Genomic DNA, 54,047 nt, shown 5'->3' on the forward strand with positions numbered 1-54,047 from the left:
CGCCGACGCCGACGAGCTGCGCGACCTCGTCCACGAGCACGTGGAGCAGACCGGCTCCCCGCTCGGCGCCCGCATCCTCGCGGACTTCGACACCGTCCGCGCCGAATTCACCAAGGTGCTCCCCCGCGACTACGCGACCGTGACGGAGATCCGGCGCGACGCGGTCGAGTCGGGCGTCGACCCCGACGGCACCGAGACCTGGAACCGCATTCTGGAGGCGACCCATGGCTGACCCGAGAGGATTCCTCGACGAGCGAGAGCGAGAGCTGCCCCCGCGCCGCCCCGTCCCGCTGCGGCTCATGGACTTCAAGGAGATCTACGAGCCGCAGGACCCGAAGCAGCTGCACCGGCAGGCGAGCCGATGCATGGACTGCGGCATCCCGTTCTGCCACCAGGGCTGCCCGCTCGGGAACATCATCCCCGAGTGGAACGACCTCACCTATCGGGGCGACATGCGCGGCGCCTCGGAGCGGCTGCACGCGACGAACAACTTCCCGGAGTTCACCGGCCGGCTCTGCCCGGCGCCGTGCGAGTCCTCCTGCGTGCTCGGCATCTCGCAGCCCGCGGTGACGATCAAGCGGATCGAGCAGTCCATCGCGGACGAGGCCGCCGCGAACGGCTGGCTCGAGGCGCATCCGCCGCAGCGGCTCACCGGGCGGACGGTCGCCGTGGTCGGCTCCGGGCCCGCGGGCCTGGCCGCCGCGCAGCAGCTCACCCGCGCGGGGCACACCGTGGCGGTGTTCGAGCGCGACGACCGCATCGGCGGCCTCATGCGCTACGGCATACCCGACTTCAAGATGGAGCGGGAGGTGCTCGACCGCCGGCTCGCGCAGATGCGCGAGGAGGGGACGCGCTTCCGCCCGGGCGTCGAGATCGGGCGCGACATCCCCTGGCACGACCTGCGCCGCCGCTACGACGCCGTCGTGATCGCGACGGGCGCCCCCGTCGGCCGGGAGCTCGAGGTGCCCGGCCGCGAGCTGGAGGGCGTGCACCAGGCCATGCCCTATCTCGTGCAGTCGAACCGCGCCGTGGCCGGCGACGAGGTGCCGGAGCAGATCCGCGCCGACGGCAAGCACGTCATCGTCATCGGCGGCGGCGACACGGGCTCGGACTGCATCGGCACCGCGCACCGCCAGGGCGCGGCGTCGGTCACCAACATCGCGATCGGGCGCAGGCCGCCGGAGTTCCGCACCCCGCACGAGCCATGGCCGATGACGCCGCGCGTGTTCGAGGTGCAGACCTCGCACGAGGAGGGCGGCGAGCGGCTGTTCGAGGCATCGACCATCGAGTTCGTCGGCGACGACTCCGGTCGCGTCGTGGAGCTGCGCCTGGCCGACACCGATTTCCTGCCCGACGGCCGCCGCGTGCCGAAGGCCGGGACCGAGCGCTCGCTGCCCGCCGACCTCGTCCTGCTCTCGATGGGCTTCACCGGGCCCGAGCGCGAGACGCTGGACGCGCAGCTCGGGATCGAGTTCACGGCGCGCGGCGCCATCGCGCGCGGCGAGGACTACGCGACCGGGACGGACGGCGTGTTCGCGGCCGGCGATGCCGGCCGCGGGGCGTCGCTCATCGTGTGGGCGATCGCGGAGGGGCGCGCGGCCGCCGCCGCCGTGGACGAGTACCTGCTCGGGCGCACCTCGCTGCCCTCGCCCATCCCGGCGACCGCGGCGGCGATCTCGCTCTAGCGCATCCACTCGCCGAAGCCGGCGCGCACCTTGTTGACCTTGGGCACGGCGACCGCAAGGCAGTACCCCTGGCCCGGGTTCTTCGCGAAGAAGTCCTGGTGGTACTCCTCGGCGGTCCAGAACTCGCCGAGCGGCTCGATCGTGGTCACCACGCCGCCGCCCCACAGGTCGTCGGCCCGGGCGATCGCCGCCTCGAAGCGCTCCCGCTGCCCCTCGTCCGCGGGGAACATCGCGGAGCGGTACTGCGTGCCGACGTCGGCGCCCTGCCGGTTCAGCTGGCGGGGGTCGTGCATCGTGAAGAACATGTCGAGGATCACGTCGGCCGGGACGACCTCCTCGTCGAAGACCACGCGCACGGCCTCGGCGTGGCCGGTGCGGCCCGTGCACACGAGCTCGTAGCTCGGGCTCGGCGTCTCGCCCCCGACATAGCCGGAGACGACGTCCTCGACGCCGCGCACGTTGCGATAGACGGCGTCGAGGCACCAGAAGCAGCCGCCGGCGAGTACGTATGAAGTCGTCATGGGCACCATGGTAGCCATCGATGTCGGGGGCTCGGCTTATGGTTCGGGAAGACCGGCGCACCGCGGCCGCGGTGCCTCCGCCCAGCTTCGAGAGGAGCCCTCCGATGACCACAGTCCTGCTTCCCCGCACCGAAGACCTCGCGTTCGAGCGCTTCGGGTTCATGTTCCGCCGCCTCACCGAGACCCGCTGGCGCATCGTGCAGCGCACCGGCGCCGTCGTCGGCTACCTCGAGCACGAGACGGACGACCGCTGGTCGATCTCGCGGATGACGGCGGACCGCCGCCACTTCGTCGTGCTCGGCACCTTCTCGACGTTCGAGGAGGCGCTCACCGCGCTGCGGCGGATGTGAGCCCGGCGGCCGTCCTCGTGCGCGCCGGTGCCGGGCTCAGCCCGCAGGCTCCCAGGATTCCGTCCACTCGCCGTCGACGAACTCGTTCCGGACCGTGATCGCGGGCATGTCCTGATCGTCGGGATAGGCCGGCGATTGCGAGGAGAGGATCGCGGCGCCGCTCAGCTCCACATCGCCGTCGATGAGGTACGGCGCGGAGTCGATCGTCGCGCTGGTGATCGTGCCGCCCACCTGCTCCGGGCTGTCCTGGTCGCGCGAGACGTCGAGCACCGCGATGAAGGTCATGATCGACCCGATTCCGGCGCAGCACATCTCTGCGGGCGAACCGCTGCAGGTGATCGTCACGACGATGTCCTCGAGGCCGTCCCCGGTGAAGTCGAAGTAGCCGACCGGTTCGATGCCGAACACCGAGGCGCCGTTGAGGTCCTCGTCGAAGGCCTCGCCCTCCCCGTCCGCCAGGGCGATGGGCTCTTGCTGGTCCCAGCCGAAGCTCCCGTCTCCGCACACCCCGGGCGGGATCACGATGCGCTCCACGTCCACCGCCCGCACGTCGATGTCCGGGACGCGCTCCTCGGAGCGCTCGGGCGCTCCCGTATCGGCCCCGTGTCCGGCGGTCTCGCCCGGGGCGGGCTGCGCGGCGCAGCCCGCGAGCAGCAGGAGCCCGCCGATCGCGGCGCCCATCGGCGCGAGCGGCCGGCGGGGCCTGCTCGCGAGGCGGAGTCCCGTCCTCCTCATGCCGTTTCGCTCCCTTGCGGGTCCTCGAGCACAGCGGCGGCCGCGCCCTAGCGCCACCAGGAGTCGTGCGGCCCCACCGGCAGCCGGCGTTTGTGCTCCGTGCGCAGGTAGTAGCGCTCGATGGTCTCCGCCGCCCGCTCCTCCACGTCGGCGCCGGTGAGATACGCGTCGATGTCCGCGTACGAGACGCCCAGCTCGACCTCGTCGGGCTGCCCCGGGACCCCGTCGAGGAGGTCCGCGGTGGGCTGCTTGAGGTACAGGCGCTCGGGCGCCTCGAGGTGCTGCAGCAGGGCGCGCCCCTGCCCCTTGGTCAGCCCCGCGAGGGGCGTGAGGTCGCATGCGCCGTCGCCGAACTTCGTGAAGAAGCCGGTGACCGCCTCGGCGGCGTGATCGGTGCCGATGACGAGCTTCGCGCCCTCGCCCGCGATGGCGTACTGCGCGGCCATGCGGATGCGGGCCTTGATGTTGCCGCGGTTGTAGTCGCTGAACGGCGCCTCGCTCGCCTCCTCGAGCCCCTCGACGGCCGGCTTGACGTCGAAGTTGACGACGCGGTCGGGGCGGATGAAGTCGAGCGCGAGCTGCGCATCGGCCTCGTCGAGCTGTAGCCCGTACGGCAGGCGGACCGCCGCGAACTCGGCCTCGCCGCCCTCGGCCCGGACCGCTTCGACGGCGAGCTGCGCCAGGCGCCCCGCGAGCGTCGAGTCCTGGCCGCCCGAGATGCCGAGCACGAAGCCGCGCGCACGGGTCGTGCGGAGGTAGTCCTTCATGAAGTCGACGCGCTCGCGGATCTCCCCCGCCGGGTCGATCTCCGCTCGAACGTCGAGGGCCTGGATGATCTCTGCTTGCAGCTCACGCATGCGTTCGATTGTTTCACGCCGGCTGCGCGAACGCAGCGGTCCGGCCGCTATTCGGTGGTCATTTCCGGGTTCTCGGACTCCGAGTCCGAAAGCCCGACGATGAATCCGTTCAGCAGCCGCGCCGCCTCGGACAGGCTCTCGAGGAACCGGGCGGGCTGCTCCGAGCCCGGTTCGAAGTAGCTCACCGAGAACTCGAACGCGTCGGGATGACGGGTATAGGCGATCCCGAACCCGTGGTCGGTCGTCGGCGCGAATGTATAGCGCATGATCTGCTCGGCCGCGCCGAGCGACGTGGTGGAGAGCAGGTCCGTGCGCACGGCGGCGAGGGCCTCGCACGCGAAGAACGGCTCCGAGATCCCCAGCCGCGCCGCGATCATCGAGAGGCCGGTGAAATGGCGGTCGAAGCCGTGCCCCGTCTTGCAGGCCTTCACCCATTCCCGATGGGCGTCCAGCGCGGCGCGGAGCCCCTCCGGGCGCGCGCCGCCGTCGAGGAGCGCGCGGCCGAACGCCACGGCCTCGGGGGTGACCGGGCGCAGGCACTCCGTGCGGCCGCTCTGGAATGCGCGCATGTCCACCGCCTCGTACGCGCTTCGCGCGCGGCCGAAGGCGCGCAGCTGCGCGATCGTCATGACGAGCTGCTGCAGCGCATCGGGGCTCATCCGGAACGGCAGCCGTTCTTCGGGGATCCGAGGCGCCCTGACGAGTTCGACGCGGATGCGGGAGGCGCGCCCGCGATAGGCCTCGAGCGCCTCGCGCAGCGCGGAGCGGGCGCCCGAGCTCCATCGCCAGCGCAGCTCGACGGGCGCTGCGGGGGCCTCATCGTCCTCGGCGCGCGGGTGCACCCGCTGCATGCGCCGCACCGCTTCGACGAGCGTGCCGCCATCGATGCCCGAATGCTCCGAATGCACGTGCACCCGCCGCGCTCGCAGATCGAGCTGATAGCTCAGCGGCTTCCGGACGAGGGCCCGCCCCGGCTCGACCAGCAGCGCGCGCAGCCGCTCGGCGGCATCCGCCGACTCCTCGGTCAGCGCGACGACGAACAGCAGCCCGGCCGCTCGCCGGTAGGCGCGGGCGTTCTCCGGCTCGGAGAGCATCCCCTCGAGCGGGCCCGCCAGCGCATCGCTGCCGAGGTACGCCGCGTCGGCGAAGCCCGGCGCGCGCAGCCCTCGCCCGCCCTCGTCGGCCAAGGCGAGCGTGCGGCGCAGCTGCTCGGCGATCGTTCGGATGGCGAGGGCTCGACCGCTCTCGTCGCCGACGGGCATGGCGAAGAGCCTCCCGTGACGGAGCACGCCGATCTCGGGCCGAGACGAGGCCCCGCCCGCCTGCAGGAAGACGTCTTCCACGGGCCGGGGATGCCGGATGCCGCCCGCGAGGCGGGGCCACTGCTCCATCGACAGGGCGGTGCCGCGCGCGTCGACCTCCGGGGAGGTGGCTCCCCGGGCCTCGGCCAGGTGCACCGTCGCGATGCGGTGGATCGCCTCGGCGGCCCATTCCTCGTCGCCCGGGTCACCGGCGGCGATCGCGAGCTCGAGCTCGTACGCCACGTTGCTCGCGAGCGGCAGCGGCTCCCGCACCCGCAGGTATTCCCGCGACCATTCCTCGGACAGCCAGCTGCGGCCCGCCTCGTGCTCGCTCTCCGCGAAGCGCTCGAGCTCGCGCTGCAGGCGCTGGGCGCCGCCTCGCCGGAACCGTCCGACTTCCGCCCGCGCCGCCGCCTCGGCACCGGGGCCGGCGATGGCCGCGACCGTCCGGAGGAACCGCTCGAGGGAGGCGTCGAGCGGCGGGACCGGCAGGGGTGCCATGGACATCGCTGCGACTCCTCTCGCGCCGGCGTCACTTGCCGGCAGCCCCGTCCATTCTCGCCTCCTCCGCCGGTCTCCGCCAGGATCTCCGCCAGGCCGCGGTCGAGGCGATGCCGGCCGGCTATCCGGACGGCGTGCCGCGGAGGCGCTCCGGGTCTTCCGGCTCTTCCAAGTCCTCCGGGTCTTCCGGGCCCGGCGTCGACGCGCGGTCCTCGAGCGGCAGGGGGCCGAAGATGTAGCGGTCGAGCGTGGGCCCGACGACCCGCGCGACCTCTCGGGTGCTCAGAGCCGCCAGCGGCGGCACCTTCAGGATGTAGCGGGCCGTCACGAGGCCGAGCAGCTGCGAGCCCGCGAACGCGACGCGGGCCTCGGGGAGGGGGCCGTCCAGGCGCGGGGCGAGCTGCTCGATGAGCTGCGTCGTGACGAAGCGGAGGAAGATCCGGCGGGACTCCTCGTGGGTGCCGAGATTGCGGACCAGGCCGATGAACGCCGCGCCGAACGCATCGTCCTCGAGCGCGGTGAGGATCGAGAAGAGGTACTCGGTTCCCGGCGACTCCGCGCCCTCGCCGAGCGCCTGCTCGAAGAACTCGAACAGCCCCCGCCGGCGGAACGCCTCGGCGATCGAGGTGCTGAACAGCTCCTCCTTCGTGCCGAAGTAGTAGTGGACGAGTTTCGGATCCACGCCCGCGGCGCTGCCGATGCGGCGCACGGTGGCGCCCTGGTAGCCGTGCTCGCCGAACTCGCGGCGCGCGGCGTCGAGGATGCGCTCCCGCCAGGCGGTGTCCGTCTGACGCGGTCCGCGGCGGGCGGCTCGCCCGGTCGTCCCTGCAGCCACGTCGCCCGCCCTCCGATCTGCCCTCGTCGAGCAGCAACACTATCAGCGCGACACACTATTCATCATCGGATGAAATTCGTGTACGGTGCTATTCATCACTCGATGAAATAGGGAGGTCGTCGTATGCGGGCGCTCATCATGAAGGAGTTCCGCGAGCTGTTCCGGGATCGGCGCACGCTCGCGATGCTGATCGCCCTGCCCGTCGTGATGCTGGTCATCTTCGGGTACGCCGCGAACTTCTCCGTCGACCGCGTCTCGGTCGCCGTCGTCGGCCCCGGGGCCGAATCGCTCGCCGAGGATCTCGCGGACTCCGACGCGGCCTCGGAGCGGATCGACATCGTCGCGGTCGACTCCTCCCTCGCCGCGCAGGATGCCGAACGGCTGCTGCGCGACCGGGAATCGGACGCGGTGATCGCAGCGCTCCCCGACCCGGCGGAGGACGCCTCGCTCGTCGACCGGATGCACGTCTACACGGACGGCAGCAGTCTCTTCGTCGCGCAGGCCGTGGAGGCGACGTTCCTTCGCATCGCGGCAGAGGACGGCATGGACCGGATCGCGCAGATCGAGGAGGCCGTCGAGGAGGCGCTCGCCGGCGGCGGCCGGCCGCCCGAGCTCTCCGCGCCCGACCTCGACGCCGACGACCTCGTCACGGTGCTCTTCAACCCCGATCTCGAGACCTCCTGGGTCATGGTCCCGGGACTGATCGGTCTCATCCTCACGTTCATCGGCACGCTGATCACCAGCATCGGCCTGGTCCGCGAGCGCGAGACCGGCACGCTCGAGCAGCTCGCGGTGATGCCGCTGCGCCCGAGCGCGATCATCCTGGGGAAGATCGTGCCGTACTTCCTCCTCGCCGTGGTCGACATGGCGGCGGTCACGGCGCTCGGCGTCTGGCTGTTCGGCGTGCCCTTCGTCGGCAGCGTCTGGCTGTTCGGGCTCACCGCCGTGGTGTTCTGCTTCGTCGTGCTCGGCCTCGGCGTGCTCGTCTCCTCGGTCTCGCAGAACACGGGGCAGGCCATCCAGCTGGCGATCATGTTCGTGGTGCCGCAGGTGCTGCTCTCGGGACTGATCTTCCCGCTCGAGTCGATGCCGCCGGGCATCGGCTGGATCGGCTACGCGCTGCCGCTGACGTGGTTCAACGAGATCGCCCAGGGCGTGCTGCTGCGCGGCGCGGGCCTCGACTCGCTCTGGCCGCCGCTCGCGATCCTCGCGGGCATGGCGGTACTCGTCTTCGGCGCGGCCACCGCCGCGATGCGCCGTTCGCTCACCCGCGGAGGCGGTCGCCGATGATCGCCCTCGAGAACGCGAGCGTCCGGATTGGCGGCACGGCCGCGCTCGACCGCTTCACCGGCGAGTTCCCTCCCGGCGCGGTCACCGCGCTCGTCGGCGGCGACGGCGCCGGGAAGTCCACCCTGCTGCGGGTGCTCGCCGGCCGGCAGCACGCGTCGCCGCCGCCGCGCGGACTCGTGCGGGATCCGCGCCGGATCGGCTACCAGCCCGCCGAGGCCGGGGTCTGGTCGAACCTCTCGGTCGACGAGAACGTGAGATTCGTCTCGGGCGTCTACGGCCTGAGCGGCGGACCGGCCCGCGAGCGCGCCGACTCGCTGCTGCACCGCGCCGGGCTCGACCGCGCCCGGGGACGCCTCGCCGGGCGACTCTCCGGCGGGATGCGGCAGAAGCTCGCCTTCGTGCTCGCGACGCTCCACCGCCCGGAGCTCGTGCTCCTCGACGAGCCGACCACCGGGGTGGACCCGCTCAGCCGCGGCGAGCTCTGGAGTCTCGTCGCCGAGGCGGCGGCGGACGGCGCCGCCGTCGTGCTCGCCACCACCTACCTCGACGAGGCCGAGCGGGCGGAACGGCTCTTCCTGCTCGACGAGGGGCGGCTGCTCGCCTCGGGCGCGCCGGAGGAGGTCGTCTCCGGCATGCCGGGGCGGCTCCTGCGCGGCGCCGCGAGCGCGGCGGAGCTCGATGCCCCGGACTCGCGGCGCGCCTGGCGGCGCGGCGCGGACGTCTTCCTGTGGACGCCGACCGAGGCGGAGGAGGCGCCGACGGGGTTCGCACCGGCCTCGCCCGACCTCGAGAACGCGGTGATCGCGCGCATCCTCGCCGACGAGCAGGCCGAGACCGCCCCGGAGGTTCCAAGCTTCTCCCCCGCCGCGAGCGCCGGCGGCGCAAGCGCCGAGGCGCGTCCGGCTGCAGGCGGGCGGGCCGCCGATCCCCTCGTCCGGGCCGAGGGACTCGAACGCATCTACGGCGACTTCGCGGCGTTGAACGGCGTGAGCCTCGCCGTGTCCCGCGGGGAGGTCGTCGGACTGCTCGGCGGCAACGGGGCGGGCAAGACCACGCTGATGCGGATGATTCTCGGGCTCGAGACGCCCACCTCGGGCGCCTGCCTGTTGTTCGGCGAGCGGCCCTCGCTCGCGAGCAGGCGGCGCACGGGCTACGTCGCGCAGGGGCACGGGCTGTACCCCTCGCTCTCCGCGCTCGAGAACCTCCGCTTCGCCGCCGCCGTGCGCGGGGCGGCGGTGGGCGAGCAGGCGGCCGACTTCGCCCGCGCCCTGGGCCCGGGGCCGGCGGCGGCGCTGCCCCTCGGCGCGCGCAGGATGCTCGCGTATCTCGCGGCCTCCCAGCACCGGCCGGAGCTGCTCATCCTCGACGAGCCGACCTCGGGCATGGACGCCCTCACCCGGGCGCGGCTCTGGAAGGCGCTGCGCGAGACCGCCGACGAGGGCACCGCGATCCTGGTCACCACGCACTACATGCAGGAGGCCGCGCAGTGCGACCGCCTCGTCGTCCTCTCCGCGGGCGTGGTCGCGGCCGAAGGCACGGCGGCCGAGATCACGGCGCACCACTCCTCGCTCGTGCTCCGGACGGACCATTGGGAGGACGCGTTCCGCCGCCTGCGCGAGGCGGGGGTACCGGTCATCCTCGACGGGCGGAGCCTCCGTCTCCCCGGGGTCGCGCGCTCGCGGGCCGAGTCCGTCCTCGCCGGTCTGCCCGGCCCGATGCGCCTCGAGGAGCGGCGCTCGACGCTCGAGGAGTCGATGCTGCCCGGCGCGGACTGAGCCGCATGCCGCGTGCGTTCGAGCGCGACCGTCCAACATCGCCGTCCGCCCCGCGTACGGGAGCAGGCCCCGTTCCTCCCGATGCCGCGTGGCATCCTTACGGTATGCATCGACGCGAGCGGGCGGCCGCCCGACGAGCCAGTGAGGAGCATCATGACGGAACTGCTTGTCGTGTTCGTGGCGGGATTGCTGCTGATCGCCGCCGCGACCCTCTTCGGGCCGAAGCTGGGCGTCGCGGCGCCGCTCATCATGGTGGCGCTGGGCGTAGCGGCCAGCTTCCTGCCGATCTTCGATGAGTTCGTCTTCGATCCGGAATGGATTCTGCAGGGACTGCTGCCGCCGCTCCTCTACTCCTCGGCGGTCTCGATGCCCGCCATGAACTTCCGGCGCGAGTTCGGCGCCATCAGCGGGCTCTCGGTGGCCCTGGTCGTCGCGAGCTCGCTCGTGCTCGGCGTGTTCTTCATGCTGGTCCTCCCCGACCTCGGCTTCGCGTGGGGCGTCGCGCTGGGCGCGATCATCAGCCCGACGGATGCGGTGGCCACCTCCATCGTGAAGCAGACCTCGGTCTCCAAGCGGGTCGTCGCGATCCTCGACGGCGAGAGCCTGCTCAACGACGCCACGGCGCTCGTGCTGCTGCGCACCGCCATCGTGGCGACGGCGGCCTCCTTCTCGTTCTGGGGTGCGGTCGGCACCTTCGCGTACTCCGTGGTCGTCGCCGTGGCCATCGGCGCGGTCGTCGGCGTGCTGAACCTCGCCGTCCGCAAGCGCGTCACGGACTCGACCGTCAACACCGTGATCTCGTTCACCGTCCCCTTCCTCGCCTCGATCCCGGCGGAGCTGCTCGGCGCCTCCGGGCTCGTCGCGGCCGTGGTGGCGGGACTCATCACCGGCATCCGCGCCCCGAAGGTGCTCTCGCCCCGGAACCGGCTCTCGGACTCGCAGAACTGGCGCACCGTCGAACTCGTGCTCGAGGGCATCGTCTTCCTCACGATGGGCCTGCAGATCCACGAGATCGTGCTCAGCGTGGAGCGGGATCACGCCGGCGTCGCCCCGGCGCTGCTGATCGCGCTCGGGGCGCTGCTCATCACCGTGCTCGTCCGTGCGGGCTACGTCGCGCCCCTGCTCGGGGTGCTGGCGGCACGACGGCGCCGCTACGAGCGGATGCACGGCCGGATCAGCGGATTGCGCGAGAAGATCAGCACGGACACGGGCAGGCAGGCCGCCGTCGAGCGCTTCAACCGCGCGGGGCGCCCCGCCTCGCCGCGGGACCTCGAGCGGCTCTCAACGCGCGTCACGCGGGGGCTCGCGGACATCGAGTACTTCCTCCGAGCCCCGCTGGGCTGGCGCGAGGGCACGGCGGTCGTGTGGGCCGGGATGCGCGGCGCGGTCACGGTGGCCGCGGCGCAGACGCTCCCCGACGACACGCCGATGCGCTCCGTGCTCGTGCTCATCGCCTTCGCCGTGGCCGCGTTCTCGCTGCTCCTCCAGGGCGGCACGATCGGGGCGCTGCTGCGGGCCATCTCGCCGGACGTCGATCCCGATGCGGTGGACGAGCAGATGCAGGCGGAGCACCGCCGCATCCTCGAGCTGATACGCGATACCGCGAAGGACGTGATCGAGCCCGAGGTCTCGGAGGACGCGCCCCGGCGCGAGCGCTTCGAGGCGGCCAAGCGCCACAAGATCGCCGTGCTCGAGGCGCAGCGCTCGGCGCTCCTCGACGCCCGCGACAACGGCCTCTTCGACGCGGATGTGCTCGAGGACGCGCTGGACGACCTCGACGCCGCCCAGATCGCGATCGAGCTGCGGGGCAAGGACCGCTACTGAGGCATAGGCTCCGTCCCGTCCCCTTCCCCGCGGACGGCCGCGCTGATAACCTGACCCCGTGCAAAAACCTGAGGATGTACTCGATGGATTCGCCGCGGCCTGGAACGACCGCGATGCGCCGGCGCTCGCGGGCCTCTTCGTGGAGGAGCCCGAGTTCGTCAACGTGGTCGGCAAGTGGTGGCACACCCGGGAGCGGATCCGCGAGGCGCATCAGTACGGCTTCGACGTGATCTTCCCGGAGTCGACGATCACGTTCACCGAACGACGCGTCCGGTCCCTCGGCGCCGAGGCGGCCCTCGTGCACGGGCAGTGGCGCATGGTCGGCCAGAGCGCGCTCGGCACGGGCGAGCAGCACGCCGAGGAGCGCCACGGCATCTTCAGCTTCGCTATGCAGCGCTTCGAGGACGGGTGGCGGGCGGTGGCCGCCCAGAACACGGACATCATCGAGGGGGCGACTTCCATCCAGGTCGTGGACGGCCGGTCCCGGCCGGCGAACTACCGCGGCGAGGACTAGACCCGCCCGAACGGGCGGCCCCGCCGCTCACCCGGCCCGGCCCCGCTCACCCGGCCCGACCGTACGGACGCGGACGACGCCAGTCCGCGGAGGGCTCGAATCCCGCGGCGGACGCACGAGTTCCGCTGACGCGCAGGCGCGCACTCCCCTGGCGAGCGCATCGCTCTCGGCTCGTGCCGATCCACAGGATCGGCACGAGCCGAGAGCATCCGGCGCCCGGAGCCTAGCCCCAGAACTGCCGGGCGATGCGACGGCCCTGATCGATCTTCGCCCACTGCTGGTCCGCCGCGAGCGCGTTGCCGCCGTCGCAGGACGCGAATCCGCACTGGTGCGAGACGAACAGGCGCTCCTTGGGAAGGACGGCCGAGGCCTGCTCCAGCAGCCGCAGCGCGCGCTCCTCGTCGTCGAGCTCCGTCGTCTTGCTCGACAGCACGCCGAGCACGACCTCGACGTCGTCGCGGCCGTCGAACGCGTGGAGCGCCTCGATCGACCCGGCGCGATCGTCGTCCCATTCGAGGAAGAAGCGGTCGTAGCGCTGACGGCCGAGGAAGAGGTCGGCGATCGCGGCGTACGATCCGCCGCCCATGTTGCGCGACTCGTAGTTGCCGCGGCAGTTGTGCGTCCACACCTTGAGGCCGAGGCCGTGGGCGTAGTCGATCAGCTCGTTGTTGATCGCGACGAACTCCTCGGCGACCTCGATCGCGACGTCGGCGCCCGGGCCGTCACCGGTGAACGGCGAGTGCTCGTTGTCGTCGGCGAACAGCTCCCACAGGCAGTCGTCGAGCTGGAGGATCTTCCCGCCCGCGGCCGCGTACTCGGCCGCGAACTCCTTGTAGGCGCCGAGCAGCCCGGCGCGGAGATCGGCTCGCGTGGCGTACACGCCTTCGGCGCTGCCGGCGTGCGGCTGGCCCGACATCGCGCCCGAGAGCTCGCCGTAGATGTGCGCCGGCGAGGGGATGCACTGCTTCACGGCGCGCCCCTCGGCGAGGTCGACGACCCGCCGGTAGCACTCGATGAAGTGGTGGTTCCGGCCCGAGAGCGGCGCGGTGACGCGGATGCCGATGTCGCGGCGCGTCTCGAACCGGCTCTCGCCGTCCAGGTCGCGGAAGAAGTAGCCGTGCGGCGCGATGAAGCGCTCGGCGCCGTGCAAGCCCCAGACGAAGTCGAGGTGCCACATCGACTTCGTGTACTCGCCGTCGGTGAGCACGTCGATGCCGTGCTCGATCTGCTTGGCGACGACCTCGCGGGTGGCGGCGACCTCGACCTCCTCGTAGCCCTCGAAATCGTCGTAGAACGGATAGGCGATGTCGTCGCGGTGCTCGATCTTCGTCTTGAAGTCGAGCAGTTCCTGGGGGCGCAGGAGGCTGCCGACGAGTTGGAAGCGTTCGGTCATGGAGGAGGCCTTTCTCGAATGGTGTGATTCGAGGGTCGCAAAGATCCGGCGGTATCGGGTAAGAGCGATGATCGATAGTGGACCATAGGCCAGCCCTATAGGCGAGTCGGTGTCGAGCTTTCGCGGCGGCTATGGCCGCCTCGGCCCCGTCTTCCCGGCCTCCTCGGCTCCGCCCTCGATCAGGTCGACGCCGTAGTCGGCCACCACCGAGCGCAGCGAATCCAGGTAGCCGACGGCCTGTTGCGTGAGCTGGATCGATGCGTGCGCGATCCAGCCGATCTCGATGCGCTCCTCGACTCGCAGCGGGACGCTCACGATGTCCGGCCCGTTGAGGTCCTCACTGACGATGCCGGTCGAGATGGTGTAGCCGTCGAGCCCGATCATGAGGTTGAAGATCGTCGCGCGGTCACTGACCCGGATCGACTTCGGCGCGGATTCCGTGCTGAGGATCTCCTCGGACAGGTGGAAGGAGTTGTGCTCGCCCTGGTCGAAGGACAGCCGCGGGAACGGCCGGAGGTCGTCGAGGGTGACGGCGCTTCGCCCCGCGAGGGGGTTGCCCCGGCCGACGAACACGTGCGGCTTCGCCATGAACAGCGGATGGAAGGCCAGGCCTGCGTCGCGCAGGAGCTTGTCGACGACCCGGCGGTTGAAGTCGTTGCGGTAGAGGATGCCGAGCTCGCTCCGCATGGTGCGCACGTCCTCGATGAGGTCGTGGGTGCGGGTCTCGCGCAGCGTGAACTCGTACTCGGAGGAGCCGGCGTCGCGCACCATGTCGACGAAGGCGTTGACCGCGAAGGCGTAGTGCTGGGCCGAGACCGCGAGCTGGCGCTTCGACGGCGCGCCCGAGCCGAACCGCCGCTCCAGCAGCTCGGCCTGCTCGACCACCTGGCGCGCGTAGCCGAGGAACTCGATGCCGTCGGAGGTGAGCGAGATGCCGCGCGCCGAGCGGATGAAGAGCTCCTTGCCGAGGCGGGCCTCGAGGTCCTTCATCGACGCGGACAGGCTCGGCTGCGACCGGTACAGCACGGCGGCCGCGCCCATGATCGACCCCTGGTTCACCACCTCGACGAAGTACTTGAGCTGTTGGAGCGTGACGAGTTGTTCCACCGGCATGACTGCAAGCATGGCACGCGCACGAGGTGCGACGCCGACAGGGCCCGGACCTCGCGCCCTTCGACTCGGGAACGGGAGGCCGGGCTCGCGCGCTCGGCGCCCCCAGCAGGACTCGAACCTGCAACCTACGGATTAGAAGGCCGTTGCTCTATCCATTGAGCTATGGAGGCATCGCGGCAAGTCTAGCGGCCGCGGGGGCCGTTGCGAGCGCATCCGTCGCCCCGGCATCCGGCAGCCCAGAAGGCCGCGCCGCACCCGGCATCGTCGAGCTCGACGGTCTCCCGACCTCTCCATCGGGAGTGCCCATGGAGCGCCGGCCCGCCCTTCCCCAAGAGTTCTGCAGCAGACCCTTGACTCTTCATTGCCTGCATGGTTAATTAGTTGAGTAATGAACCACACCACATCGGAAAGGCGGGAGCGATGGATGAAGGCAAGCCCCTGTTCGTCCAGATCGCCGAGGGCATCGAGGACCGGGTCGTCGACGGCTCCCTCGCCGAGGAGAGCCGCGCGCCGTCCACGAACGAACTCGCGAGCTTCTACCGCATCAACCCCGCCACCGCCGCGAAAGGAGTCAACATGCTCGTCGACAAGGGCGTGCTCTACAAGCGACGCGGAATCGGCATGTTCGTCTCCGAAGGCGCCCGCGACCGCGTGCTCGCGGAACGGCGCCAGGCCTTCGCCGACCGATTCATCGCCCCGCTCATCGCCGAGGCCCGCACCCTGGGCCTCTCCCCCGAGGACGTGACGCGGCTCATCCGCGACTACGCGCCTCCCCACGACAGCTGACCCGGCTCAGGCCGACAACCGGAAGGGACCGACATGGACCCCGTCATCCAAGTCCGCAATCTCACCAAGCGATACAAGACCAAGCTCGCGCTCGACGATGTCGGTTTCGATATCGAGCGCAACACCATCTACGGCTTCCTCGGCCGCAACGGCGCGGGGAAGACCACGGCGATGTCGATCCTCACCGCGCAGAACTTCGCGACGAGCGGGTCCGTGCGGGTCTTCGGCGAGGATCCCTATGAGAATCCTCGCGTCCTGAGCCGCATCTGCTTCGTCCGCGAGAGCCAGAAGTACCCCGATGAGGCGACGGCGACGCACGCGTTCCGCACGGCGCGGCTCTTCTTCCGCAATTGGGATCAGGAGTTCGCCGAGCAGCTCATCGAGGATTTCCAGCTGCCGATGAAGCAGTCGATCAAGAAGCTGTCGCGCGGCCAGCTCTCGGCCGTGGGCGTGATCATCGGACTCGCCTCGCGGGCGGAGATCACGTTCTTCGACGAGCCGTACCTCGGCCTCGACGCGGTGGCCCGGCAGACGTTCTACGACCGCCTGATCGCGGACTACGCCGAGCATCCCCGTACCGTGCTGCTCTCGAGCCACCTCATCGACGAGATCGCGAACCTCATCGAGCACGTCATCGTGATCGACCGCGGACGCATCCTCATGGACGAGCCCGCCGAGAGCGCCCGGGAGCAGGCCACGAACTTGGTGGGCGATGCGCAGGCCGTCGAGCGGTTCGTCGCGGACCGCGAGGTGCTGCACCGCGAGGAGCTCGGCCGGGTGGCCTCCGTCACCTTCCTCGGCAAGCTCACCGCCGAGGAGCTCGCCGCAGTCCGCGACGCGGGGCTCGACCTCGCGCCCGTCTCACTCCAACAGCTCATCGTGCGCCGCACGCAGCACGCGTCCCCGGCGTCCGACGAGTCCGCAGACCAGCAGGAAGGAGCCCTGCGATGACCACCGCAACCCCCGCCGAGGCGACCCGCGCCCGGCCCGCATCCGGCAACCGCGTCATGAACGTGCTGCGGCTGCAGCTCATCAACACGCAATCGCTCGTCTGGGTGCCGCTGCTCATCCTCGTCGCCGCCGTGGTGATCTCCGTGCTCATCTTCGCGATGATCCCCGGCGATGGCATCAAGGTGGCCGGCGCGGCGAATGCGCCGCTCTGGTACTTCATGGCCCTGGGCGTGCAGTCGCTGACGCTCGCCTTCCCCTTCGCGCAGGCGATGAGCGTGACCCGGCGCGAGTTCCTCCTCGGCACGCTCGTCTTCGGCGTCATCGCGGCCGCGCTGATGGCCACGCTCTTCATCCTGCTCGCCGGCGTCGAGTTGCTCACCGACGGTTACGGCATGAACGGACGCGTCGCGCATCTCGACTGGCTCTTCGAGCCCGGCTGGATCTCGGCGTGGCTGTCCTACTTCATGTTCACGCTGCTGCTGTTCGTGATCGGGTTCTGGGCGGCCACGATCTGGAAGCGGTTCGGGACCCTGGCGATCGTCAGCGTCGGGATCGTGCTCGGGCTCGCCCTGGCGCTCTCCCTCCTCCTCATCACGAGGACCGAGTCGTGGCCGGCGGTGATCGGCTGGTTCGTCGACACCGGGGCGTTCGTCCTCACCCTCCTCGGCCTGGCGCTCACCGGCGTCGCCGCCGTCGGAACCTATCTGACGCTCCGCAGGGCCACCGTGTGATCGCGGTCCCGCGAGGCCGGTCCGCCCAGGCCGGTCTCGCGCAGGCCGTCGGCATGAGTCCCGCGAGGGGCCGCCGCTCCGTCGAATCGGGGCGGCGGCCCCTCGCAGCTTTCCTGGCCCGCCGGGGCCGTGCCGCCGGGTCGCCAGATTGCCAGGCGGCCAGGCCACCGGGCCACCGAGTCGCCGGTCGCCGGTCGCCGGTCCGCCGTGACGCCGTGACGCCAAGGCACCAAGGCACCAAGGCACCAAGGCACCAAGGCACCAAGGCCATCCTGCCGCCAGGACACCGGGCCGGCGTAACACCGGGACACCGGGACGTAGGGAAGCCGGGTCACTGGCAAGCCGGGTCGCCGTTCCTCGCAGATGACTCCCCACATCGGCCCAGTGCGCTTCCCGCACAGTCGCCTGCCCCACCCCACAAGCAGGCGACCCGATAGCCCTCCTCCCAGCCCTGCCTGCTTCCTGGCTTCATGGCCAAGCTCGCCGCAGACGCAGACGCAGACGCAGACGCAGACGCAGACGACGGTGGCGCAGACGACGGTGCCGCGTTCCCGGCCCTGCAAGGGTTCCCGTCCTGTCCCTTTGAAACCCCACCGCCGCAGTGACACCGCACCGATACCGTCAGCGCTGCGCGCATGGACTGCAGTCGTTGGCCGCACTGCCGTCTCTGCGGTTATGAGCTGCGCCAATAGAGGCTAGCCATGAGACGCGCTGTCGGTCGATACATCGTCTTCTTCGTCATCGCTATTGCTGCAGGCGCCGCCCTGATTACGGCTCACCCCCACTTCGATCGGTTCCGAACCAACGATCCGGACCTGAATTGTGTCGGCCGGCGTTAGGCGTCGTCTTCGCAGTCAGTACCCTCGCGGGCTGGAAGACCCGGCCGAACTGGTAACAAGGTCCGCCGCAGAACCGCACGTGAGGCCCGACAGATCGGCCTTCGACAGAACAGTCTCCGACGCGAACGGCCCCAGACTCGGCGCTCGTCCACGTTCAGGAACCGCACGCTCGCACGTCCCGAATGGCGCGGGCGAGCAGGACGCATCACCGCAATCGGCGTCACGGCTCGTCTGCGTAGCCCGGAAGCGGGATCGGCGGATGCTCCCGCCGGTAGATCGGGTCGAATCGCTTCCTGCCGCCCAGGCGCGGACGCTGCTGCCAGTCCACGTCGCCGGGAGGGATGAACCACACGGTTCCCGACCCGCCTCGACTCCCCGAAGGCCGGCCGCTCCCCGAGCGACGACCGCGCGCAGAGTCTCCACCACTCGCAGGAGCTCCACCACTTGTAAGGCCCCGGCTGCTCGCAGGGTCCGGGCCGCCCGCAAGGTCCCGATCGCCCGCAGGGCCCGGGCTGCCTTCAGGGCCCCTGCTGCCCGCAAGGTTCCGGCGGCTGCCCGCAGAGCCCCGACGGCTCGACGAATCCCGCCCGTTCGCAGGGTCGGGCGCGTGGGCGATCCGAACCTGCCAGCCCTCGTGCATGCGATGGTGGCAGTTCGTGCAGAGCAGGACCCCGTTGTCGAGGTCGGTTCTGCCGTCGTGGGCGTGCCACCAGCGCACGTGATGCGCCTCGGTCATGCCCGGCGGGAGTCCGCACATCGCGCAACCGCCGTCGCGCTCCACCAGGGCGAGTCGTTGCGCGCGGGTGAATTGCCGGCGCTCTCGTCCGAGGTCGAGCACCTCGCCATCTCCGCCGAGCACCATCGGGATGAGCCCGGCCGATGCCGCGAGTCTCCTCGCCGCTCCGGCATCGATCACAGGGCCTCCGTCGATCTCCGCGAGTCCGCCGACGCCGCGAGGGCCGTCGCGCAGGCTCGATGCTCCCTCCGCTTCGCGGCTGCGACCGCGACCGGATCCCGAGATGGCGAGCAGGCGGAAATTCCGAGTGCCGTCGGCCGGTTGCCCTCGACCGTCCGCGAGAGCGCCGATGCCCTCGGGACCGTCAATGCCCTCGGAAGCATCGTTGGGTTCAGCGTCCCCGGGACGTGCAGACTCCCGGAGACGCGGGGCATCTCGCACGTCTTCCGCGGAGCCTCGGCGCGCACCCGCCGCGGCTCCTGCCTGCCGCGCCCTGGGGCGCAACGACCGCACCTCGACCGGTCGCCTGGATTCCTCCGGGCTGCGGCGGGCCGCGACCACGCGAAGCACCGCTCCGTCAGTCGGGTCGAAGCCGTTGGCGGCCGCGGTCTCCGCCACCGGGACCGGCTCGTCGACGTCGACGAGGTCGTCGAGCCCCATGCGCACCACCACGGTGGTCGAGGGTCCGGGCAGCCGCGAATGGTCGCACCCGAGCACGTGCTTGCAGAACTCCACCATCGCATCGGCCTGCATCTGGACCACCGAGCGGGTGTCCACCGTCACCTGGTCCGCCGCTTCCAGAGATGCCGTCGGGGCGAAATGCACGCCCGAACCGTGCCCGGCGCTGCTCGCGCCGCCGCATCTCGACTCATCGGCAGCCGTTCCGGGCGCCTCCTCTGGGGCCCGCCCGACCACGGCGCCGTCCGGGCCGCTGCGTTCACCGGCGGTCGGCACGGCTGGGTCGCCGAGGACGTTTCGACCCCGAGAGGTCCGGAGCTGCCCGGTCGTATAGGCCTCCAGCCCGTGCGCGATATAGGCGCCGGACTCCGCATCGAATCTCCCACGCAGATGCACCATCCCCGTCGACACGTCGGTGCGGATCGTCAGGGATCGCTCGCGGCGCTGCGCCTCCAACGACGGCGCGACGCCGTCGGGGTCGAGATGCGCCTCGACGCGCGCGCACACCTTGCGGAAGTCCCGCAGCCGCATCCCGTCGCGTGCGGTCTCGACCAGCTCGCGTTCGCCGATATCGAGCTCCTCCGGCTCCACTCGGGGCGCGAGTCTGGCGCGCAGCGCTACGACCTCGTTCGCGTGCGCCACCCCGATTTCGCCGCCGCGCATCGCCTCGGCGACGTGCTCCGCCTTCGGCGGCACGCGATCGCCGGTCAGGCCGCGCTCTCCGACGATCGCGCGCCCGACCCGCACCAGCGCGGCGGCGTCCCGAGCCTCCACCCGGAGGAGCTCCGCTACCAGATCCGACCCGTTCCGACAGCCGTGACGCCGGGCGAGCCCTTCGGCGCCCCGAATCGGATCGGACCGGCGGTCGACCTCTCGCGCCGCGATGGCGGCCGCGACATCGACCCTGCGCCGCAGCTCTGCGAGGACCCGCATCAGGTCCAGCACATCCGCACCCGCCGCCACCTCGAGGTCGTCCTCCAGGACGTCTCCAGCAGAGCGAGGCGCGAGGGAGTACCAGGAGGACAGGAAATCGTCGAACGCGCGCATGAGCGCGGCACGGTCGCCCGCGCGCTCGTCGTCGGAGCGACGATCGAACTGCACCGCTTCCATGCGCAGACCTCCTCGACTGCAATCCAGCCAATCATATTTCGATGATTATTTCAATACTTTTTCGCTGAAAGAATCGGTATTACTAGAACAAATATACGATTATACGCGCCGTTCCACCGGCTCCTCCATCGCGTCGTGCGCCCGCACCCACCCGTTCACGGCGTCGGAAGATCCTTCCGAGTTCATCGAAGCACCACCCACCGACATCGGTGCCGTGCCGCCGAAGCCGCGCGTCATCGGTTCCGAGCATGGGGGCACCGTACTGCCCCCCTGCCCGCCACTTTCGACGCCTTGTCGCCGGCTCGGCGCATGGAGAGCTCGGCGAATGGAGGACACCGAATCGCACCCGCCAGCGCGCGTTGCCCACAGCCGCCCCTCGCCCGCGCGCATCGTCATTAGGATTGAGCGCATGAGTGCAACACAGGACCGCCTAGTTTGGATCGACTGCGAGATGACCGGGCTCGAGGTGGAGGTCGACGAGCTGTGCGAGATCGCGGTGTTCGTGACCGACTACGAGCTGAATCTCCTCGACAAGGCAGGCCTGGACGTCGTCATCAAGCCCTCGCAGGCCGCGATGGACCACATGAACGATTTCGTGACCGGCATGCACCGCACCTCCGGCCTGCTCGACGAGATCCCCTTCGGCGCGAGCGTCGAGGAGGCGGAGCGGCAGGTGCTCGACTACATCAAGCGCTTCGTGCCGGGCGAGCGCCAGGCGCCGCTCGCGGGAAACACGATCGGCACCGACCGCATGTTCATCAACCGCTACATGCCGAAGCTCGACGCGCACCTCCACTACCGGAACATCGACGTCTCCACGCTCAAGGAGCTCTCGCGCCACTGGTACCCGCGGGTCTACTTCAACTCCCCCGAGAAGCACGGCGGCCACCGCGCGACGGCGGACATCCTCGAGTCCATCCGAGAGCTCCGCTACTACCGCGAGGCGATGTGCATCCCCCAGCCCGGCCCCGACAGCCAGTCGCTCAAGGCCGTCTCGGAGCGCGTCGTCGCCGATTTCGCACCGAACCTCGAGCGCTTCGCGGAGCCCGAGGAGCAGTAGCGCGGCCCGAATCCGCAACAGTCCGAACCGGCACCCGACCGGGGCTGAATCCGCACGGCTGCGATTCGCCGAATCGCAGCCAACACTGATCGAATCGATTCGCCGATTCGCGATCGGAAGCGGTCGAATCGATTCGCCGATTCAACAGGATTGGGGTAGGATTCCATGGTTGGCGCCTGCAGGGCGCCGGCACGGTGGGTATAGCTCAGTCGGTAGAGCGCTTGGTTGTGGTCCAGGAGGTCGCGGGTTCAAGCCCCGTTACTCACCCCGAACGCAGACCCCCGACTTCGATGCCGCGGCACGGAAGTCGGGGGTCGCTCCTTTTCCCGGCGCCGGTCCCCGCTCACGCTCTGCGCGCGATCCACGTTCCGCCCCGGGCGATCCGGGTCAGCCGCCCCTACCCGAACAGCCCCGCCTTCTTCCAGCCGCACTGCTTGAGATAGCCCCGCACCGCATCCTTGATCAGCGAGGTGTCCAGCCGGGACTCCACCATGCCGACCTCGCCGTCGGCCTTGTTCTGGCCGAAGCCGAAGGAGACGGACTTCTGCGTCGTCTTCCCCTTGAAGGTCGACGCGCTGGTCCCGAACCCGATCCGACCGCCGCCGGCGCTGATGCCCGAGGCCGATTCATCGGTCCGATCCTGCTCCTTCCACCTGCCCTTGTCGTTGAGCGTCGCGGTGAAGGTGTATTCGCGCTGCTCGTCGGTGACGGCGTCGGGCGCGAAGAACCGGGCGTCCATCCACCGCCAGGTCGCGATGATCGAGTCGCCCTCGACGGTGACCTGCCACGGCTGTTCGTCCCCGTTGAGCGCCCGCGGCGCCTCCGCCAGGACCTGCTGCTTGTCCATTGCCATTGGTCGCTCCTTAACTCGCGGCCGATCGTAGCGCCCACTCCTTCGGCCCACCCAGGAGAAGCCCTCCGATCCCCGGCTCCCGTCAGGCGCCCCGTTGCAGAATGAGGTCCGCAGGACCAAGCATCTTGGAGGATCCATGCCCGCACGACGACGTACGACCGCCGCCATCGCCGCCTCGTCCATGCTGCTCGCACTGACGGCGTGCAGCCAGCAGCCGCAGCCGTCGGCGCCCGAATCCGCCCCCGAGCCCGTCGAATGCGGCAGCGCCACCGCACCCGTGTTCACCGGCGAGGCGGCGGCGTGGGTGACGACCGCGGATGCGGGCGAATTCACCGTCGTCACGGGAGCGCCCGCGATCGAGACGGCCGCCGACGGCGCGGTATTCACCGTCGACGTCTCGCTCGCGACGCCGACGATCTGGAGCGAGGTCATCAGCGCCGGACGCCATCTCGTGCTCGCGGACGCCGAAGGCCGCGTATGCGAGCCCGCCGACGTCTCGGGCGCGAACCAGCAGTTCATGACCGGGGTGAACAGCGACGAGTTCATGGACATCGACCTCGCCTTCGAAGTGCCCGAGGGCTCCGATCCGGCCGACTAGTCGCTCTTCATCGTCGACGACTACGGCAACGCCACCGGCCGCATCGCGACGGGCCAGGTCGAGCCGTTCGCACGGCCCGACGGGCAGTGCCCGGGGGTGCACGTCGGCTTCCGCGGCGCCGACGTCGAGGCCGCGTTCGGCGAGCCGGCGCAGGTCGAGCTCGGCGGGGAGGCGCTCGGCTCGATCCAGGTCGAGGAGCCCGCCCCAGGCGCGGCCGAGGAGGGCGGGCGGGCGGATGCCCCGGGGCCGCTCATGTCCTCGAGCGTGCAGGTGCTCGACGACCCCGAGCTCGAAGTGACGGTCTCCGCCGACGCGATCGAGGCCGTGGACTCCCAGGGCAACCTCTGCCCCTGTGGTCGGCCTCCGGCCAGGACCCCGACTTCATGCAGGTGGCCGACGAATCGGCGGGGGCCTTCCCCGTCGAGTTCATCACCGCCTCCGACGCGGTGCCGGAGGGCGTCCGCATCCAGTACAAGTCCGGCTACACGCAGCCGGACAGCGAGGAGCAGCTCCTCTTCGTGTGGCAGTGATGCACGTGGCAGTGATGCACGCGGCGGGAATATGCGGGGTAGGAATACGGGGCGGGAATACGGGGGGGCGTCCGATGCCGCCCCGTGCGGCGGTGACGCCGCCCCGCGCGCGATCGGCTACCGTGTTCGCATCCCGCCCGGAAGGGGATGAACGATGAACCAGCACCAGGACGCGGCGGCGCGCCCCGCATCCGCGGACGCGGCCGATGAAGCGCAGGTCGCGGCCCACGCGGTGCCGCCGCCGAGCCGACGCATCTGGGTGTGGCTGCTCTCCACCGCCGCCGAGATCGCCGCCTTCGCCTCCATCCCGGCCCTCCTCGACGGAGCGGTGCCGGAGGGCGTCGACCTTCCGGGGAACGGCCTCGTCATCGCCTGGGTGATCCTCACCGTCATCGCCACGGTGCTGTCGAGCACGGCGGTCTCGCTCCGAGGCTCGCGCGCCGGCGCCCGCTTCTTCGGCGTCGCCGCACTCGCAGCGCTGATCGCTTCCCTGGCGCTGCTGAGCTGGATCACGATCGAGCTCCGCGTGGCGCACATCTCCCTCTACGAACTCGGCGCCGAGGCGATGCGCGGCTGCGAGGGATCCTATCCGGAGGGCTGCCTGCCGGACCCGCATCGCATCCCGGAGCTCTTCGTCCCCTCCCTCGCCATGGTGATGGCGGCCATCGCGGTGGTCCTCGACCTCGTCAGGAGGCGCACCGCCTGGCCGGTCGCCACGATCGCCGGCGTGGTCGCGGCCGCGCCGACCACGGTCTTCCTCCACCTCACCGTCATCGCTGACGATGCGGTGGCCGTCGACCTCGAGCCGCTCTCGCTCCTGCTCCTGCTGGTATTCGCGATCACCGCGGCCTGCTGGTGGATGCGCGCCCTCGACGGGGTGGGCGCCATCGGCGCCTGGCTCTGGTACCTCGGAGGCATGGTGTTCTTCTTCATCGCCGCGCCGCTGATGAACGAGGCGCAGAGCCGGTACCGGGAGCAGTTCGACGCCTCGATCCACCGGTATGTCAACGACGGAGGCCTGGGCATGGTCGGGGTCATGGTCTGGCTGCTGCTCGCCTTCACCATCACGCACATCGTCTGGCTGGTCCTCGACGCCCGGAAGAACCGGGCCGCCGAGGTCGGGGCAGCCGGCCGGACGCCGAGGAGCGAATCCGCATGACGTCATCCGCAAACGGGGCCGCCCGGCCCCTCCGCGCCAGGGTCGCCGAGCTCCGCTCCCGGCCTCGGGCCGAGGTGCTCGTCATCGGCGGCGGGATCAACGGCATCGCCGCCTTCCGCGAGCTCGCACTCCAGGGCGTGGACGTGGCCCTCGTCGAGCGGGGCGATTTCGCCTCGGGCGCCTCCTCCGCGTCGAGCCACATGATCCACGGCGGCATCCGCTATCTCGAGAACGGCGAGTTCCGGCTCGTGCGGGAGGCCGTGCAGGAGCGCAACCGGCTCATCCGCAACGCCCCGCACTACGTGCGGCCGCTCAAGACCACCATCCCGATCTTCTCCACCTTCTCGGGCCTGCTCAGCGCCCCGTTCCGCCTGCTCGTGACGCACGGCCGCGGCGAGCCCCGGGAGCGCGGCGCCGCGCTCATCAAGACCGGGCTCACGCTCTACGACGCGTTCTCCCGCGGCTCCACGCGGGTGCCGCCGCACCGCTTCCACGGCCGCGCGAGGTCGCTCCGGGACCTGCCCTGGCTCAACCCCTCGCTGAAGTACACGGCCACCTACTACGACGCGTCGATGCACGATCCCGAGCGCCTCGCGCTCGACGTGCTCTCGGACGGACTCGCCGCCGGCGCCGACCGCTCGGGCGCGCCGAGCGCGCGAGCCGCGAACTACCTCTCGGCGACGGGCGCCGCCGAGGACGGCGTCCTGCTCCGCGACGAGGTCGGCGGCGAGACCTTCCCCTTCGCCGCGGATGTCGTCGTCAACGCGTCGGGGCCGTGGACGGACCGCACCAACGCCGCGCTCGGAGCGCCGACCGAGTTCATGGGCGGCACCAAGGGCTCCCACATCGTCCTCGACCACCCGCAGCTGCTCGCGGCCACCCGCGGCCGCGAGCTGTTCTTCGAGCACTCCGACGGCCGCATCGTGCTCATCTACCCCCTCAAGGGCCGCGTCCTCGTGGGCACCACCGACCTCCGCGCCGATCCCGGCGAGGCCCCGGTCTGCACCGACGAGGAGATCGACTACTTCTTCGACCTCATCGGGCACGTCTTCCCCTCGATCCCGGTCGAGCGCTCGCAGATCGTCTACACCTTCTCCGGCATCCGGCCGCTCCCCCGGCAGGACGACGCGGCGCCGGGCTTCATCTCCCGCGACTACCGCATCGAGCGCGGGCGCGTCGGCGGCGCCGCGCTGCTGAGCCTCGTGGGAGGCAAGTGGACGACGTTCCGCGCGCTCGGCGAGCACCTGGCCGACGAGACGCTGTCGGCGCTCGGCCGGCGGCGGAGCGTGGACACCCGCACCACCGTGATCGGCGGCGGCATCGGCTTCCCCATCGACCGGGCCTCGCGGACGATCTGGGTCGCCCGGCACGGCCGCGGCCATGCCGCGGCGACGGTGGAGCGGATGCTCGACCGGTACGGCACGAAGGCGGCCGAGGTGCTCGAGGCGATCCCGGCGCGTGCCGAGCCCCTCGCGGAGCTCCCCGGCTACTTCGCCGAAGAGCTCGCCCATCTCGCCGCGCACGAGGAGGTCGTGCATCTGGACGACCTGCTGCTCCGCCGCACCTCCCTCGCGTTCACCGGCGGGCTCCGCCACGACGGGCTGCGCGCCGCGGCCGATGCGGTCGCGCCCGTGCTCGGCTGGGATGCCTCGCGCCGCGACGCCGAGGTCGGCCGGACCGTCGAGCTGCTCCTGCGCGCCCACCGGGTCGTCGTCGAGATGCCCTCGGCCGCCCGAGGCCGCGCGGAGGATGCGGGGCGCGCCGGAGGTTCCTAGGAACGCGGATGGCGGATCCCCCAAGATGGCACCCGCGCGTCGCGGACCGGCAGCAGCCTTCGCGCGGCCCGGACGACCGGCCCGGCGCCGGGCCGCCAGTCGGCGTCGTCCCCCGCCGGCCACGCGTAGGCGGGCACGCCGTCGACGAGGAGCCCGGCGAGCTCGGGGATGCCGAGTTCGGCCGCGGACCAGTCGTAGAGCGCCCGGAGCCGCGGCTGGACGAGTCCGTGGTCGAGCAGCCGGCCGAGGCCGTGCTCCCGCGCGACGTACGGGGCGACATCCTCGCCGAGCGGATACCGGTTGGGCAGCACCCTCGAGAGCGATAAGAAGATGCCGCTGAACCCAACCCGCGGATCGCCGAGGACCGGCCCGAGCGGCGCCAGCGGTCCGAGCGCCAGCCGAGGGGCCGCCACGAGCGCGTGCGCGTAGAGCACCCGCATGAGGACGAGGTTGAGGAAGAACCGCTCGACCCGCCCCTCCGCCGCGGCCAGCGCCTCGTGCCGCAGGTAGGCGCTCGCAACGGAGGCGTTGTGCGCGTGGTACCAGTGCCGCGCCGACGGTCGGCGCAGGAACCGGACCGCCGAGGCCGCCGCCGGCGAGGACGGGCCGCCGGGACGCCCCGCGACGAGGTAGCCCGCCTCCGCGCTCGTGCGGAGCAGGTCCTCGTTCATCGCCCGCCACCAGGGGCTCCCGGCACCCGGGTCGAGCAGGCCCCGCCGGAGCTGCCAGCGCATGAAGGCCACCGCCGCGCGCCGATAGGGCAGCCTGCTCCGCCCGATCTCCGGATGCGCGTAGAGGCGGACGAGCAGTCGCACGCGCTTCCCCGGGTCGTCGCGCACCGCGGCGACCAGCCGTTCGGCGAGCGCCGCGGCGGAGGGGGCCATGGTCCCAGTATCCCGCAGCCGACCCGCGCCTATCCCGGCCCGCCCGGGATCGCGAGGGCCGTCACATCCATTTCTTGCGCTTGAAGGTGAAGTAGAGCAGCGCAGCGAAGGCCACCATGGCCCCGACCGCGAGAGGATAGCCGAACACCCAGTGCAGCTCGGGCATGATGTCGAAGTTCATGCCGTACACCGCCGCGATCAGCGTCGGAGCGAAGAGGATCGCGGCCCAGCCCGAGATCTTCTTCATGTCCTCGTTCTGGCGCTGGGCCACGAGCGTCGCGTTCACGTTGAGGATCTGCGCGAGCAGCTCGCGCAGCTCGTTCGTCTCGGTGTTCACGCGAGTCAGGTGGTCGCCGACGTCCTGCAGGTACGCCTGCAGCTCGGCGGGGATGCGGTACTTGCTCGCGCCCTCGTGGAGCCGCAGCAGGATCTTCGCGAGCGAGGTCGCGGCGTGCTGCACGTCGATGACCTCCTGGCTCAACCGGTAGATGCGCTCCGCCGCGGCGGGGTCCCCGCTGAACACCTGCCGCTCGATCTGCTCGAGGTCCACCTGGAGCCCGTCCAGCACGGGGCGGTAGCCGTCCACCACCGCGTCGAGCAGCCGGTAGAGCATCGCCTCCGGGCCGAGGCTCAGCAGCTCGTGGTCGTCGAGGATGGGGGCGCCGTTCCCGAGCGGCGCGTCGGCGTCGTCGGCGTGCCGCAGCACGTCGGGGCCGATGGTCGCGCCGTTGACGAGCCGTCCGTCCTGGCAGATGATGGCGAGGTTCTGCGACCGCATGACGAGGTGGAACTCGCTGAACTCCACCTCCTCCCGCGCGTCGAGGTAGCGGGCCGACCTCACGGCGACGAAGAGCACGTCGCCGTAGCGCTCCAGCTTCGGCCGCTGGCCGCCCTGGAGCAGGTCCTCGGTGAGCAGCGGATGCAGCTGCCACGCCGTCGCGAACTCCGCGATCTCCTCGACATCCGGCCGCGGGAAGACCGTGAGCGTCATGCGGTCCTCCGACTCCGCCGTGTACCGCAGCGCCTCCTCGAAGTCGCAGCCGGTGTCGAGCTCCAGCGGAACGCCGCGCTCGATCCGGCGCACGAGCACGGGCGGCCGGGCCTCGTCGCCGCGCGGCGGCTCCTGCCTGCCGAGAAAGCCTTTACGCGCCATGCCTCTCCCCTCCGCCGGCCGCGGCCGGCCCGCCCCGTCCGAGGCGCTTCGATGCTCAGGACAGCCTACGGAGTCCTCGCCGTCCGCGTCTCAGAGCGTCATGCGGCCGGTCGCCAGCGCCCAGACGACGGCGAGCGCGATCGCGAGGACGACGGCGAAGAGGGCGAGCTCGCCGCGCGTGAACGGCTTCAGCCCCTGCTGCCTGCGCGCGATGACGAACAGCAGCGTGGCCGGGGCGTAGAACAGCGAGGCGAGCAGGGTGAGCTCGAAGCCCGCCGCGATGAGCAGGAACACGGTGTAGCCGGTGGCGGCCAGCGCGACGACGGCGTCCCGTCGCCCCTCCCGCTCGCGGCCGAGGCTCAGGCGCAGCGCGAACAGCGAGGTGAGCAGGAACGGGAAGAGCGCCATGACGGCCGTCATGTCGAGCGCGAACGAGAACGCGTTGTCCGAGAAGACCGTGAGCAGCAGCACGACCTGCGCGAGGAGGGTGCTCGCGAACAGCGCGTTCGACGGCGCCGCCCGGCGGTTCTGCCTGCCGAAGATCCTCGGCATGCCGCCGTCCTGCGCAGCGGCGTAGATGACCTCGGCGGCCATCATGGTCCAGGCGAGATACGCCCCGAGCACGGCGACGATGAGGCCGACCCCGACGAAGACCGACGCCCACGGCCCGACGACGGCCTCGAGCACGCCCGCCATCGACGGCTGCTGCAGCCGCGCGATCTCGCTCACGGGCAGCACGCCGTAGGAGAGCACGGTCACGGCCGCGAAGATCGACAGCACCGTCAGGAATCCGAGCACCGTCGCGCGGCCGACGTCCCGCCTGCGCCGGGCGTGCCGCGAGAACACGCTCGCGCCCTCGATGCCGAGGAAGACGAACACGGTCACGAGCATGGTGCCCCGCAACTGCTCGAACACCGGCCCGGCGTGCTCGGCGCCGCTCCAGTTCTCGGCGAACACGGCCGGGTCGAGCGCCGCCGCCGCGATCACGAGGAAGACCACGATGGGGATCACCTTCGCGATGGTCACGATGCGGTTCAGCGCGGCCGCCTGCTGGGCGCCCGCGCGGAGCAGCAGGTAGAAGGCCCAGAGCCCGAGCGAGGAGAGGCCGATCGCGAGCGGGGTGCTGCCCTGCCCGAGCGCGGGGAACCACTGGCCCAGCGTGGACATGATGAGCACCCAGTAGGTGACGTTGCCGATGCACGAGCTCGCCCAGTAGCCCGCGGCCGCGAAGAAGCCGACGTACTGCCCGAATCCGTTCCGGGCGTAGGTGTAGACGCCCGTGTCGAGGTCGGGCCGGCGCAGCGCCAGGCGCTGGAAGACCAGGGCGATGGCGAACATGCCCGCGCCCGCGAGGCCCCAGGTGAGCAGGGCGCCGGCGACACCCGTGCTCTGCGCGAAGCGCTGCGGCAGCGAGAACACCCCGGCGCCGACCATCGATCCCACGACCATGGCCATGAGCGCGAGGAAGGACACGGTGCCGGGCGCCTCGGCAGCCACGGGGCGGCGCGCCATGCGGGGCTCCTTCCCGGCGGGTTCGAGGATGCGGTGGACGCGGCTCGAGGCGTCCCAGACCGGTCCCCGCGGAGGCGGATGCCCTCGTGACGGCGGACGATGCGCTCGGCACGACGCCGGAAGCAGCGATGCCGGCCGATCTGGACGAGCCATCGGCCAGCGGCGCCAATTACACCAGACTCGCGCGCGCCCGCGCAACCGGCGCGGGCCGGCGCCGCAGCCTTCCCCGGAGCCCGGTGCAGTAGCGTGGGGCAGCATGCCGATTCCTGCCGCCACGCGATGCCGCCCGACGGGCCCCGCATCCGGCCCGTCGCCGATCGTCCTCAGCGCCGACCCCGCCCGCCCGGCCTGATCCGGCATGGAGGATGTGCTGACGCGTCGACGCGTCCAACTCGGCCTGGGCCTCGGCCTGCTCGCGCTCGCGCTCGCCATCGGCGCGCTGGTCGCCTGGGGTCCGGATCCCACGGCGCTGGACCGGTGGTGGAACGGCCTGATCGCGGAAACCCGGGCCCCGTGGCTCGTCGCGGTCGCGCACGGGCTGGACCGGGTCGGCGGCGGGGTCATCGGGGTCTGGATCGCGCCCGTCCTCATCGCCGCGGCTGTGACCGCCCTGCGGGGCTGGCGGACGGGCGTCTTCGCCATCGCGGCCTTCGCGTTCAGCGCCGGCCTCGTGCAGATCCTCAAGCACCTCTTCGCCAGGGCGCGGCCGGAGGATCTCATGGTGACGAGCGATTTCGGCTCGTTCCCCTCCGGCCACACCGCCAACGCGGCGACCATCGCCGTGGTGCTGTGGCTGCTCTTCCCGCGCGTCGCGGTGCTCGTCGCCGGCATCGCCTGGACCGTGCTCATGGGGTTCTCGCGCACCGTCGTCGCGGCGCACTGGACCACCGACACGCTCGCGGGCGCGGTCCTGGGCGTCGCCGCCGCGCTGCTGTGCGGCGCGGCGCTGCTCGCGTGGTCCCGGCCGAGAGCGCCCGGGGAGCGGCGCGCCGAGGGCTCAGGCTGAGGCGCCGCCCTCCTGCGCCGCCGCCCATTCGGCCACGCGGCGCGCGCTCTCCTCCTCGGACAGGTCCTCGACCCTGGACATGATGGACCACCGCACGCCGAACGGATCCCTGACGGAGGCAAAGCGGTCGCCGGACACGAAGTTCGAGAGCGGCTCGCGGATGGTCGCGCCGGCGGCCTCGGCACGCGCGACGACCGCGTCGGCGTCCTCGACGTACAGGCCCATCGAATAGCAGTCCGCCTCCCCCTCGGGCGCGGACACCAGTCCGAAGTCGGGGTTGGGCTCGCCGAGCTGCAGCTGGCCCTGCTGGAAGGCGAGCACGGCGTGCACGATCAGCCCGCCCATCTCGGTCACGTCCACGACGCGGGCGTCGAAGACCGACTTGTAGAATTCGATCGCCTCCCCTGCGTTCCCGATGGCGAGAAACGGGGTGAGGCTGGTCACGCCGTGCGGGACGCCCCTGGTGGTATGCGCGCCGGTGGCGCCGCGGTCGGATGCGTTGTGTTCGTTCATGCGGCAACAGTAGGCCGCCGCGCGGGCGCGGGGCTTGAAGATTCGCGACGGGAGGGCGCCATGCCGCAGGAACCGGATCCCCGGGGCGTCCTCTACCCGTCGAGGCTGCCCTCGTTCGCGAGGATCCTCGCGCCGCCCGACCTCGCCGACCGGGTCCGCTGGTTCTGGATCCCGCGCTGGCGGCTGCCGCCGGGGCGGGTCTCCCGGCAGGAGGTGCTGCCCTTCCCCGCCTCCAACCTCGTGGTCGAGCCCGGAGGTGTCTCCTTCGTGGGCCCGCAGACCCGTATCTTGCACCGCGATCTCGCCGGCGCAGGCTGGGCCGTGGGTGCGCTGCTGCGGCCGGCCGGCGCGGCGGGCCTGCTCCCCGGCGCCTCCTCGCTCTCGACGCTCCGCGATGCCGAGGCCCCCTTCGAGGCGGCGGACCTGCACCGCTCGATCGCCGAGGCGATGGCCGGGCCCGAAGACGGGGAGGCCGAGGCTCGCGCGGCAGCGCGCTTCGCGGACTGGGCCGCCGCGACCATCCCGCCGCCCGGCGAGGAGGCGCTGCTCGCGAACCGTCTCGAGGAGGTCGTGGCGGCGGACCGCGACGTCCTCCGCGTCGAGCAGCTCGCCGAGCGGCTCGCGATCTCGCCCCGATCGCTGCAGCGCCTCGCCCGGCGCTGGATCGGGCTTCCGCCGCTCGCGGTGATCCGCCGCTATCGGCTGCAGGAGGCGGCGCAGCGGCTGCGGGAGGACCCTGAGGCCGGGATCGCCCGCACCGCGGCCGAGCTCGGCTACGCGGATCACGCGCATCTCACCGCCGATTTCCGGTCGGTGCTGGGGTTCACGCCGAGCCGCTACCGGCGGGACCACGCCCGGCCCGACGGGGACGACGAAACGACTCGCGAGGACCGCTGAGCTGGCGTTCCCAGCGGGTCTTCCAGCCAGGACCCGGTTCCTCGATGCAGACCGGCTATTCATGACGCAGGAGGAAAGAGCGAAATTCGTGGGGCTTCCTCCAACAGCCCTGCGATCCACCCTCGCCAACGCCCTTCCGCCTTGACACCAGGACGAATCCGCTACAAGATTTGGAGCGTTCCAAATGGCGAGCACACCTCGTCGAGTGGAGCCCGTCCGGACTGGCCGGCCAGAACAACGAAGCTCATCCGGCAGGGCCGAGGCGGACAAGTCTGTCAAACCGTTACCCGAACTTGACCGCATGGCCGATCATTGGGGAACCGAGCAGGTACTCTAAGCTCGAGCGGTTGGCTTGTGAAGACAACAACTCAAAATCACGCGCGCGGACATCGTCGTCCGAGCGTATTCAATGAGAAACACAATGGAGTGAAATCATGTTGAAGAGTGTCAGACGCTGGACGCGCCTCGGAATCGCGGCACTTGCCGCAACGAGCGCCATACTTCTCGCAGCCTGCAGCGGACCGGCCGGTGTGCAAGGCGAGAACGCCGCAGAGGGGGCGGGCGAGACGACTCTCAAGGTCGCCCTGATCACCCACTCGACTCCTGGTGACACGTTCTGGGACATCCTTCGCAAGGGTGCTGAAGCGGCAGCCGCGAAGAACGGGATCGAGCTGCTGTACAGCTCGGACCCGGACGGAGCCCGCCAGTCCCAGCTCGTGGAGCAGGCGATCGATCAAGGCGTGGACGGCATCGTCGTCACCCTGGCGAAACCCGAGGCGATGGCTTCCGCGGTGCAGAAGGCCACCGATGCGGGCATCCCGGTATTCAGCATCAACGCCGGTGAGGATGCGTGGGAGGATATGGGCGTTCTCGCGCACTTCGGCCAGGACGAGACCGTCGCCGGCAACGCGGCCGGTGAGAAATTCAACGAGCTGGGGGCGCAGAGCGTGCTGTGCGTCATTCAGGAGCAGGGGCATGTCGGCCTCGAGTCTCGCTGCGCGGGCGTCGAGGAGACGCTCGAAGGCGAAATGGAGATCATCTACGTGACCGCCGCCGACCCGACGAATATCTCCTCCACGATCACGGCAAAGCTGCAAACCGATAGCTCGATCGACTATGTGCTCACACTCGGTGCTCCCCAGGCCCCGATCGCTCTCGAATCCATCGCCGAAGCGGGCAGTAGCGCCCAACTCGCGACCTTCGACATGAACCCGGACGTCGCGGAGGGCCTTGGAAATGGCGACCTCGTCTTCGCGATCGATCAGCAGCCGTACCTGCAGGGGTACTCCGCAGTCGACGCCGTGTGGCTCTACAAGACCAATGCGAACGTCCTCGGCGGCGGACAGCCCGTACTGACGGGCCCGGCGGTCATCACCCCGGATCAAGCAGACACCCTGAGCGAGTACGTCAACAACGGCACCCGCTGACCGACCGCACCGAGCCCAAGGAACCTGATTCATGAATGCTCAAGTAGCAACCAAGTCAGGCGACGAGCGGATCGCTTCCGCCTCCGTCTTCGTGCGTTTCTTCACGAAGCCGGAGGCGGGTGCCACCGCCGCCGCGGTAGTGCTGGCAGTCCTCTTCGCGGTCGTCGCTCCCCAGTTCACACAACCCGCCTCGATCGCGACGACGCTCTACGGGGCTTCCACGGTCGGCATCATGGCCGTCGGCGTATCACTGCTGATGATCGGCGGGGAGGTCGATCTGTCGGCCGGTGTGGCGGTCACTACCGCCGGACTCGCCGGCGCACTGACGATCTACTGGTTCGGCTCGAATGTCTGGCTAGGCGTCATCGTCTCGCTGGCCATCTCGCTGGGAATCGGACTCCTCAACGGCTGGCTTCTGACGAAGACACGGCTCGCGAGCTTCATCGTGACGCTGGCGACCTTCTTCATGCTGACCGGTCTCAACCTCGGTCTTACCCGCCTCATCACCGGGGGCGTGGCCACGCCTACGATCGCACCGGCGGCCGGCTTCGATGCCGCTGCGGCGATATTCGCCGCGGACATCCCGATTTTCGGCGTAAGTGTGAAGATCACGGTCATCTACTGGATCGCGCTGGTGATCGTCGCCACTTGGATCCTCAAGCGCACGCGCGTGGGCAACTGGATCTTCGCAAGCGGTGGTGCTCCCGAAGCGGCTCGCGCTGTCGGCGTACCCGTAGTTCGGACGAAGATCGGACTCTACATGGGAGTGAGCTTCTGCGCCTGGCTGCTGGGCATGCACCAGCTCTTTGCGTTCCGAACCGTGCAGTCCGGCGAAGGAGTCGGCAACGAGTTCCTCTACATCATCGCCGCGGTCGTCGGCGGGTGCCTCATGACGGGCGGCTATGGCAGTGCGATCGGCGGTGCGATCGGCGCCCTGATCTACGGCATGGCGCTCAAGGGCGTCGTATACGCCGAGTGGAACCCGGACTGGTTGAAGTTCTTCCTCGGCGCCATGCTCCTCGGCGCGACGGTACTGAACTTCACACTGCAACGGCGCGCAGGTAAAGGAGGGAAAAAATGAACACCACTGCAACGGCCGAGAAGCCACTCGTCGAGTTGCGAGACGCGGGAAAGCGGTACGGCAACATCATCGCTCTCCGAGACGTCAGCCTGAAAGTGGCCAGCGGCGAAGTCATGTGCGTACTCGGCGACAACGGTGCCGGCAAATCGACCTTGATCAAGATCATCGCCGGCCTGCATCAGAACACCGAGGGCACCTATCTCGTCGACGGTGAAGCGGTCAGATTCTCATCGCCCCGAGACGCGCTCAACCGTGGTATTGCAACGGTCTATCAGGACCTCGCTATCGCGCCGCTCATGCCGGTGTGGCGGAACTTCTTTCTCGGCTCCGAGATCACGAAGGGGTGGGGTCCATTTCGGAGAATGGACGTCGACTTCATGAAGAAGACCGCGAAGCAGGAGCTGCTGGATATGGGAATCGACCTCCGGGATGTCGACCAGCCCATCGGCACCTTGTCGGGAGGTGAGCGACAGTGCGTCGCGATCGCCCGTGCGGTGTACTTCGGGGCGAAGGTGCTGATTCTCGACGAGCCGACCGCGGCTCTCGGCGTGAAACAGTCGGGGGTCGTGCTGCGGTATATCGTGCAAGCTCGTGATCGCGGCCTCGGGGTGATCTTCATCTCGCACAACCCTCACCACGCGTACCCGGTGGGCGACAGATTCCTGCTCCTCAAGCGCGGTCAGAGCATCGGCTACCACGAGAAATCGGAGATCACGCTCGAGGAGCTCACCGGCCTCATGGCAGGTGGCGCCGAACTCGAACAGCTCGTCCATGAGCTTCGACAGGCCGGGACGGACACCGACACGGTTCGCGTCATCCGCGACGAGATCGAAGACGATTCCTCGGCCGGCGTGGGCCATGTGCCCGTTACCGAGTCCGTCCAAACCCTCCCGCCCGAGGAACGCACCTGACCTCCGGCAGTACGCAGGCGATGACGCGCTCGAGAATTCACTCGAGCGCGTCATCGTTGTTCACGCACCGCAGATCTGCGCTGCCCGCGCTGCAGACGGCCCGGCTAATCGAGCATCGCTTCGGCCCGGTCGAGCATGCGCAGTGTTCCGATGGTGTCCTCGAGAGGATGCAGTCGCGATTCGGTACGTCCTTCGGCGACGCACCTCGCCGCTTCCGCGGCCTCGTAGCAGAGGCCGTCCGCCTGAGTACGGACTGCGTAGCGCTCGGTGACCGCGGAGGAGGCATCGTTAGCCCGCAGCGTCAGAGCCGATGGTGCATAAAACGGTGCCGAGATCTCGAGGACTGCATTCGCCCCTTTGAGGAATGCCTCGGTCGGTGTTCGGGCGTCCAGCGTGGTGAAAAGCTGCGAGATCGCCGCGCCGTGGCGCAGAGTCAGCGCCACATCGGCGCTCACACCGGTGACGGCCCGGTTGCCGCTTACGTCGATCTGGTCGGGAGCTCCTCCGAAGACGAACGCGTCGTAGGCGAGCAGGTAGACCCCCAGATCGAGCAGTGATCCGCCACCCAACTCCGGGTCGAAAAGCCGGGCCCCGGGCTCGGGGGCGAAGTATTCGCCGAGGTCTGCTCGGAAATACTGCAGTTCACCAAGCGCGCCATTCTCGAGCAACTGACGAATGACATCCGCAGCCGGCGTGAAGCGTGCCCACATCGCCTCCATCGCGAAGAGCCCTCGTTCCCGTGCCAATGCGGAGAGTGCTTCTGCCTCCGCGGCATTAATCGCAAGCGGCTTCTCGACAAGCACGTGCTTGCCACTTTCCAGGGCGATCCGAGCGCATTCGACATGAAACGGGTGCGGTGTCGCTACGTAGACGATGTCGATGTCCTCGGCCGAGGCGAGCGCTTCATAGCTTTCATACGAATGCTCGATGTGGTGCTCGCGTGCAAAGTTTTCCCCGCGCGCCCCGCTGCGCGACCCCACCCCGGCAAGCACTTGATTCGTATGCGTGCGAAGAGAACTCGCGAAATCCCCGGCAATCCGTCCTGGCCCCATGATGCCCCAACGCAGCGTAGGGGCGTTTCGTGGGTCTTCGATTCGGGGCTTGGGAATGTGCAGTTGAGTGCTCATGTCGCGCTCCTCCCGACCGCATCTTCGCGGTCCGCTTCGCTGATGCCGCGGCTCCACATGGAGCACGTCAATTTGTACGGTCAATATAACTTACTCGCGTCTCAGCTCTCGAAAAGAACATCGCGCCCTGACTCGATTCGGTTCGCGACAAACTTGCATCATTGCAAGGCGAGTCGACGTTGTCGTCCTTGACGGTGCCGAGTCCCTAGACTAATAGTCATCACGGTGCGGCCAACCTCGCCGGGAGCGCGAGCCGAAGGAACGACCATGACGGATGAGCACCGACCGAAGCGCGTGACCATGCAGGACGTGGCCCGCCGCGCGAACGTCTCCCGCGCCCTCGTCTCCCTCGTCATGCGCGGCCGGGACTCCGTCGCCCCGGAGAGCCGCGCGAAGGTGCTCAAGGCCGCGGAGGACCTCGGATACGTCCCGAACCTCCTGGCGAGCAAGCTCGCGAGCCAGCGCACCAACACCGTCGGCGTCCTGCTCGACTCGCTGCAGAACACGTTCTTCGCCGAGATCTACGAGGGCATCGTCGACGGGCTCGCCGGCACCCCCGTCCAGCCCCTGCTCGCGGTGGGCTCGCTCGACCCGCAGGTCGAGGCCTTCAAGATCCAGCGGCTGCGCTCGCACCAGGTGGACGGGCTCATCCTGGCCGGATACGTGGGCGATGTCGACGCGCTGGCGCGCTTCGCGCAGTCCATCCCCACCGTCGTCACGACCCGGGCCGTGAACGTGCCCTTCGTGGACAGCGTGCTCGCCGACGACCTCAACATCGGCAGGCTCGCGACCGAGCACCTCCTCGAGCTCGGCCACCGCGAGATCCTCCACGTCGGCAGCCCGCAGAGCATCCCGCACCAGGAGCGCGGCGAGGGGTACGAGCGCGCGATGGCGGCCGCACGGTGCGAGCCGTTCATCGTCCGCACCGATCACGTTACCCCCGAGGACGGGCGCCGCGCCGTCACGACGGCGCTCGCAGACGGCCGGCCGTTCACCGCCGTGTTCGCCTTCAACGACTTCATCGCCATCGGCGTGATGGAGGCGCTGATCGAGGCCGGGTACCGGATCCCGGAGGACGTCTCGGTGATCGGCGTGGACTACACCCACTTCGCGAAGTCGAGCCTCATCCGACTCGCCTCGGTGGATCAGCGGACCTACGAGGTGGGCAAGCTCGCGGCCGAGCGGTTCTTCGAGCGCCTCGACTCGCCCGCGGCGCTCCCCCACCGCGAGACCCGCCTCGATCCCGTGCTCCGCCTCGGGACGACCACTTCGCCGAGATGAGACGGCCGCCCGGGATCGGACGGCCGCCCCGAGCGCGCCGGCGGATGCGGCTAGCGCGAGGCGAGCCAGTCCGCGGCGATGACCTCGGCGGAGCTCTCCTCCTGCACGGAGGTCGCGTTCATCTGGATGAGGTCCTCCGCGGTGAGGTCCGCGGAGACCTCGTCGATGACCGCGGCCGCCTCCTCGTCGACGTTGTCGGAGACCACCGGCACCACGTGCGAGGCGAGGAACAGGGACTCCGGGTCCTCGAGCACCACGAGATCGCCCTCCGCGAGCACGGGATCGGCCGAGTAGATGTCCGCGAGCTGCACGTCGCCGTCGCGGAGCGCCTTGACGGTGAGCGGACCGCCCGAGTCCTCGATGGGCGTGAACGACACGTCGACGCCGTACACGGAGGAGAGCCCCTCGGGGCCGTAGGGCCGGGTCTCGAGCTCCGAGTTGCCGCCGAGCACGAGGCCGTCGACGCCCGCGAGGTCGCCGATCTCGGCGAGCGAGTGCTCCTCGGCGAACTCCGCGGTGACCACGTACGAGTCCTGGTCGGTCGCGTCGGCGTCGTCGAGCACGTGCAGCCCCTCGGGCAGCGCCTCCTCGAGCGCCGCGTACACGTCCTCGCGGCTCGTCACCGTCGCCTCCGGGTCGAAGTACTGCAGCAGGTTGCCCGTGTACTCGGGCAGCAGGTCGATCTCCCCCGCCTCGAGCTCGGGCATGTAGACCTCTCGCTGGCCGATGCGGTACTCGCGCTCGACGGTGAAGCCCGCCTCCTCGAGCGACTGGGCGTAGATCTCGGCGATGATCTCGTTCGAGTAGTAGTCCTGGGAGCCGATGACGATGGCGCCCGCGTCGCCGCCGCTCCCGCCGCCGTCGCCCTCGGCGTCGAGCGGGTCTCCGCTCGCGCAGCCCGCGAGCGCGAGGGCGCCGACGAGTGCGAAGGCTCCCGTGGTCAGTGCCGGTGTGCGTGCCATGATTCTCTCCTCAGTGCTTCGTGGGGGTGGTGCCGGACCGGATCGGTTCCGGGCGTCCGGTTCGACGTCGTGCCGGGTCGGCGACCCGGGTGCTCGCGAGCCGCTGGGCGGCCGCGAGGATGAGCTCGAGCAGCAGCGCGAGCAGGATGACGAGCAGCGCGCCGCCGAGCATCTGGGCGTAGTCGCGGGTCTTGAGGCCCGCGAACAGATAGCGCCCGAGGCCCGTGTCGGCCGTGTACGCCGCGAGCGTCGCGGTGGCGACGACCTGCAGGGTGGCGGCGCGGAAGCCGCCGACGATGACGGGCAGCGCGAGCGGCGCCTCGACCCGCAGGATCACCTGCCGCGGGTTCATGCCCACGGCCTTCGCCGCGGCCGGCAGCGCGGGGTCGACGGCCTGGATGCCGGCGTACGAGCCGGCCAGGAGGGAGGGGACGGCGAGCACCACGAGCGCGAGCAGCGGCGCGCCGAGGCCGATGCCGAGCCAGAGCCCGAACAGCGTGAGCAGGCCGAGCGTGGGGATGGACCTGGCGGCGCCGGCGATCGCGCCGATGACGCCGGAGCCGCGGCGCGAGTGCCCGATGAGCACGCCTGCGGGGATCGCGATGACGACCGCGAGCGCGAGCGCCGCCCCGGTGAGCAGCAGGTGCTCGAGCAGGCGCGTCGGGATGCCGCCCGCCCCGCTCCAGTTGCCGGGGTCGGTGAGCCACTGCAGGGCCTCGAGGATGAGGGTCATGCGGTCGCCTCCCTCCGGCCGCGCCGCGGCGTCGCCGCCCGCGTCCAGGGCGTGAGCAGCCGTCCGAGCAGCAGCAGCGCGCCGTCGAGCACCAGCGCGAGCAGCACTGTGGCGAGGACGCCGGTGACGACCTCGCCGGCGATGCCGCGCTGGAACCCGTCCGTGAGCAGGCTGCCGAGGCTCGGGATGCCGATGAGGGCGCCGATCGTGACCAGGCTGATGGTCGAGACCGTCACCACTCGCGCGCCGGAGACGAGCACCGGCACCGCGAGCGGCAGGTCGACCCGCCAGAACACGCTCCTCGGCGAATGGCCCACCGAGATCGCGCCCTCGCGGACGCGGGGGTCGACCGAGCCGAACGCGTCGGCGGCGGTGCGCACCATGAGCGCGATGCCGTAGAGCACGAGCGCCACGATCATGGTCGCGGCCGAGCGCAGCGGCGTGCCGATGATCGCGGGGATGAGGATGAGCATCGGCAGGGCGGGGATGGCGTAGAGCAGCGTGGCGGCGCTCAGCAGCGGCGAGCCGATGCGCGGCCGCTGCCGGGCGAGCCTGCCGATCGGGATCGCGAGCAGCACGCTGATCGCGATGGCGGGGAGGCTCAGCGCGAGGTGGTCGCCGGCGAGGCCGAGCACCTGCGACCAGTTGTTCGCGAACCAGTTCACGGCTCGAGCACTCCCACCGGCCGTCCGTCGCCGTCCACCGCGATGTCGCGGCCGTCGACGTGCTCGGCCCGCAGCTTCCGCTCCGACCGGTCCGCCCCGACGAACTCCCGGACGAACGCGTCGGCGGGCCGGGCCAGGATCTCGGCGGGGGCGCCCTGCTGCGCGATCCGCGCCCGGTCCCGCAGCACGACGACCTGCTCGCCGAGCCGGAACGCCTCGTCGACGTCGTGGGTGATGAAGAGGATGGTCTTGCGCAGCTCCCGCTGGAGGCGGATCAGCTCGTCCTGCAGCTCGCGGCGGACGATGGGGTCGACGGCGCCGAAGGGCTCGTCCATGAGCAGGATGTTGGGGTCGCCCGCGAGCGCTCGGGCCACGCCCACCCGCTGCTGCTGACCGCCCGAGAGCTGCCCCGGGTAGCGCCCGCCCAGCTCGGGGTCGAGCCCGACGCGCTCGAGGAGCGGCCCGGCGTCCCGCACCGCGTCGCGGCGCTTCCTCCCCGTGAGCATGGGCACGGTCGCGACGTTCTCGGCCACGGTGCGGTGCGGCAGGAGGCCGCCGTGCTGCAGCACGTATCCGATCGAGCGGCGCAGCGCGACGGGGTCGCGCCGCCGGACGTCCTCGTCGTCGATGAGCACGCGCCCGCCGGACGGCTCGACCATGCGGTTGACCATGCGCAGCAGCGTCGTCTTCCCCGATCCCGAGGAGCCGACGAGCACGGTGGTGCTGTGCGACGGGATCGTGAGCGAGAACTCCTCGACCGCCGCGGAACCTCCCGGGTAGGTCTTGGTCACGCCGTCGTACCTGATCATCCGCCAACACTACCGCCCGGCCCTTGGCGTCCCCGCCGTATCCGGGGGCGCCGATGACCTCGGATGACGAATCACAGCGTACGGCCAAGGTCGGCCGGTAGGTTCGCCCTGGTTGCCGACGGCAGCGTCGCATCGCCACCAGCCCCATCGACCGAGGAGACGACCAGGTTCGTCATGACCATCACCCCCGAGACGCAGACCACATTCGTTGAGACGCTCAAGGAGGTGCGCGAGGACTTCACCCGGCTGATGCTCTCCTACCAGTTCGGGTTGGACGAGATCACGACGAAGATCCGCATCCTGCGCGACGAGTTCGACAAGCTGCACAGCTACAACCCGATCGAGCAGATCTCCACGCGGCTCAAGAGCCCGGAGAGCGTGGTCGACAAGGTCTCGCGCAAGGGGCTCGACCCCTCGCTCGACAGCATCCGGCGCATCACCGATATCGCGGGAGTGCGCGTCACCTGCTCGTTCACGGCCGACACCTACCGCGTCTTCGAGGCGCTCACGCGCCAGCCCGACGTCACGGTGCTGCAGGTCAAGGACTACATCGCGAATCCCAAGCCGAACGGCTACCGCTCCCTGCACGCGATCGTGCAGGTGCCGGTGTTCCTGTCCTCACGCACCGTGAACGTGCCCGTCGAGGTGCAGTTCCGCACCGTGGCGATGGACTTCTGGGCCACGCTCGAGCACAAGATCTTCTACAAGTACGACGGCGACGTGCCCGCGGAGGTCGTGCAGAAGCTCACCGAGAGCGCGGCGACGGCGGCGCGGATGGACCGCGAGATGGAGGAGCTGCACGAGACCGTGCACGGACCGCGCGACTTCGCCCACGTCGACCGCTCGATCAAGGGGGCGGACATCTCGGACGACGTCGTGCAGCGGCTCGCGCAGTTCCTCGCCGGCCCCTCGCTGAACCCGCCCGATACCGAGCACCTCTGCTGACCGCCGGCGGGCGCCGCCGCGCCGTGCCGCCGCCGTAGAATCGGATCTCATGGCCGTGCCGAAGATCCTGCTCTACTACGTGTTCGCGCCCATCCCGGACCCGGCGGCGATGCGGCTCTGGCAGCGCGAGCTCTGCGAACGCCTCGGGCTGCGCGGGCGCATCATCGTCTCGCCCCACGGCATCAACGGCACCGTCGGCGGCGACGTGGACGCCTGCAAGCGGTACGTCCGCCGGCTCCGCGAGTACCCCGCCTTCCGGGACGTCGACATGAAATGGTCGGACGGCACCGCGCTCGACGAGGACGGCTTCTCGACCGACTTCCCGAGGCTCAGCGTCAAGGTGCGCGACGAGATCGTGTCCTTCGGCGCCCCGGACGAGCTGCGGGTCGACGAGCACGGCGTGGTCGGCGGCGGCGAGCACCTCGACCCCGAGTCCCTGCACGAGCTCGTGGAGCGCAGGCCGGATGCCGTGTTCTTCGACGGCCGCAACGCGGTCGAGGCCGAGATCGGCAGGTTCAGGGGCGCGGTCGTGCCCCACACCGGCACGACCCACGACTTCGTCGCCGAGCTCGAGTCGGGCAAGTACGACGAGCTCAAGGACAGGCCGGTCATCACCTACTGCACCGGCGGGGTCCGCTGCGAGGTCCTCTCCGCCCTCATGGTCTCCCGCGGCTTCCGCGAGGTGTACCAGCTCGACGGCGGCATCGTCCGCTACGGCGAGCGGTACGGCAACGACGGCCTCTGGGAGGGCTCGCTCACGGTGTTCGACGGCCGCGAGTCCATCGACTTCGCCCCGGCGCCGAAGGTGCTCGGCCGCTGCCACCGCTGCGGCGGGCCGACGCCGCGGCTGCAGAACTGCGGCGATCCCGCGTGCCGCGAGCGGCTCGTGACCTGCGAGGCCTGCGGCGCGCATCCCATCCGCTGCGAGGCGCACGCGGACGAGCTCGAGGCCTGAGCCCGCCCGCCGGTCTCAGAGCTGCAGCACCGCCTTGGCGATGAGGAAGTAGACCACGAGCCCGGTCGCGTCGACGAAGGTCGTGATGAACGGGTTGGAGAACACCGCCGGGTCCACGCGCAGCGCCCTCGCGATCATCGGCATGATGCCGCCGATCGTGGCGGCCATCGAGCAGACCGCGAGCAGCGTGAGCCCGATCACGAGGCCGATGCGCGGCTCGTAGATGAGCGCGGTGACCGCCCCGCCCACGAGCCCGAGGAGCGAGCCGAGCGAGAAGCCGACGCCGAGCTCCCGCAGCAGCACCCGCCCGAGGTCGCGCGGCCGCACATCACCCAGCGCGAGCGCTCTCGTGACCGTGGTGGCCGCCTGGTTGCCGGTGTTGCCGCCCGTGCCGATGAGCAGCGGCACGAACAGCGCGAGCACCGTGACCTGCTCGAGCGTGGCCTCGAACACCGAGAGCACCTGCACCGTGAGCGTGGCGCCGATCGCGAGGACGAGCAGCCAGACGATCCGGGAGCCCACGAGCGAGCGGACCGGGGTGGCGAAGTAGGGGCGCCGCAGCGGCTCGACGCCGCCCTGGCGCGCGGAGTCCTCGGTCTCCTCGTGCTCGAGGATGCGCACGGCGTCGTCGATGGTGAGCACGCCGACGAGCCGGGACTCCTTGTCGACGATGGGCAGCGCGAGCAGGCCGAGGTCGGCGCACTTCCTCGCCGCGTCCTCCGCCGTCTGATAGGCGGTGGAGACCCTGGCCTGCTGCATGATCTCGGCGACCGGGCGGTCGTCCTCGGCCCTCAGCAGGTCGCGGAGGCTCACGATGCCGATGACGCGCCGCCCGCCGTCGAGCACGGGCAGCGTGTAGACCGTCTCGGCGTCGTCGAGGCGGGCGCGCACGCGGCGCATGGCCTGCGCGACCGTGTACTCGGCGCGGGTCGACACGTACTCGGGGCTCATGCGCCGGCCGACCGACCCCTTGGGGTAGCCGAGCACCTCGGCGGTGAGCTGGCGGTCCTTCTGGGAGAGCCCGTGCAGCAGCCGGGGCGCCAGCGAGGCGGGGAGCTCGTCGAGCAGCCAGACGCGGTCGTCCGGGTCGAGCTCGGCGAAGATCGACGCGACCTCGCCGTCCTGCAGCCCGTGGATGAGGTCGCTCTGGAGCGCCGGCGAGAAGCTCTCGAAGACCTCGATGGCCCGTTCTTTGGGCAGGAGCCGGTAGACGATGGCGCGCTCGTTCATCGGCAGCCGCTCGAGCAGCGAGCTCAGCTGCTCGACGGTGGCCGGGGCCACGGCTTCGACGATGCCCGGGAGGTCGTTCGCCTCGACGAGCGTCTGGATGGTGTCCTGGAGGTCGATCACCTCGGTGATCTGCTTGGCGTTCATAAGCTGGTCCTTCGCGCAGAAGACGAGGCCAGGCCGGGTCGGCTCGACGCGGCGTGGCATGGGGGAACCACGCCCTCAGGTGCGAACGGCTCAGATCATGCCGATGAGGAGCCGCGGTGCAGGGAGGGCACGGTGCAAGATCGGTGACTGGAACTATCGCTGTTCACGAACCCTCACCCCCATCCCACGACTCGACGACGCGGCCGCGACTGGTCGATGCGGCCGACTCCCCACCCTACCCCGCGCCGCGGATTTCCGCCCGCGGCGCGGGGAGGACGCGGCCGGCGCTACGCGAGGGCCTCCGGCGCGAGCTCGACCGAGAGCCGCCCGACCGCGACGATCGGGCTCACGCGACCCTCCTCGAGCTGGTACTGGCAGCCCACGATGCCGAGCCGACCGGCGGCGACCGCGTCGCTGATCACGCGCGAGCTGCGCATGAGCGAGTTGATGGTCGTGCCGAGATGGCGACGGCCCACGGCGTCCGCGTCGATCGCCTCGGGGTCGACGTACGGCGTCTCGCGATGCTCGCTGAGCCATTCCTGCTGCACGGCGGGCTGGATGTTCTCGAGCTCGCGCCTGATCGCCGGCGTGACCTCGTTGGGGTGCGCGCTGGACTGGTTGATCGCGGCCGCGACTGCACCGCACGAGCAGTGCGCGAGCACCACGATGACCGCGACGCCGAGCTCCGCGACGGCGAACTCCATCGTCGCGGTGGTGTTGTCGTTCGAGATCTGGCCGATGTTGCGGACCACGAAGAGATCACCGAGGCCGCAGTCGAAGAGGATCTCGGCCGCCACCCGCGAATCCGAGCATCCGAGGAACGCCGCGTTCGGCGCCTGGCTGCCCGACAGCTCGCTTCGTCGGGCGGCGCTCTGCTGCGGGTGGAGGAGCTGTCCCTCGACGAACCGGGCGTTGCCGTTCGCCAGGACGTCCCAGGCTTCCTGCGGAGTGACTCGGGGGTCGGTCATAGAAGTGTCCTTTCGATCCTGCCGATTTTACGGCCGGACGCGGACGGGAACGACGCCCCGGCCGGGCGGAGGGCGTGTCCGGCCGCGCCGACGCGCGCGCCGGTGCCGCACGCGTCGCGGCGGCGGGGCGACCCGCCCTAGTCCTCGAGAGGCTCGGCGAGAGCCTCGGGCTTCCCGCCCGCGGCCGCGGCGGCGAGCGCCCGCTCGAGCACCTGCAGGTCCTCGATCGTCTCGACGGAGACGACTTTCCCCCACGCGAGCGTCATGAACTGGAACACCGTGTTCCGGTAGCGCGCGCCCCCGGGGAGGTCGCCCGAGATCGACGCGCGCACGGCGACTCGGGTGCGCCGCGGACCGCCGTTCACCAGGATGTCGTCGATATCGAAGCGCGCGCCCGGGAGGAGGTCGAGGATGCGTCGCCACCAGCGGATCATCGACTCGCGCGTCGTGCGGCGGCCGCCGAGCGCATGGTCCCCGTGGAAGCGGTACTCGAACGAGGGCGCGAGCCCGTCGACCATCGCCATGTAGTCGCCCGCGTTGATCCGCTCGAAGACGGCTCGCACCTTGTTCCTGACGATCCGTCTGTACATGCCGCCCCCAGCGCGTCGAGAGAATTACGTTACTATCAGTAACACTATGGTCGGTCCAGGTCGCCCCCGCAAGCCCCGCGTCGACGAGAGCATCGTCCGGGCGTTCGCCGAGCTGGTAGCGGAGCACGGGTACGCCGCGGTCACCGTCGATCGGGTCGTCGCGCGCGCGGGCACGAACAAGCCCGCCTTCTATCGCCGGTTCCGGCGTCTCGCCGATGTCGTGCCGCACGTTCTCGCCGCCCGCCACGGCACGGACGAGGACATCGACACCGGCTGCCTCGTCGGCGATCTGGTCGAAGTGCAGCATCGGCAGCACCGGCTCTTCACCGACCCGGTGATCACCAGGGGCCTCGCGGGATGGCTGGCGCACGTCGAAGCCGACCCCGAGGCCGGCGCCCCGTTCTTCCGGGAGTACCTGGCGCCCCGACGCGCCTACACAGCGGTCATCCTCGGCCGCGCCCTGGGCAGGGGCGAGATCGCCGCCGGGGCGGATCCCGAATGGATCGCGGATCTGCTCACGGGCCCGCTGCTCATGCGGGCGATGATGCCCGGCCTGCCCCCGATAGACGGCCGGTTCGTCGCGCGCACGGTGCACGCCGCGCTCGACGCCGTGGGATACCGCGGTGATCGCGAGGGCGTCGACGCCGCCGGGGCGCCCGGGACTCCGGGTTGAAGCAGTCCGCGTGCCGTGCGATCCGCGCGCGCCCGGTGGCGCCGGCCCGGCGCCCCGGTTAGAGGATCTCCAGCGGCTGCGGGCGGGTGGGCGCTGGGAAGGCGGCGTCGATGTCGGCGAGCTCCTCCGGCGTCAGCACGAGCGCCGCGGCTGCGGCGTTCTCGCGCACGTGCTCCCGCGTGGACGCCTTCGGGATGGCCACGACATCCCCTTCGCGGATGGCCCAGGCGAGCAGCACCTGTGCGACGCCGACGCCGCGCGCCTCGGCGATGCGCGTCAGGGTCGGGTCCGTCAGTAGGCGCCCCTGCTCGATGGGCGAGTACGCCATCGTCGTGGTCGGCGGCCGCTGAGCGCGATGCTGCGGCAGGAGGTCGAACTCGACGCCGCGGCGGGAGGGGTTGTAGAGGATCTGATTCACCTGCGGCTGCGCGGGCAGGCCCCGGAGATCGTCCGGGTCGAAGTTGCTCACGCCCCAGGACCCGATGAGGTCGCGCTCGATCAGCTCCTCGAAGGCCTCGATCGTCGCCTCGAGCGGATGCGGTCCCGGCCAGTGCAGCAGGTACAGGTCGATCCGGTCGGTGCCCAGGACCTCGAGCGACTGCTCGCAGGCGGCGATCGCACCGCGGCGCGAGGCGTTCATCGGCATCACCTTGTCGACGAGGAAGACGCGGTCCCGCACCGGGCGGATCGCCTCCCCCACGACGCTCTCGGAGCGGCCGGAGCCGTACATCTCCGCGGTATCGACGAGCGTCATGCCCAGCTCGACGCCCTCGCGGATCGTCGCGATCTCCTCGGCCCTGGATTCGTCTCGGTCGCCGATGTACCAGGTGCCCTGCCCGAGGAGGGGGACTTCGGTGCCGTTGGGAAGCGTCGTTGCCTGCATCACCCGGGCATCCTAGCAAGCCGCGCGGCGCCGACCCGGATGCGCGGCAGCCGCAGGCCCACCACCCCGATGCGAGCCATACGCGCTCGAGCTCCCCGGATGCGAGAGATATGCATTCGGGCTCCCCCGATGTGAGGGAGACGCACTCGGGCTCCCCGGATATGAGGGATACGCGCGTACACTCCCCCGATGTGAGACAGACGCACTCGGGCTCCCCGGATATGAGGGATATGCACTCAAGCTCCCCGGATATGAGAGATATGCACTCAAGCTCCCCGGATATGAGGGATACGCAGGGTTCACCCGATCCATACCCCGCATATCCCTCACATCCGCCGCTCCTTCGCATCCGCCGCAGCCGATGCCGCGGCGGAGGAGGAAGCGCCTACTGCTCGGCGACGATCTCGGCCTTGAATCCGGCCGAGTTCTCGAGCCAGCCCGCGTAGTGCTGCGGACCGCCGGCGTGCGGATACCGCTCGTGATAGAGCGGCCGCCAGCCGTGGGCCTCCGCCTCCGCCATGATCGCGTCGACCTGCTCAGCCGTGCCGCCGCGGAACGCCAGGTGGTTCAGGCCCGCGCGCCGCCGATCGTGCTCGGCCGCGGTCAGGTTCGGGCTCGTCGTGAGCGTCAGGTAGGCGCCGTCGGCCTGCCAGGACCGCCCTTCCGGCCACTCGCCCGCCGGTTCGAACCCGATTCGGCGCAGCAGCCAGCCCCACTCCTCCCGGGCCTCCTCGATCTCGGCCACCCACAGTTCGACATGATGAAAACCAGGCATGGGGCCAAGTCTCCCAAACGGCGCATCTGACCCACGCATGTCGCGGCCGCGGCGACCGCCGACTCGGACCGCTCTCCCCGCCGCCGCCCCTACCATGGGGGCATGCCTCGGCGCGTCGACGACTTCCGGGGGCTGACGCAACCCAGTCGCCTCCGGCTCCTCCATGCCGTGCAGCGGGAGCCGGGCAGGCGGTTGAAGGCGCTCGCCGAAGAGACCGGTCTCCACATCAACACCGCCCGCGACCACCTGCGAGTGCTCGAGGACGAGGGGCTCATCGTCGGCGCGCCCGTCGAGACCGGCCGTCGGGGACGGCCGCCGATCGGCTATTCCCCCGTGCGCGCGGTCGAGCAGAGCCCCGCCGCAGCGCGCCGCAGCGCCGACGCGAAGGCCCGCGGCGATCTGCTGCGCGGGTTGGATCCCGAGCTCGACCACCGCGATTCGCTCGGCGAGCGGGCCGTGCACCAGCTGGATGCGCTGTACGAGCACCTCGAGGATGCGGGGCTCGAGCCCGAGATCGACGAGCACGATCTCACGGTCGGCCTGCTGCCCTGCCTCTACGAGGGGATGCTCGACGCGGAGCGCCCCGCCGTGTGCTCGGTGCACGCGAAGCTCGTCCGCCATCAGCTCGAGCAGGTGCCCGGGCCGATGGAGCTGCGCGCCCTGCATCCCTTCGTCGGGGCGCGGCGCTGCATCCTCGTGCTGGGGCTTGCGGGCGAGGAGGCGCGCACTGAGCGCCCCGGCGGGGTGGACGGCGCGAGCGCGGATGCAGAGCTCGAGCGGCACGCCCTCGAGGCGATGCGCAGGCACGCCCCGTCCCGCGGGTGATCTCGCGCCGCCACGACTACTCCGGGTTCTGCGCCCACATGTCGGGGCCGAACACCTCGTAGTGGATGCGCTCGGCCGGCACTCCCTGGCGGATGAGCGCGCGTCGGGCCGCCTGCATGAACGGCAGCGGTCCGCACATGAACACCTGCGCCTCCTCGGGGAGCTCGACGTCGGAGAGGTCCATGAACCCCGGCTTCGCGGGATGCAGCGTCGGGGCCGTCTCCGCCTCCCGCTCGTACCAGTTCTGGGCGCGGGCGTCGGGCATCGCGAGCACCTGGCGGCGGAGGCCGTCGTAGAGGGCGTGATGCGCGTGGGACCTGTCCGCGTGGAAGAGGCGCACCGTGCGCTCGGGCTGCCGGCGCGAGAGATCCTCCATGATGGCGGCGATCGGGGTGATGCCGATGCCTGCGGAGACGAGCACGATGGGCGCGTCCGTCTCGTCGAGCACGAGATCGCCGGCCGGCTGCGAGACGTCGAGCACGGTTCCCGCCCGGGCGTGCTCGTGCAGCCAGCCGGACACCTGCCCGTCGGGTGCGCCGTCGACGCCGCGGACGCGCTTGATCGTGACGCGGAGCGAGTCGCCGCGCGGTCCCGAGGAGATGGTGTACTGGCGCGGCTGCCGGGTGCCGTCGGGGAGGTCGACGGCGATCGCGACGTACTGCCCCGTGCGGTGCGCGGGCACCGAGCCTTCGACGGGGGCGAGCAGCAGCGAGAACACCTCGTCGGATTCCTCGAAGCGCTCGACGACCCGGTATCGCCGCCAGGGCTGCTCCGGGTCGGTGCCCGCGAGCGCGTAGAGCCTGGCTTCCTCGGCGATGAGCGAGGTGGCGAAGAGCCAGTAGACCTCGTCCCAGGCCGCGCCGACCTCGGGGGTGATCGCGTCGCCGAGCACGGTCTTGACGGCCCCGAGCAGGTGGCGGCCGACGATCGTGTACTCGCGCGCCCTGATGCCGAGCGAGACGTGCTTGTGCGCGATGCGCTGCAGCACCGGGGTGAAGTCGGGCGCATCCGGGTCGATCAGCTGCACCGCGAACGCGACGACGGAGGCGGCGAGCGCCTTGGGCTGCTCGCCGATGGCCTGGTTGGCCCGGTTGAACACGTTCAGCAGCTCGGGATGCGCGGCGAACATGTCCGGGTAGAAGACGCGGGTGATCGCTTCGGCGTGCTCGGCGACGACGCCTGCGGTGGCGGCGACGATGGACTCGGATTCGGGGGACAGTTGCATGATCTCGTGCTCTCCAGGACAGTCGGGTGTCGGGATACCGCGATACTGCCCGGAAGCGCGTGCCGCGCGTCGCCGGTTCCACCGTGTTTATTCGAGGGCGCCTCGGGGAGTTCTCGGATCACCGCCGCGGAGGCGCGTCGTCCGGCGCCGCCTCCGAGCCCTTCGGTCGCTCCGCGGGCACCAGTTTGAGCCCGACGATCGCCGCGATGATGCCGGCGAGGAAGACGAGCTTCCACGCCGAGAACGGCTCGGCGCCGGTGAGCAGCGCGTAGGTCACGGTGAGCGCCGCGCCGAGTCCGGTCCACACGGCATAGGCGGTGCCGATCGGAATCGATTTCGCGGCCCAGCCGAGCCCCGCCATGCTGATCGTCACGGCGACGAGGAAGACCACGACCGGACCGGGGCGGGTGAACCCGTCGGACATGCCGAGCGCGGTCGCCCAGACCGCCTCGAATACGGCGCTGGCGAGCAGGACGATCCACGCCATGTCAGCTCACCGCCTTCAGGCCCACGACGGAGCCGATGAGCAGGACAAGCAGCGCGACCCTGGCGATCGACACGCGCTCGGCCTTCGTCACCATCGCCCAGAGCACCGTGAGCGTCGCCCCGATGCCCACCCACACCGCGTACGCGGTGCCGGTCGGCAGCTCGCGCATCGCCCAGGCGAGGCCGACGGTGCTGACGGTCATCGTGACGAAGAACAGCACCGTGGGCCAGAGCTTGCGAAAACCGTCGGAGGCGCTGAGCGCGGTCGCCCAGACCGCCTCGAGCATCCCGCTCAGAATGAGCACGAACCAAGACATGACCGGATCCCTTCGAGTCAGTCTTGTCGTGTGCGGGTACTGCTCCCTCGTCCGCAGGCCCGATCGCCGGACCTCACCACAGCACTATAGCAACGCTCCCGCGCACCGCGGCCGCGCTACTCGCAGCCGATCCCGTCCCCGTCGCGGTCCAGGGCCGGCCGGTAGCCGGGGTCGCCCCGGTAGACGGGCGCGGCGCCATCGGCACGGGCCGCATCGCAGTTCTCGTAGTAGACCGAGGAGGGCTGCTCCTGCACGGGCTCGGGCGCCTCGTGCACCGGGGCCGGCGCCTCGTACTCCTGCACCGGAGGCTCGGCGGGCGCCTCCTCGTATTCCGCCTCCTCGACCTCCTCGACTTCGGGTTCGGGCGTGGGAGTCGGCGTCGGCGTCGGCGTCGGCGTCGGCGTCGGCGTCGGCGTCGGGGTAGGGGTAGGGGTAGGACTCGGCGTGGGCGTCGGGCTCGGCGTCGGCGATTCCGAGGCCGTCGGCACCGCGGTGGCCGCAGGGGCGTCATCGACGTCCGAGGTGAACAGCGTGCTCCCCACCAGCACCAGCATCGCCGCGAAGGCGAGCGGCACATAGCTGAGCCTCCGGCCGCCGCCGATCCCGAACATGGTGCGCCGACCGGTGGCGGCGACGTAGAGCCCGAGCACCAGCAGGACGATCCCGCCCATCATGAAGAAGCTCGCCATGCCGCCGGTGATGGTCGCGATCAGGAGCAGTGTGGCGACGGCTCCGATCCCCACCCAGTCGGAGGGCGAGCGAGCGCCGAGCCAGCGCTGGAATCGGGAGGGAGCCGCGGCCGCCTCGTCGGATGCAGTCGGGAAGTGATGGGACATGTCGCGGTTCTCCTGGGCGCACGAGAAGGCGCCCGGGGAGTCCCCGGACGCCGTCGAATCGATCAACCTCCTCACGCTAGCAGTTCCCGGCGCGATCGGGCCCGGTTCAAGGCGGATGCGCCGAATCCCGCTGTAGCAGAATGGGGCGGACGACGAGACGAAAGGCGACGCCGTGGAGATGGGATTCGACGAGTTCGAGCGGCTCGTGATCGAGGAGCTCGATCTGCTGCCCGATGAGATGGTCGACGGACTCGAGAACCTCGTCTTCGTCGTCGAGGACCGGCCCGAGGACGGCTCCCTCGACCTGCTGGGGGTCTACGAGGGATACGACCTCTTCGACCGCTCGAACTACGGCTACGGGCAGCTCCCGGACCGCATCGTGCTCTTCCGCGAGCCCCTGCTCTCGATCTGCGAGGACGAGGAGACCCTCCGGCACGAGGTGCACATCACGCTCGTGCACGAGATCGCCCACTACTACGGCATCGACGACGCCCAGCTCCACGAGCTCGGCTGGGCCTGACCGGGCTGCACTCGCCCGGGCCGCTACCGCCCGAGCCGTTACCGCCCTGTGCCCGCCCCGTCGCGCGCGGCCGGCGCCGCAGCGCCGAGCACCAGCCGCAGGTGCTCGCGGAGCACCGTCCGCAGCCGATCCTCGTCGAGGTCGCCGCCGTGCGGCGTGATCGCGTCGAGGGTCAATCCCCCGACCACGGCGGCCACCTGCTCGGCGGCGAGCCCGGCGTCGGGCACCGACAGCGCTTCGAGCGCCTCCTGCAGCACCGTCCTGAGATCAGCGCCCATGCGCTCGGCCATCGCGCGGAACACCGGCTTCGTGCGAGCGGCCATGATGAGCTCCATCACCACGACGGCCTCGCCGCGCCGCTCCTCGTCGACGGGCATGACCGCCTCGACGAGCGCCTGCAGCGCGTCGAGCGCGGCGTCGCCGCGCAGCCCTCGCATGTCCTCGAGGGGATGCCGCGCGAGCCGACGGCCCATCCGGTCGCCGGCCTCGGTCGCGGCCGCGGCGAGCAGGTCCCGGTGCCCGTCGAAGTAGTGCCGCACGGAGCCGATGTTCAACCCCGATTCCTCGGCGACCTTGCGGAGCGACATGCCCTCGGTGCCCTCGGCGGCCACGAGGCGGAACGCCGCCTCGACGATCTGCCCGCGCCGACGCTCGGGGTCGATCCGTGCGGCCATGACTCATCCTCGTTCCCTGTCGACTCGCGGCTCGTCCCAGACCGGCTCGTCCCGCTCGACGACATCGCCGTCCGCGCCGAAGACGAGAAAGCGGTCGAAGTCCCGCGCGAACCACCGGTCGTGGGTCACCGCCAATACCGTACCGTCGAATGCCGCGAGCGCCTGCTGCAGCGCCTCCGCCGAGACGAGATCGAGGTTGTCGGTGGGCTCGTCCAGCAAGAGCAGATTCGCCCCGCCGAGTTCCAGCAGCAGGATCTGCATCCGCGCCTGCTGCCCGCCGGACAGCGAGTCGAACGGCTGTTCCGCGGACCTCGCCAGCTCGTAGCGGGCGAGTGCGCGCGCCGCCTCCTCCCTGGGCAGGCCCGTTCGGCGCCCGTCGCCCCGATGCAGGATCTCGAGGAGCGTGCGCCCCGCGAGGTCGGGGCGGCCCCGGTTCTGCGCGAACCAGCCCGGCCGCACCCGCGCGCCGAGCCGCGCCGAGCCCGTGTGCGGCACGGGCTCTACGGCCATCCCCGGGACCGGCGCCTGCTCCGGCGCCGG

General features: G+C 70.6%; 55 protein-coding genes, 2 tRNA genes and 1 riboswitch (2 of these 58 running past the window's edge). Of the genes, 27 read left to right on the forward strand and 30 right to left on the reverse strand.

Annotated elements, in window-relative coordinates; genetic code table 11:
* On the forward strand, positions 1-232 hold the 3' end of the coding sequence (gene gltB / locus FM112_RS01905) for a glutamate synthase large subunit (RefSeq protein WP_087002683.1). The gene continues 4,337 nt to the left of window position 1, outside the view; the window shows 232 of its 4,569 coding nt (coding positions 4,338-4,569); its start codon lies beyond the left edge, outside the window; it ends in the stop codon at positions 230-232.
* Positions 225-1,685: a glutamate synthase subunit beta gene (locus FM112_RS01910; RefSeq protein ID WP_087002685.1), complete on the forward strand. Its 1,461-nt coding sequence runs from the start codon at positions 225-227 to the stop codon at positions 1,683-1,685. Before gltB ends, FM112_RS01910 begins: the two co-directional genes overlap by 8 nt.
* Here the strand turns inward: FM112_RS01910 and msrA are convergent.
* The gene (gene msrA, locus FM112_RS01915; RefSeq protein ID WP_087002938.1) at positions 1,682-2,206 is read right to left on the reverse strand and encodes a peptide-methionine (S)-S-oxide reductase MsrA; all 525 of its coding nucleotides are present in this window, start codon (positions 2,204-2,206) and stop codon (positions 1,682-1,684) included. The two genes, FM112_RS01910 and msrA, sit on opposite strands and share 4 nt — an antisense overlap.
* A 104-nt stretch (positions 2,207-2,310) precedes the next feature.
* Between msrA and FM112_RS01920 the strand changes: the two genes are divergently transcribed.
* Positions 2,311-2,556 carry a hypothetical protein gene (locus FM112_RS01920; RefSeq protein ID WP_087002687.1) on the forward strand — a complete coding sequence of 82 codons (246 nt, stop codon included), beginning with the start codon at positions 2,311-2,313 and terminating at the stop codon, positions 2,554-2,556.
* Between the two features lie 36 nt (positions 2,557-2,592).
* On the opposite strand, the gene FM112_RS01925 is transcribed toward FM112_RS01920, so the two are convergent.
* The 4 genes from FM112_RS01925 to FM112_RS01940 all read right to left on the reverse strand — a co-directional run bounded on the left by FM112_RS01925 (position 2,593) and on the right by FM112_RS01940 (position 6,785).
* Positions 2,593-3,291, reverse strand: a complete 699-nt coding sequence (locus tag FM112_RS01925) for a hypothetical protein (RefSeq protein ID WP_140400536.1) — start codon at positions 3,289-3,291, stop codon at positions 2,593-2,595.
* Positions 3,292-3,338: 47 nt separating this feature from the next.
* The gene (gene nadE, locus FM112_RS01930) at positions 3,339-4,148 is read right to left on the reverse strand and encodes an ammonia-dependent NAD(+) synthetase (protein WP_087002691.1); all 810 of its coding nucleotides are present in this window, start codon (positions 4,146-4,148) and stop codon (positions 3,339-3,341) included.
* Positions 4,149-4,195: 47 nt separating this feature from the next.
* Positions 4,196-5,956 (reverse strand): choline/carnitine O-acyltransferase, encoded by a 1,761-nt coding sequence (locus FM112_RS01935; protein ID WP_087002693.1) that lies wholly within the window; start codon positions 5,954-5,956, stop codon positions 4,196-4,198.
* Between the two features lie 115 nt (positions 5,957-6,071).
* Positions 6,072-6,785 (reverse strand): TetR/AcrR family transcriptional regulator, encoded by a 714-nt coding sequence (locus FM112_RS01940; RefSeq protein ID WP_087002695.1) that lies wholly within the window; start codon positions 6,783-6,785, stop codon positions 6,072-6,074.
* Between the two features lie 123 nt (positions 6,786-6,908).
* On the opposite strand from FM112_RS01940, the gene FM112_RS01945 reads away from it, so the two are divergent.
* The 4 genes from FM112_RS01945 (at position 6,909) to FM112_RS01960 (ending at position 12,188) form a co-directional block, all read left to right on the forward strand.
* Positions 6,909-8,075: an ABC transporter permease gene (locus FM112_RS01945; RefSeq protein ID WP_087002697.1), complete on the forward strand. Its 1,167-nt coding sequence runs from the start codon at positions 6,909-6,911 to the stop codon at positions 8,073-8,075.
* On the forward strand, positions 8,072-9,850 hold the full coding sequence (locus FM112_RS01950; RefSeq protein WP_087002699.1) for an ATP-binding cassette domain-containing protein: 1,779 nt from the start codon (positions 8,072-8,074) through the stop codon (positions 9,848-9,850). Before FM112_RS01945 ends, FM112_RS01950 begins: the two co-directional genes overlap by 4 nt.
* A gap of 153 nt (positions 9,851-10,003) precedes the next feature.
* A complete protein-coding gene (locus FM112_RS01955; protein WP_087002700.1) occupies positions 10,004-11,674 on the forward strand; it encodes a sodium:proton antiporter in 1,671 nt (556 codons plus the stop codon).
* A gap of 58 nt (positions 11,675-11,732) precedes the next feature.
* Positions 11,733-12,188, forward strand: coding sequence for an SgcJ/EcaC family oxidoreductase (locus FM112_RS01960; protein WP_087002704.1), 456 nt, complete (start codon positions 11,733-11,735; stop codon positions 12,186-12,188).
* Between the two features lie 223 nt (positions 12,189-12,411).
* On the opposite strand, the gene FM112_RS01965 is transcribed toward FM112_RS01960, so the two are convergent.
* From FM112_RS01965 to FM112_RS01975, 3 genes are all read right to left on the reverse strand, one after another.
* The gene (locus FM112_RS01965) at positions 12,412-13,581 is read right to left on the reverse strand and encodes a cobalamin-independent methionine synthase II family protein (RefSeq protein ID WP_087002706.1); all 1,170 of its coding nucleotides are present in this window, start codon (positions 13,579-13,581) and stop codon (positions 12,412-12,414) included.
* A 129-nt stretch (positions 13,582-13,710) separates the two neighbouring features.
* A complete protein-coding gene (locus FM112_RS01970) occupies positions 13,711-14,694 on the reverse strand; it encodes a LysR family transcriptional regulator (RefSeq protein WP_087002708.1) in 984 nt (327 codons plus the stop codon).
* Positions 14,695-14,791: 97 nt separating this feature from the next.
* Positions 14,792-14,864, reverse strand: a tRNA-Arg gene (locus FM112_RS01975).
* Between the two features lie 250 nt (positions 14,865-15,114).
* Between FM112_RS01975 and FM112_RS01980 the strand changes: the two genes are divergently transcribed.
* The 3 genes from FM112_RS01980 to FM112_RS01990 are packed head-to-tail and all read left to right on the forward strand — an operon-like array spanning position 15,115 to position 17,162.
* Positions 15,115-15,480 (forward strand): GntR family transcriptional regulator, encoded by a 366-nt coding sequence (locus FM112_RS01980; RefSeq protein WP_087002710.1) that lies wholly within the window; start codon positions 15,115-15,117, stop codon positions 15,478-15,480.
* Positions 15,481-15,513: 33 nt separating this feature from the next.
* On the forward strand, positions 15,514-16,431 hold the full coding sequence (locus FM112_RS01985; protein ID WP_087002712.1) for an ABC transporter ATP-binding protein: 918 nt from the start codon (positions 15,514-15,516) through the stop codon (positions 16,429-16,431).
* Complete coding sequence (locus FM112_RS01990) at positions 16,428-17,162, forward strand: hypothetical protein (protein WP_087002714.1); 735 nt, start codon at positions 16,428-16,430, stop codon at positions 17,160-17,162. The genes FM112_RS01985 and FM112_RS01990 overlap by 4 nt, the downstream gene beginning before the upstream one ends.
* Positions 17,163-18,221: 1,059 nt before the next feature.
* On the opposite strand, the gene FM112_RS17485 is transcribed toward FM112_RS01990, so the two are convergent.
* Positions 18,222-20,525, reverse strand: coding sequence for an HNH endonuclease signature motif containing protein (locus FM112_RS17485; RefSeq protein ID WP_087002716.1), 2,304 nt, complete (start codon positions 20,523-20,525; stop codon positions 18,222-18,224).
* 409 nt (positions 20,526-20,934) lie between these two features.
* Between FM112_RS17485 and orn the strand changes: the two genes are divergently transcribed.
* Both orn and FM112_RS02005 read left to right on the forward strand, forming a co-directional pair.
* Positions 20,935-21,585, forward strand: coding sequence for an oligoribonuclease (gene orn, locus FM112_RS02000; protein WP_087002719.1), 651 nt, complete (start codon positions 20,935-20,937; stop codon positions 21,583-21,585).
* Between the two features lie 194 nt (positions 21,586-21,779).
* Positions 21,780-21,852, forward strand: a tRNA-His gene (locus FM112_RS02005).
* Between the two features lie 130 nt (positions 21,853-21,982).
* On the opposite strand, the gene FM112_RS02010 is transcribed toward FM112_RS02005, so the two are convergent.
* Positions 21,983-22,438 (reverse strand): hypothetical protein, encoded by a 456-nt coding sequence (locus tag FM112_RS02010; protein ID WP_087002721.1) that lies wholly within the window; start codon positions 22,436-22,438, stop codon positions 21,983-21,985.
* 136 nt (positions 22,439-22,574) lie between these two features.
* Between FM112_RS02010 and FM112_RS02015 the strand changes: the two genes are divergently transcribed.
* The 4 genes from FM112_RS02015 (at position 22,575) to FM112_RS02030 (ending at position 26,500) form a co-directional block, all read left to right on the forward strand.
* Positions 22,575-23,036, forward strand: coding sequence for a hypothetical protein (locus FM112_RS02015; RefSeq protein ID WP_087002723.1), 462 nt, complete (start codon positions 22,575-22,577; stop codon positions 23,034-23,036).
* Between the two features lie 383 nt (positions 23,037-23,419).
* Positions 23,420-23,566 carry a hypothetical protein gene (locus tag FM112_RS17055; protein WP_176386627.1) on the forward strand — a complete coding sequence of 49 codons (147 nt, stop codon included), beginning with the start codon at positions 23,420-23,422 and terminating at the stop codon, positions 23,564-23,566.
* A 154-nt stretch (positions 23,567-23,720) separates the two neighbouring features.
* A complete protein-coding gene (locus tag FM112_RS02025; RefSeq protein ID WP_087002728.1) occupies positions 23,721-24,725 on the forward strand; it encodes a hypothetical protein in 1,005 nt (334 codons plus the stop codon).
* Entirely contained in the window at positions 24,722-26,500 is a 1,779-nt protein-coding gene (locus tag FM112_RS02030; RefSeq protein ID WP_087002730.1) for a glycerol-3-phosphate dehydrogenase/oxidase, read from the forward strand. The genes FM112_RS02025 and FM112_RS02030 overlap by 4 nt, the downstream gene beginning before the upstream one ends.
* Here FM112_RS02030 and FM112_RS02035 read toward each other — a convergent pair.
* From FM112_RS02035 to FM112_RS02045, 3 genes are all read right to left on the reverse strand, one after another.
* Complete coding sequence (locus FM112_RS02035) at positions 26,497-27,384, reverse strand: hypothetical protein (RefSeq protein WP_087002732.1); 888 nt, start codon at positions 27,382-27,384, stop codon at positions 26,497-26,499. The genes FM112_RS02030 and FM112_RS02035 overlap by 4 nt on opposite strands.
* 61 nt (positions 27,385-27,445) lie before the next feature.
* Positions 27,446-28,537: a magnesium and cobalt transport protein CorA gene (locus FM112_RS02040; protein WP_087002734.1), complete on the reverse strand. Its 1,092-nt coding sequence runs from the start codon at positions 28,535-28,537 to the stop codon at positions 27,446-27,448.
* A gap of 90 nt (positions 28,538-28,627) precedes the next feature.
* A complete protein-coding gene (locus FM112_RS02045; RefSeq protein ID WP_087002736.1) occupies positions 28,628-30,049 on the reverse strand; it encodes a basic amino acid/polyamine antiporter in 1,422 nt (473 codons plus the stop codon).
* A gap of 367 nt (positions 30,050-30,416) precedes the next feature.
* Here FM112_RS02045 and FM112_RS02050 point away from each other — a divergent pair, with 367 nt between their 5' ends.
* Positions 30,417-31,055, forward strand: a complete 639-nt coding sequence (locus FM112_RS02050; protein WP_254910321.1) for a phosphatase PAP2 family protein — start codon at positions 30,417-30,419, stop codon at positions 31,053-31,055.
* On the opposite strand, the gene FM112_RS02055 is transcribed toward FM112_RS02050, so the two are convergent.
* A complete protein-coding gene (locus tag FM112_RS02055; protein ID WP_087002741.1) occupies positions 31,047-31,568 on the reverse strand; it encodes a glyoxalase/bleomycin resistance/extradiol dioxygenase family protein in 522 nt (173 codons plus the stop codon). The two genes, FM112_RS02050 and FM112_RS02055, sit on opposite strands and share 9 nt — an antisense overlap.
* A gap of 60 nt (positions 31,569-31,628) precedes the next feature.
* On the opposite strand from FM112_RS02055, the gene FM112_RS02060 reads away from it, so the two are divergent.
* The 4 genes from FM112_RS02060 (at position 31,629) to FM112_RS02075 (ending at position 35,884) form a co-directional block, all read left to right on the forward strand.
* Positions 31,629-32,465, forward strand: a complete 837-nt coding sequence (locus FM112_RS02060; RefSeq protein ID WP_087002743.1) for a helix-turn-helix domain-containing protein — start codon at positions 31,629-31,631, stop codon at positions 32,463-32,465.
* Between the two features lie 434 nt (positions 32,466-32,899).
* Positions 32,900-33,892 carry a sugar ABC transporter substrate-binding protein gene (locus tag FM112_RS02065; RefSeq protein WP_087002745.1) on the forward strand — a complete coding sequence of 331 codons (993 nt, stop codon included), beginning with the start codon at positions 32,900-32,902 and terminating at the stop codon, positions 33,890-33,892.
* Between the two features lie 31 nt (positions 33,893-33,923).
* On the forward strand, positions 33,924-34,973 hold the full coding sequence (locus tag FM112_RS02070) for an ABC transporter permease (protein ID WP_087002747.1): 1,050 nt from the start codon (positions 33,924-33,926) through the stop codon (positions 34,971-34,973).
* Entirely contained in the window at positions 34,970-35,884 is a 915-nt protein-coding gene (locus tag FM112_RS02075) for an ATP-binding cassette domain-containing protein (RefSeq protein ID WP_087002749.1), read from the forward strand. The genes FM112_RS02070 and FM112_RS02075 overlap by 4 nt, the downstream gene beginning before the upstream one ends.
* A 104-nt stretch (positions 35,885-35,988) precedes the next feature.
* Here the strand turns inward: FM112_RS02075 and FM112_RS02080 are convergent, their stop codons facing one another.
* On the reverse strand, positions 35,989-37,011 hold the full coding sequence (locus FM112_RS02080; protein ID WP_087002751.1) for a Gfo/Idh/MocA family protein: 1,023 nt from the start codon (positions 37,009-37,011) through the stop codon (positions 35,989-35,991).
* A gap of 267 nt (positions 37,012-37,278) precedes the next feature.
* Here FM112_RS02080 and FM112_RS02085 point away from each other — a divergent pair, with 267 nt between their 5' ends.
* Positions 37,279-38,292, forward strand: a complete 1,014-nt coding sequence (locus tag FM112_RS02085; RefSeq protein WP_087002753.1) for a LacI family DNA-binding transcriptional regulator — start codon at positions 37,279-37,281, stop codon at positions 38,290-38,292.
* 50 nt (positions 38,293-38,342) lie between these two features.
* Here FM112_RS02085 and FM112_RS02090 read toward each other — a convergent pair whose 3' ends face one another.
* Genes FM112_RS02090 through FM112_RS02105 form a run of 4 tightly spaced genes read right to left on the reverse strand, consistent with a single transcriptional unit; the run spans position 38,343 to position 41,461 of the window.
* Positions 38,343-39,254, reverse strand: a complete 912-nt coding sequence (locus tag FM112_RS02090) for an ABC transporter substrate-binding protein (RefSeq protein ID WP_087002755.1) — start codon at positions 39,252-39,254, stop codon at positions 38,343-38,345.
* Between the two features lie 10 nt (positions 39,255-39,264).
* Positions 39,265-39,987 (reverse strand): ABC transporter permease, encoded by a 723-nt coding sequence (locus tag FM112_RS02095; protein ID WP_087002757.1) that lies wholly within the window; start codon positions 39,985-39,987, stop codon positions 39,265-39,267.
* Positions 39,984-40,652, reverse strand: a complete 669-nt coding sequence (locus FM112_RS02100; RefSeq protein ID WP_087002759.1) for an ABC transporter permease — start codon at positions 40,650-40,652, stop codon at positions 39,984-39,986. The genes FM112_RS02095 and FM112_RS02100 overlap by 4 nt, the downstream gene beginning before the upstream one ends.
* Entirely contained in the window at positions 40,649-41,461 is an 813-nt protein-coding gene (locus FM112_RS02105) for an ABC transporter ATP-binding protein (RefSeq protein ID WP_087002761.1), read from the reverse strand. The genes FM112_RS02100 and FM112_RS02105 overlap by 4 nt, the downstream gene beginning before the upstream one ends.
* A 174-nt stretch (positions 41,462-41,635) precedes the next feature.
* Here FM112_RS02105 and FM112_RS02110 point away from each other — a divergent pair, with 174 nt between their 5' ends.
* Together FM112_RS02110 and FM112_RS02115 are read left to right on the forward strand one after the other, a co-directional pair.
* Complete coding sequence (locus FM112_RS02110; protein WP_176386628.1) at positions 41,636-42,406, forward strand: GTP pyrophosphokinase family protein; 771 nt, start codon at positions 41,636-41,638, stop codon at positions 42,404-42,406.
* A 49-nt stretch (positions 42,407-42,455) separates the two neighbouring features.
* Positions 42,456-43,361: a rhodanese-related sulfurtransferase gene (locus tag FM112_RS02115; RefSeq protein ID WP_087002763.1), complete on the forward strand. Its 906-nt coding sequence runs from the start codon at positions 42,456-42,458 to the stop codon at positions 43,359-43,361.
* Positions 43,362-43,376: 15 nt separating this feature from the next.
* Here FM112_RS02115 and mgtE read toward each other — a convergent pair whose 3' ends face one another.
* The 3 genes from mgtE to FM112_RS02130 form a co-directional block, all read right to left on the reverse strand.
* The gene (mgtE, locus tag FM112_RS02120) at positions 43,377-44,735 is read right to left on the reverse strand and encodes a magnesium transporter (protein ID WP_087002765.1); all 1,359 of its coding nucleotides are present in this window, start codon (positions 44,733-44,735) and stop codon (positions 43,377-43,379) included.
* A gap of 287 nt (positions 44,736-45,022) precedes the next feature.
* The gene (locus FM112_RS02125; RefSeq protein WP_087002767.1) at positions 45,023-45,703 is read right to left on the reverse strand and encodes a carbonic anhydrase; all 681 of its coding nucleotides are present in this window, start codon (positions 45,701-45,703) and stop codon (positions 45,023-45,025) included.
* Between the two features lie 137 nt (positions 45,704-45,840).
* Positions 45,841-46,293 carry a nuclear transport factor 2 family protein gene (locus FM112_RS02130; protein ID WP_087002769.1) on the reverse strand — a complete coding sequence of 151 codons (453 nt, stop codon included), beginning with the start codon at positions 46,291-46,293 and terminating at the stop codon, positions 45,841-45,843.
* A gap of 46 nt (positions 46,294-46,339) precedes the next feature.
* On the opposite strand from FM112_RS02130, the gene FM112_RS02135 reads away from it, so the two are divergent.
* Positions 46,340-46,966 (forward strand): TetR/AcrR family transcriptional regulator, encoded by a 627-nt coding sequence (locus FM112_RS02135; RefSeq protein ID WP_176386629.1) that lies wholly within the window; start codon positions 46,340-46,342, stop codon positions 46,964-46,966.
* Between the two features lie 58 nt (positions 46,967-47,024).
* On the opposite strand, the gene FM112_RS02140 is transcribed toward FM112_RS02135, so the two are convergent.
* Positions 47,025-47,849 (reverse strand): aldo/keto reductase, encoded by an 825-nt coding sequence (locus FM112_RS02140; protein ID WP_087002773.1) that lies wholly within the window; start codon positions 47,847-47,849, stop codon positions 47,025-47,027.
* A 385-nt stretch (positions 47,850-48,234) separates the two neighbouring features.
* Complete coding sequence (locus FM112_RS02145; RefSeq protein ID WP_087002775.1) at positions 48,235-48,624, reverse strand: VOC family protein; 390 nt, start codon at positions 48,622-48,624, stop codon at positions 48,235-48,237.
* A 102-nt stretch (positions 48,625-48,726) separates the two neighbouring features.
* Between FM112_RS02145 and FM112_RS02150 the strand changes: the two genes are divergently transcribed.
* Positions 48,727-49,449: a helix-turn-helix domain-containing protein gene (locus FM112_RS02150; protein WP_087002777.1), complete on the forward strand. Its 723-nt coding sequence runs from the start codon at positions 48,727-48,729 to the stop codon at positions 49,447-49,449.
* A 16-nt stretch (positions 49,450-49,465) separates the two neighbouring features.
* On the opposite strand, the gene FM112_RS02155 is transcribed toward FM112_RS02150, so the two are convergent.
* The 4 genes from FM112_RS02155 to FM112_RS17380 all read right to left on the reverse strand — a co-directional run bounded on the left by FM112_RS02155 (position 49,466) and on the right by FM112_RS17380 (position 52,379).
* Positions 49,466-50,674 (reverse strand): globin domain-containing protein, encoded by a 1,209-nt coding sequence (locus tag FM112_RS02155; RefSeq protein ID WP_087002779.1) that lies wholly within the window; start codon positions 50,672-50,674, stop codon positions 49,466-49,468.
* Positions 50,675-50,792: 118 nt separating this feature from the next.
* Positions 50,793-51,161: a multidrug efflux SMR transporter gene (locus FM112_RS02160; RefSeq protein WP_087002781.1), complete on the reverse strand. Its 369-nt coding sequence runs from the start codon at positions 51,159-51,161 to the stop codon at positions 50,793-50,795.
* Position 51,162: 1 nt separating this feature from the next.
* The gene (locus FM112_RS02165; protein ID WP_087002783.1) at positions 51,163-51,477 is read right to left on the reverse strand and encodes a multidrug efflux SMR transporter; all 315 of its coding nucleotides are present in this window, start codon (positions 51,475-51,477) and stop codon (positions 51,163-51,165) included.
* An 11-nt stretch (positions 51,478-51,488) separates the two neighbouring features.
* A riboswitch (guanidine-III (ykkC-III) riboswitch) is annotated at positions 51,489-51,554 on the reverse strand.
* Between the two features lie 39 nt (positions 51,555-51,593).
* Positions 51,594-52,379, reverse strand: a complete 786-nt coding sequence (locus tag FM112_RS17380; RefSeq protein ID WP_254910322.1) for an excalibur calcium-binding domain-containing protein — start codon at positions 52,377-52,379, stop codon at positions 51,594-51,596.
* Between the two features lie 112 nt (positions 52,380-52,491).
* Between FM112_RS17380 and FM112_RS02180 the strand changes: the two genes are divergently transcribed.
* Positions 52,492-52,833 (forward strand): metallopeptidase family protein, encoded by a 342-nt coding sequence (locus FM112_RS02180; protein ID WP_087002945.1) that lies wholly within the window; start codon positions 52,492-52,494, stop codon positions 52,831-52,833.
* 38 nt (positions 52,834-52,871) lie between these two features.
* Here the strand turns inward: FM112_RS02180 and FM112_RS02185 are convergent, their stop codons facing one another.
* Both FM112_RS02185 and FM112_RS02190 read right to left on the reverse strand, forming a co-directional pair.
* Positions 52,872-53,507 (reverse strand): TetR/AcrR family transcriptional regulator, encoded by a 636-nt coding sequence (locus FM112_RS02185; RefSeq protein ID WP_087002790.1) that lies wholly within the window; start codon positions 53,505-53,507, stop codon positions 52,872-52,874.
* Positions 53,508-53,510: 3 nt separating this feature from the next.
* Positions 53,511-54,047: the end of an ABC-F family ATP-binding cassette domain-containing protein gene (locus FM112_RS02190; RefSeq protein ID WP_087002792.1), read on the reverse strand. Its footprint extends 1,137 nt past the window's final position; only the last 537 of its 1,674 coding nucleotides appear in the window; the start codon falls outside the window, past its right edge; its stop codon occupies positions 53,511-53,513.

The organism is Gulosibacter sp. 10 (genome assembly GCF_900163695.1).
Classification (GTDB): Bacteria; Actinomycetota; Actinomycetes; order Actinomycetales; family Microbacteriaceae; genus Gulosibacter.

What these genes read in the sequence shown, in the direction of transcription:
- FM112_RS01910 (WP_087002685.1), top strand. Translation starts at nt 225, where the DNA reads ATGGCTGACCCGAGAGGATTCCTCGACGAGCGAGAGCGAGAGCTGCCC.
- msrA (WP_087002938.1), bottom strand. Translation starts at nt 2,206, where the DNA reads ATGACGACTTCATACGTACTCGCCGGCGGCTGCTTCTGGTGCCTCGAC.
- FM112_RS01920 (WP_087002687.1), top strand. Translation starts at nt 2,311, where the DNA reads ATGACCACAGTCCTGCTTCCCCGCACCGAAGACCTCGCGTTCGAGCGC.
- FM112_RS01925 (WP_140400536.1), bottom strand. Translation starts at nt 3,291, where the DNA reads ATGAGGAGGACGGGACTCCGCCTCGCGAGCAGGCCCCGCCGGCCGCTC.
- nadE (WP_087002691.1), bottom strand. Translation starts at nt 4,148, where the DNA reads ATGCGTGAGCTGCAAGCAGAGATCATCCAGGCCCTCGACGTTCGAGCG.
- FM112_RS01935 (WP_087002693.1), bottom strand. Translation starts at nt 5,956, where the DNA reads ATGTCCATGGCACCCCTGCCGGTCCCGCCGCTCGACGCCTCCCTCGAG.
- FM112_RS01945 (WP_087002697.1), top strand. Translation starts at nt 6,909, where the DNA reads ATGCGGGCGCTCATCATGAAGGAGTTCCGCGAGCTGTTCCGGGATCGG.
- FM112_RS01950 (WP_087002699.1), top strand. Translation starts at nt 8,072, where the DNA reads ATGATCGCCCTCGAGAACGCGAGCGTCCGGATTGGCGGCACGGCCGCG.
- FM112_RS01955 (WP_087002700.1), top strand. Translation starts at nt 10,004, where the DNA reads ATGACGGAACTGCTTGTCGTGTTCGTGGCGGGATTGCTGCTGATCGCC.
- FM112_RS01965 (WP_087002706.1), bottom strand. Translation starts at nt 13,581, where the DNA reads ATGACCGAACGCTTCCAACTCGTCGGCAGCCTCCTGCGCCCCCAGGAA.
- FM112_RS01970 (WP_087002708.1), bottom strand. Translation starts at nt 14,694, where the DNA reads ATGCCGGTGGAACAACTCGTCACGCTCCAACAGCTCAAGTACTTCGTC.
- FM112_RS01980 (WP_087002710.1), top strand. Translation starts at nt 15,115, where the DNA reads ATGGATGAAGGCAAGCCCCTGTTCGTCCAGATCGCCGAGGGCATCGAG.
- FM112_RS01985 (WP_087002712.1), top strand. Translation starts at nt 15,514, where the DNA reads ATGGACCCCGTCATCCAAGTCCGCAATCTCACCAAGCGATACAAGACC.
- FM112_RS01990 (WP_087002714.1), top strand. Translation starts at nt 16,428, where the DNA reads ATGACCACCGCAACCCCCGCCGAGGCGACCCGCGCCCGGCCCGCATCC.
- FM112_RS17485 (WP_087002716.1), bottom strand. Translation starts at nt 20,525, where the DNA reads ATGGAAGCGGTGCAGTTCGATCGTCGCTCCGACGACGAGCGCGCGGGC.
- orn (WP_087002719.1), top strand. Translation starts at nt 20,935, where the DNA reads ATGAGTGCAACACAGGACCGCCTAGTTTGGATCGACTGCGAGATGACC.
- FM112_RS02010 (WP_087002721.1), bottom strand. Translation starts at nt 22,438, where the DNA reads ATGGCAATGGACAAGCAGCAGGTCCTGGCGGAGGCGCCGCGGGCGCTC.
- FM112_RS02015 (WP_087002723.1), top strand. Translation starts at nt 22,575, where the DNA reads ATGCCCGCACGACGACGTACGACCGCCGCCATCGCCGCCTCGTCCATG.
- FM112_RS17055 (WP_176386627.1), top strand. Translation starts at nt 23,420, where the DNA reads ATGCAGGTGGCCGACGAATCGGCGGGGGCCTTCCCCGTCGAGTTCATC.
- FM112_RS02025 (WP_087002728.1), top strand. Translation starts at nt 23,721, where the DNA reads ATGAACCAGCACCAGGACGCGGCGGCGCGCCCCGCATCCGCGGACGCG.
- FM112_RS02030 (WP_087002730.1), top strand. Translation starts at nt 24,722, where the DNA reads ATGACGTCATCCGCAAACGGGGCCGCCCGGCCCCTCCGCGCCAGGGTC.
- FM112_RS02035 (WP_087002732.1), bottom strand. Translation starts at nt 27,384, where the DNA reads ATGGCCCCCTCCGCCGCGGCGCTCGCCGAACGGCTGGTCGCCGCGGTG.
- FM112_RS02040 (WP_087002734.1), bottom strand. Translation starts at nt 28,537, where the DNA reads ATGGCGCGTAAAGGCTTTCTCGGCAGGCAGGAGCCGCCGCGCGGCGAC.
- FM112_RS02045 (WP_087002736.1), bottom strand. Translation starts at nt 30,049, where the DNA reads ATGGCGCGCCGCCCCGTGGCTGCCGAGGCGCCCGGCACCGTGTCCTTC.
- FM112_RS02055 (WP_087002741.1), bottom strand. Translation starts at nt 31,568, where the DNA reads ATGAACGAACACAACGCATCCGACCGCGGCGCCACCGGCGCGCATACC.
- FM112_RS02060 (WP_087002743.1), top strand. Translation starts at nt 31,629, where the DNA reads ATGCCGCAGGAACCGGATCCCCGGGGCGTCCTCTACCCGTCGAGGCTG.
- FM112_RS02065 (WP_087002745.1), top strand. Translation starts at nt 32,900, where the DNA reads ATGTTGAAGAGTGTCAGACGCTGGACGCGCCTCGGAATCGCGGCACTT.
- FM112_RS02070 (WP_087002747.1), top strand. Translation starts at nt 33,924, where the DNA reads ATGAATGCTCAAGTAGCAACCAAGTCAGGCGACGAGCGGATCGCTTCC.
- FM112_RS02075 (WP_087002749.1), top strand. Translation starts at nt 34,970, where the DNA reads ATGAACACCACTGCAACGGCCGAGAAGCCACTCGTCGAGTTGCGAGAC.
- FM112_RS02080 (WP_087002751.1), bottom strand. Translation starts at nt 37,011, where the DNA reads ATGAGCACTCAACTGCACATTCCCAAGCCCCGAATCGAAGACCCACGA.
- FM112_RS02085 (WP_087002753.1), top strand. Translation starts at nt 37,279, where the DNA reads ATGACGGATGAGCACCGACCGAAGCGCGTGACCATGCAGGACGTGGCC.
- FM112_RS02090 (WP_087002755.1), bottom strand. Translation starts at nt 39,254, where the DNA reads ATGGCACGCACACCGGCACTGACCACGGGAGCCTTCGCACTCGTCGGC.
- FM112_RS02095 (WP_087002757.1), bottom strand. Translation starts at nt 39,987, where the DNA reads ATGACCCTCATCCTCGAGGCCCTGCAGTGGCTCACCGACCCCGGCAAC.
- FM112_RS02105 (WP_087002761.1), bottom strand. Translation starts at nt 41,461, where the DNA reads ATGATCAGGTACGACGGCGTGACCAAGACCTACCCGGGAGGTTCCGCG.
- FM112_RS02110 (WP_176386628.1), top strand. Translation starts at nt 41,636, where the DNA reads ATGACCATCACCCCCGAGACGCAGACCACATTCGTTGAGACGCTCAAG.
- FM112_RS02115 (WP_087002763.1), top strand. Translation starts at nt 42,456, where the DNA reads ATGGCCGTGCCGAAGATCCTGCTCTACTACGTGTTCGCGCCCATCCCG.
- mgtE (WP_087002765.1), bottom strand. Translation starts at nt 44,735, where the DNA reads ATGAACGCCAAGCAGATCACCGAGGTGATCGACCTCCAGGACACCATC.
- FM112_RS02125 (WP_087002767.1), bottom strand. Translation starts at nt 45,703, where the DNA reads ATGACCGACCCCCGAGTCACTCCGCAGGAAGCCTGGGACGTCCTGGCG.
- FM112_RS02130 (WP_087002769.1), bottom strand. Translation starts at nt 46,293, where the DNA reads ATGTACAGACGGATCGTCAGGAACAAGGTGCGAGCCGTCTTCGAGCGG.
- FM112_RS02135 (WP_176386629.1), top strand. Translation starts at nt 46,340, where the DNA reads ATGGTCGGTCCAGGTCGCCCCCGCAAGCCCCGCGTCGACGAGAGCATC.
- FM112_RS02140 (WP_087002773.1), bottom strand. Translation starts at nt 47,849, where the DNA reads ATGCAGGCAACGACGCTTCCCAACGGCACCGAAGTCCCCCTCCTCGGG.
- FM112_RS02145 (WP_087002775.1), bottom strand. Translation starts at nt 48,624, where the DNA reads ATGCCTGGTTTTCATCATGTCGAACTGTGGGTGGCCGAGATCGAGGAG.
- FM112_RS02150 (WP_087002777.1), top strand. Translation starts at nt 48,727, where the DNA reads ATGCCTCGGCGCGTCGACGACTTCCGGGGGCTGACGCAACCCAGTCGC.
- FM112_RS02155 (WP_087002779.1), bottom strand. Translation starts at nt 50,674, where the DNA reads ATGCAACTGTCCCCCGAATCCGAGTCCATCGTCGCCGCCACCGCAGGC.
- FM112_RS02160 (WP_087002781.1), bottom strand. Translation starts at nt 51,161, where the DNA reads ATGGCGTGGATCGTCCTGCTCGCCAGCGCCGTATTCGAGGCGGTCTGG.
- FM112_RS02165 (WP_087002783.1), bottom strand. Translation starts at nt 51,477, where the DNA reads ATGTCTTGGTTCGTGCTCATTCTGAGCGGGATGCTCGAGGCGGTCTGG.
- FM112_RS02180 (WP_087002945.1), top strand. Translation starts at nt 52,492, where the DNA reads ATGGGATTCGACGAGTTCGAGCGGCTCGTGATCGAGGAGCTCGATCTG.
- FM112_RS02185 (WP_087002790.1), bottom strand. Translation starts at nt 53,507, where the DNA reads ATGGCCGCACGGATCGACCCCGAGCGTCGGCGCGGGCAGATCGTCGAG.